Source organism: Pseudoalteromonas sp. T1lg75 (assembly GCF_002964705.1).
Taxonomy (GTDB): domain Bacteria; phylum Pseudomonadota; class Gammaproteobacteria; order Enterobacterales; family Alteromonadaceae; genus Pseudoalteromonas.
Map to the genome: position 1 here is coordinate 1 of NZ_PQCD01000036.1, position 57,671 is coordinate 57,671.

General features: G+C 48.3%; 54 protein-coding genes, 6 tRNA genes and 1 pseudogene (1 of these 61 running past the window's edge). 47 read left to right on the forward strand and 14 right to left on the reverse strand.

Annotated features, from left to right (window positions below):
- From C2M36_RS09555 to C2M36_RS09575, 5 genes are all read left to right on the forward strand, one after another.
- The coding region (locus C2M36_RS09555) for a hypothetical protein (protein WP_158678915.1) at positions 1 to 420 on the forward strand (420 nt) is incomplete at its 5' end.
- 84 nt (positions 421 to 504) lie between these two features.
- Complete coding sequence (locus tag C2M36_RS09560) at positions 505 to 936, forward strand: WapI family immunity protein (protein WP_105254733.1); 432 nt, start codon at positions 505 to 507, stop codon at positions 934 to 936.
- Positions 937 to 1,407: 471 nt separating this feature from the next.
- A complete protein-coding gene (locus C2M36_RS09565; protein WP_105254734.1) occupies positions 1,408 to 2,091 on the forward strand; it encodes an energy transducer TonB in 684 nt (227 codons plus the stop codon).
- 58 nt (positions 2,092 to 2,149) lie between these two features.
- The gene (locus C2M36_RS09570) at positions 2,150 to 2,770 is read left to right on the forward strand and encodes an RNA polymerase sigma factor (RefSeq protein WP_105254735.1); all 621 of its coding nucleotides are present in this window, start codon (positions 2,150 to 2,152) and stop codon (positions 2,768 to 2,770) included.
- Entirely contained in the window at positions 2,770 to 3,384 is a 615-nt protein-coding gene (locus C2M36_RS09575; RefSeq protein WP_105254736.1) for a hypothetical protein, read from the forward strand. The genes C2M36_RS09570 and C2M36_RS09575 overlap by 1 nt, the downstream gene beginning before the upstream one ends.
- Positions 3,385 to 3,435: 51 nt before the next feature.
- Here C2M36_RS09575 and C2M36_RS09580 read toward each other — a convergent pair whose 3' ends face one another.
- The 5 genes from C2M36_RS09580 to cmoA all read right to left on the reverse strand — a co-directional run bounded on the left by C2M36_RS09580 (position 3,436) and on the right by cmoA (position 7,964).
- Positions 3,436 to 4,236, reverse strand: a complete 801-nt coding sequence (locus tag C2M36_RS09580; protein ID WP_105254737.1) for a DUF3108 domain-containing protein — start codon at positions 4,234 to 4,236, stop codon at positions 3,436 to 3,438.
- On the reverse strand, positions 4,169 to 4,840 hold the full coding sequence (gene purN / locus C2M36_RS09585) for a phosphoribosylglycinamide formyltransferase (RefSeq protein ID WP_105254738.1): 672 nt from the start codon (positions 4,838 to 4,840) through the stop codon (positions 4,169 to 4,171). Before purN ends, C2M36_RS09580 begins: the two co-directional genes overlap by 68 nt.
- Positions 4,840 to 5,892, reverse strand: coding sequence for a phosphoribosylformylglycinamidine cyclo-ligase (gene purM / locus C2M36_RS09590; RefSeq protein ID WP_105254739.1), 1,053 nt, complete (start codon positions 5,890 to 5,892; stop codon positions 4,840 to 4,842). The genes purN and purM overlap by 1 nt, the downstream gene beginning before the upstream one ends.
- A 366-nt stretch (positions 5,893 to 6,258) precedes the next feature.
- A complete protein-coding gene (gene cmoB / locus C2M36_RS09595) occupies positions 6,259 to 7,227 on the reverse strand; it encodes a tRNA 5-methoxyuridine(34)/uridine 5-oxyacetic acid(34) synthase CmoB (RefSeq protein WP_105254740.1) in 969 nt (322 codons plus the stop codon).
- An 11-nt stretch (positions 7,228 to 7,238) separates the two neighbouring features.
- Positions 7,239 to 7,964, reverse strand: coding sequence for a carboxy-S-adenosyl-L-methionine synthase CmoA (gene cmoA / locus C2M36_RS09600; protein ID WP_105254741.1), 726 nt, complete (start codon positions 7,962 to 7,964; stop codon positions 7,239 to 7,241).
- Between the two features lie 227 nt (positions 7,965 to 8,191).
- Here cmoA and C2M36_RS09605 point away from each other — a divergent pair, with 227 nt between their 5' ends.
- Entirely contained in the window at positions 8,192 to 8,875 is a 684-nt protein-coding gene (locus C2M36_RS09605) for a DUF3334 family protein (RefSeq protein ID WP_105254742.1), read from the forward strand.
- Positions 8,876 to 8,892: 17 nt separating this feature from the next.
- Here C2M36_RS09605 and C2M36_RS09610 read toward each other — a convergent pair whose 3' ends face one another.
- The gene (locus C2M36_RS09610) at positions 8,893 to 9,750 is read right to left on the reverse strand and encodes a DUF72 domain-containing protein (RefSeq protein WP_105254743.1); all 858 of its coding nucleotides are present in this window, start codon (positions 9,748 to 9,750) and stop codon (positions 8,893 to 8,895) included.
- Between the two features lie 193 nt (positions 9,751 to 9,943).
- Here C2M36_RS09610 and aspS point away from each other — a divergent pair, with 193 nt between their 5' ends.
- The 23 genes from aspS to C2M36_RS09730 all read left to right on the forward strand — a co-directional run bounded on the left by aspS (position 9,944) and on the right by C2M36_RS09730 (position 30,987).
- Entirely contained in the window at positions 9,944 to 11,725 is a 1,782-nt protein-coding gene (aspS, locus tag C2M36_RS09615) for an aspartate--tRNA ligase (RefSeq protein ID WP_105254744.1), read from the forward strand.
- A gap of 132 nt (positions 11,726 to 11,857) precedes the next feature.
- A complete protein-coding gene (gene ruvC / locus C2M36_RS09620; protein WP_105254745.1) occupies positions 11,858 to 12,379 on the forward strand; it encodes a crossover junction endodeoxyribonuclease RuvC in 522 nt (173 codons plus the stop codon).
- A gap of 2 nt (positions 12,380 to 12,381) precedes the next feature.
- On the forward strand, positions 12,382 to 13,002 hold the full coding sequence (gene ruvA / locus C2M36_RS09625) for a Holliday junction branch migration protein RuvA (RefSeq protein WP_105254746.1): 621 nt from the start codon (positions 12,382 to 12,384) through the stop codon (positions 13,000 to 13,002).
- 13 nt (positions 13,003 to 13,015) lie between these two features.
- Positions 13,016 to 14,020: a Holliday junction branch migration DNA helicase RuvB gene (gene ruvB, locus C2M36_RS09630; protein WP_105254747.1), complete on the forward strand. Its 1,005-nt coding sequence runs from the start codon at positions 13,016 to 13,018 to the stop codon at positions 14,018 to 14,020.
- Positions 14,021 to 14,887: 867 nt separating this feature from the next.
- Positions 14,888 to 15,589, forward strand: a complete 702-nt coding sequence (tolQ, locus tag C2M36_RS09635) for a protein TolQ (RefSeq protein WP_105254748.1) — start codon at positions 14,888 to 14,890, stop codon at positions 15,587 to 15,589.
- Positions 15,576 to 16,001 carry a protein TolR gene (tolR, locus tag C2M36_RS09640; protein ID WP_105190760.1) on the forward strand — a complete coding sequence of 142 codons (426 nt, stop codon included), beginning with the start codon at positions 15,576 to 15,578 and terminating at the stop codon, positions 15,999 to 16,001. Before tolQ ends, tolR begins: the two co-directional genes overlap by 14 nt.
- A 1-nt stretch (position 16,002) precedes the next feature.
- Positions 16,003 to 16,935, forward strand: a complete 933-nt coding sequence (tolA, locus tag C2M36_RS09645; RefSeq protein ID WP_105254749.1) for a cell envelope integrity protein TolA — start codon at positions 16,003 to 16,005, stop codon at positions 16,933 to 16,935.
- Positions 16,936 to 16,944: 9 nt separating this feature from the next.
- On the forward strand, positions 16,945 to 18,300 hold the full coding sequence (tolB, locus tag C2M36_RS09650; protein WP_105254750.1) for a Tol-Pal system beta propeller repeat protein TolB: 1,356 nt from the start codon (positions 16,945 to 16,947) through the stop codon (positions 18,298 to 18,300).
- A gap of 123 nt (positions 18,301 to 18,423) precedes the next feature.
- On the forward strand, positions 18,424 to 18,957 hold the full coding sequence (pal, locus tag C2M36_RS09655) for a peptidoglycan-associated lipoprotein Pal (RefSeq protein ID WP_105190757.1): 534 nt from the start codon (positions 18,424 to 18,426) through the stop codon (positions 18,955 to 18,957).
- A 16-nt stretch (positions 18,958 to 18,973) separates the two neighbouring features.
- Positions 18,974 to 19,741, forward strand: a complete 768-nt coding sequence (gene ybgF / locus C2M36_RS09660) for a tol-pal system protein YbgF (RefSeq protein WP_105254751.1) — start codon at positions 18,974 to 18,976, stop codon at positions 19,739 to 19,741.
- Between the two features lie 186 nt (positions 19,742 to 19,927).
- Positions 19,928 to 20,003 (forward strand) — tRNA-Lys (locus tag C2M36_RS09665).
- A gap of 26 nt (positions 20,004 to 20,029) precedes the next feature.
- Positions 20,030 to 20,105 (forward strand) — tRNA-Lys (locus C2M36_RS09670).
- A 23-nt stretch (positions 20,106 to 20,128) separates the two neighbouring features.
- Positions 20,129 to 20,204 (forward strand) — tRNA-Lys (locus C2M36_RS09675).
- Positions 20,205 to 20,272: 68 nt separating this feature from the next.
- Positions 20,273 to 20,348: transfer RNA gene (locus C2M36_RS09680), tRNA-Lys, on the forward strand.
- 69 nt (positions 20,349 to 20,417) lie between these two features.
- Positions 20,418 to 20,493: transfer RNA gene (locus C2M36_RS09685), tRNA-Lys, on the forward strand.
- A gap of 130 nt (positions 20,494 to 20,623) precedes the next feature.
- The gene (gene nadA, locus C2M36_RS09690) at positions 20,624 to 21,667 is read left to right on the forward strand and encodes a quinolinate synthase NadA (protein ID WP_105254752.1); all 1,044 of its coding nucleotides are present in this window, start codon (positions 20,624 to 20,626) and stop codon (positions 21,665 to 21,667) included.
- Between the two features lie 106 nt (positions 21,668 to 21,773).
- Positions 21,774 to 21,864 (forward strand) — tRNA-Ser (locus C2M36_RS09695).
- Positions 21,865 to 22,034: 170 nt separating this feature from the next.
- Positions 22,035 to 23,150, forward strand: coding sequence for a tyrosine-type recombinase/integrase (locus tag C2M36_RS09700; protein ID WP_105254753.1), 1,116 nt, complete (start codon positions 22,035 to 22,037; stop codon positions 23,148 to 23,150).
- A gap of 78 nt (positions 23,151 to 23,228) precedes the next feature.
- Positions 23,229 to 25,850, forward strand: a complete 2,622-nt coding sequence (locus tag C2M36_RS09705; RefSeq protein ID WP_158678916.1) for a hypothetical protein — start codon at positions 23,229 to 23,231, stop codon at positions 25,848 to 25,850.
- Positions 25,851 to 26,656: 806 nt separating this feature from the next.
- Entirely contained in the window at positions 26,657 to 27,058 is a 402-nt protein-coding gene (locus C2M36_RS09710) for a hypothetical protein (protein WP_105254755.1), read from the forward strand.
- Positions 27,015 to 27,515 (forward strand): hypothetical protein, encoded by a 501-nt coding sequence (locus C2M36_RS16810; RefSeq protein ID WP_158678917.1) that lies wholly within the window; start codon positions 27,015 to 27,017, stop codon positions 27,513 to 27,515. Before C2M36_RS09710 ends, C2M36_RS16810 begins: the two co-directional genes overlap by 44 nt.
- Before the next feature lie 862 nt (positions 27,516 to 28,377).
- Positions 28,378 to 29,322, forward strand: a complete 945-nt coding sequence (locus tag C2M36_RS09725; protein WP_158678918.1) for a helix-turn-helix domain-containing protein — start codon at positions 28,378 to 28,380, stop codon at positions 29,320 to 29,322.
- Positions 29,323 to 29,460: 138 nt separating this feature from the next.
- On the forward strand, positions 29,461 to 30,987 hold the full coding sequence (locus tag C2M36_RS09730; protein WP_105254758.1) for an amidohydrolase family protein: 1,527 nt from the start codon (positions 29,461 to 29,463) through the stop codon (positions 30,985 to 30,987).
- Positions 30,988 to 31,053: 66 nt separating this feature from the next.
- Here C2M36_RS09730 and C2M36_RS09735 read toward each other — a convergent pair whose 3' ends face one another.
- From C2M36_RS09735 to C2M36_RS09755, 5 genes and pseudogenes are all read right to left on the reverse strand, one after another.
- Complete coding sequence (locus C2M36_RS09735; protein ID WP_105190748.1) at positions 31,054 to 31,992, reverse strand: LysR family transcriptional regulator; 939 nt, start codon at positions 31,990 to 31,992, stop codon at positions 31,054 to 31,056.
- Positions 31,993 to 32,053: 61 nt separating this feature from the next.
- Positions 32,054 to 33,747, reverse strand: a pseudogene (aceK, locus tag C2M36_RS09740) (bifunctional isocitrate dehydrogenase kinase/phosphatase).
- A gap of 66 nt (positions 33,748 to 33,813) precedes the next feature.
- Positions 33,814 to 34,269 carry a hypothetical protein gene (locus C2M36_RS09745; RefSeq protein ID WP_105254759.1) on the reverse strand — a complete coding sequence of 152 codons (456 nt, stop codon included), beginning with the start codon at positions 34,267 to 34,269 and terminating at the stop codon, positions 33,814 to 33,816.
- A gap of 167 nt (positions 34,270 to 34,436) precedes the next feature.
- Complete coding sequence (locus tag C2M36_RS09750; RefSeq protein WP_105254760.1) at positions 34,437 to 35,927, reverse strand: DUF3413 domain-containing protein; 1,491 nt, start codon at positions 35,925 to 35,927, stop codon at positions 34,437 to 34,439.
- 3 nt (positions 35,928 to 35,930) lie between these two features.
- Positions 35,931 to 36,143 carry a DUF1414 domain-containing protein gene (locus C2M36_RS09755; RefSeq protein WP_105190744.1) on the reverse strand — a complete coding sequence of 71 codons (213 nt, stop codon included), beginning with the start codon at positions 36,141 to 36,143 and terminating at the stop codon, positions 35,931 to 35,933.
- Positions 36,144 to 36,207: 64 nt separating this feature from the next.
- Here C2M36_RS09755 and yejK point away from each other — a divergent pair, with 64 nt between their 5' ends.
- Positions 36,208 to 37,215: a nucleoid-associated protein YejK gene (gene yejK, locus C2M36_RS09760; protein WP_105254761.1), complete on the forward strand. Its 1,008-nt coding sequence runs from the start codon at positions 36,208 to 36,210 to the stop codon at positions 37,213 to 37,215.
- A gap of 101 nt (positions 37,216 to 37,316) precedes the next feature.
- Here the strand turns inward: yejK and rne are convergent, their stop codons facing one another.
- The gene (gene rne / locus C2M36_RS09765) at positions 37,317 to 40,574 is read right to left on the reverse strand and encodes a ribonuclease E (protein ID WP_105254762.1); all 3,258 of its coding nucleotides are present in this window, start codon (positions 40,572 to 40,574) and stop codon (positions 37,317 to 37,319) included.
- A 635-nt stretch (positions 40,575 to 41,209) separates the two neighbouring features.
- On the opposite strand from rne, the gene rluC reads away from it, so the two are divergent.
- Positions 41,210 to 42,172: a 23S rRNA pseudouridine(955/2504/2580) synthase RluC gene (rluC, locus tag C2M36_RS09775; protein WP_105254764.1), complete on the forward strand. Its 963-nt coding sequence runs from the start codon at positions 41,210 to 41,212 to the stop codon at positions 42,170 to 42,172.
- On the forward strand, positions 42,156 to 42,806 hold the full coding sequence (locus C2M36_RS09780) for an HAD-IA family hydrolase (RefSeq protein WP_325050539.1): 651 nt from the start codon (positions 42,156 to 42,158) through the stop codon (positions 42,804 to 42,806). Before rluC ends, C2M36_RS09780 begins: the two co-directional genes overlap by 17 nt.
- 23 nt (positions 42,807 to 42,829) lie before the next feature.
- Here the strand turns inward: C2M36_RS09780 and C2M36_RS09785 are convergent, their stop codons facing one another.
- Positions 42,830 to 43,417: a Maf family protein gene (locus C2M36_RS09785; protein ID WP_105254765.1), complete on the reverse strand. Its 588-nt coding sequence runs from the start codon at positions 43,415 to 43,417 to the stop codon at positions 42,830 to 42,832.
- 120 nt (positions 43,418 to 43,537) lie between these two features.
- Here C2M36_RS09785 and yceD point away from each other — a divergent pair, with 120 nt between their 5' ends.
- From yceD to C2M36_RS09855, 14 genes are all read left to right on the forward strand, one after another.
- Positions 43,538 to 44,062 (forward strand): 23S rRNA accumulation protein YceD, encoded by a 525-nt coding sequence (yceD, locus tag C2M36_RS09790; RefSeq protein WP_105254766.1) that lies wholly within the window; start codon positions 43,538 to 43,540, stop codon positions 44,060 to 44,062.
- Positions 44,063 to 44,072: 10 nt separating this feature from the next.
- Positions 44,073 to 44,243, forward strand: coding sequence for a 50S ribosomal protein L32 (gene rpmF / locus C2M36_RS09795; protein ID WP_105190738.1), 171 nt, complete (start codon positions 44,073 to 44,075; stop codon positions 44,241 to 44,243).
- 11 nt (positions 44,244 to 44,254) lie between these two features.
- Positions 44,255 to 45,301, forward strand: coding sequence for a phosphate acyltransferase PlsX (gene plsX, locus C2M36_RS09800; RefSeq protein ID WP_105254767.1), 1,047 nt, complete (start codon positions 44,255 to 44,257; stop codon positions 45,299 to 45,301).
- Positions 45,302 to 45,368: 67 nt separating this feature from the next.
- A complete protein-coding gene (gene fabD / locus C2M36_RS09805) occupies positions 45,369 to 46,298 on the forward strand; it encodes an ACP S-malonyltransferase (RefSeq protein WP_105254768.1) in 930 nt (309 codons plus the stop codon).
- A gap of 12 nt (positions 46,299 to 46,310) precedes the next feature.
- The gene (gene fabG, locus C2M36_RS09810; RefSeq protein WP_105200470.1) at positions 46,311 to 47,057 is read left to right on the forward strand and encodes a 3-oxoacyl-ACP reductase FabG; all 747 of its coding nucleotides are present in this window, start codon (positions 46,311 to 46,313) and stop codon (positions 47,055 to 47,057) included.
- 243 nt (positions 47,058 to 47,300) lie between these two features.
- Entirely contained in the window at positions 47,301 to 47,537 is a 237-nt protein-coding gene (gene acpP, locus C2M36_RS09815; protein WP_010374019.1) for an acyl carrier protein, read from the forward strand.
- An 84-nt stretch (positions 47,538 to 47,621) separates the two neighbouring features.
- Complete coding sequence (fabF, locus tag C2M36_RS09820; RefSeq protein WP_105190734.1) at positions 47,622 to 48,860, forward strand: beta-ketoacyl-ACP synthase II; 1,239 nt, start codon at positions 47,622 to 47,624, stop codon at positions 48,858 to 48,860.
- 82 nt (positions 48,861 to 48,942) lie between these two features.
- Positions 48,943 to 49,755: an aminodeoxychorismate lyase gene (pabC, locus tag C2M36_RS09825; protein WP_105254769.1), complete on the forward strand. Its 813-nt coding sequence runs from the start codon at positions 48,943 to 48,945 to the stop codon at positions 49,753 to 49,755.
- Positions 49,752 to 50,741 (forward strand): endolytic transglycosylase MltG, encoded by a 990-nt coding sequence (mltG, locus tag C2M36_RS09830; RefSeq protein ID WP_105254770.1) that lies wholly within the window; start codon positions 49,752 to 49,754, stop codon positions 50,739 to 50,741. Before pabC ends, mltG begins: the two co-directional genes overlap by 4 nt.
- Positions 50,731 to 51,354 carry a dTMP kinase gene (gene tmk / locus C2M36_RS09835; RefSeq protein WP_105254771.1) on the forward strand — a complete coding sequence of 208 codons (624 nt, stop codon included), beginning with the start codon at positions 50,731 to 50,733 and terminating at the stop codon, positions 51,352 to 51,354. The genes mltG and tmk overlap by 11 nt, the downstream gene beginning before the upstream one ends.
- Positions 51,354 to 52,253: a DNA polymerase III subunit delta' gene (gene holB / locus C2M36_RS09840; protein WP_105254772.1), complete on the forward strand. Its 900-nt coding sequence runs from the start codon at positions 51,354 to 51,356 to the stop codon at positions 52,251 to 52,253. Before tmk ends, holB begins: the two co-directional genes overlap by 1 nt.
- Before the next feature lie 13 nt (positions 52,254 to 52,266).
- Positions 52,267 to 52,593, forward strand: coding sequence for a PilZ domain-containing protein (locus C2M36_RS09845; RefSeq protein WP_105190729.1), 327 nt, complete (start codon positions 52,267 to 52,269; stop codon positions 52,591 to 52,593).
- 34 nt (positions 52,594 to 52,627) lie between these two features.
- Complete coding sequence (locus tag C2M36_RS09850; RefSeq protein ID WP_105254773.1) at positions 52,628 to 53,407, forward strand: TatD family hydrolase; 780 nt, start codon at positions 52,628 to 52,630, stop codon at positions 53,405 to 53,407.
- Between the two features lie 20 nt (positions 53,408 to 53,427).
- On the forward strand, positions 53,428 to 55,269 hold the full coding sequence (locus C2M36_RS09855; protein ID WP_234399145.1) for an alkaline phosphatase D family protein: 1,842 nt from the start codon (positions 53,428 to 53,430) through the stop codon (positions 55,267 to 55,269).
- Between the two features lie 317 nt (positions 55,270 to 55,586).
- Here C2M36_RS09855 and rsmF read toward each other — a convergent pair whose 3' ends face one another.
- Complete coding sequence (gene rsmF / locus C2M36_RS09860; protein WP_105254807.1) at positions 55,587 to 57,041, reverse strand: 16S rRNA (cytosine(1407)-C(5))-methyltransferase RsmF; 1,455 nt, start codon at positions 57,039 to 57,041, stop codon at positions 55,587 to 55,589.
- Positions 57,042 to 57,282: 241 nt separating this feature from the next.
- On the opposite strand from rsmF, the gene C2M36_RS09865 reads away from it, so the two are divergent.
- Positions 57,283 to 57,671, forward strand: the 5' portion of a protein-coding gene (locus C2M36_RS09865) for a GntR family transcriptional regulator (RefSeq protein WP_234399146.1). Its footprint extends 295 nt past the window's final position; the window shows 389 of its 684 coding nt (coding positions 1-389); its start codon is at positions 57,283 to 57,285; its stop codon lies beyond the right edge, outside the window.

Genomic DNA, 57,671 nt, shown 5'->3' on the forward strand with positions numbered 1-57,671 from the left:
GGCGTTAAAAACACTATGAGAACAATTTCCATATTTCTAGCTTTACTGGTTCCTTTTTCGCTAAAGGCTGATTTTAAACCTGAGAAAGTCGATCCCAGTCTTACTATTATTTCACAAGGCTTTAGTTATCGTGTCTTAGTTTATTCGGTGTGTTCCCCAGAGCATTGTTGGAGTGAGACTTATTTACAATCCGTATCTTATGGGGATGAAGAGCCCAAAATATTGTGCAGCAAGAAGCTTGAAGAAATGGCTTATGGGCACTCTATTAGTAAAGTGGAGTGGAGTGGGGATGTTGAAAATCCAATTGTATCCCTGTCTGCTCAAGCGTCGCATGGCGGTTTCGAACCTCGTATAATTACACTAAAGCCAAAAGCTGGTTGTACATATGTTATTGAAGGTGCGTCGACAACTGGTTTTTAACAATCACAAGCAGCCGACGCAAAACCGCGCACTTCGTTTCGGTTTTGGTCGGCTGTTGTAAGCGTTATAAAGCACAAGGAACGTATGAGTTTATCCATCGGTTGTTCTCCAAATGAACAAGTAGAGATCACTGTAGAAAAGTACCAACACTCTCCCAGTGGCGAGTCTTTTGATGATAACTGGCTTCTTTGCTCTGTTAGTGTTTCATTCGGAAGCTTTAGTGGTAAATTTTCTGCCAGTTTCCAAACCTATGATTTCGTTAAATTCTCTAAAGAAATACAAAAACTCTATTCTTGCTTAAAAGGTACAGCTACATTTGACAGCCTTGAGGGGCAACTTGAAATCAAATTAGTTGGGAATGGAAGAGGTGGAATAGAATTAGAGGGAAATTGCATGGACAGTGTTGGTGTTGGAAATGAGCTTAAATTCTCTAGTGGGTTTGATCAAACCTATCTCCAATCTATCATCGAAGACCTAGATGAAATTTTAAAGGGTTTTCCCGTACGTGCTTTATAACAAGCTAATTAATAAGGACAAAAAACAGTTGGCTGTTTTCGTTCCTCAACATTTTAGCCAACAATTTTTTGCCCATTATTAGGGCGTTACCGAATAAATACTCTAACGTGTTTTTGTCCAAAAAAGGGCTAGCTTGAACGTCCGCTATATTGGTTTTATTAGTTGTGTGAAGAAGTAGCTGAATGGCTCTAATTGGCACAAACCGGAAAATAGTAGTTGGTAACTTTTTAGCAATTTCACTTCAAAACTATGTCAGCTTATACTTCAAACGACAAATTCCTTGTTGTGTTAATTTCAACGCTTCTATCAATGTGAATTGCTTTGTGACTCCTGTTTACGGCCAACCTTAGTTGGGCCAAAGCAAGCTCTATGCAAAAATCTTAAAAATATTTTCACCCCTTTTCATACCCCCATGCGTTTTCTTACTAAGCACCTTACTTGTCAGGGTGTCAGTTTTTAAGGGGAAAGAGCATGGAAAATACATTGAATATTACTCATGGCGCTCACCAGAGTGGCACATACGAACCGGGTTTTGAGCCCAGCCATAATCTGATTGCACCAGGTTTTAAGGCGGTTGCCTTTGCGTTAGCCGCTGCGGCGATCACCTTGGCGACCTTTAGCTTTATGGTGTCGCTATTGACCGCAGAGCAACGTGCGCCCGTTGAGGTGTTTGACGATGTCATTGTGGAAATCATGGAGCCGCCTAAGCACACCGAGGTGATCAAAAAAACCAAGCCGGTGCCACCTAAGGTTGAGCCAAGACCGCAGGCAAGACCAAGCCTGGCTGCGGAACCTGGTGATGAGGTGCTGACGTTAGCGCCGACATTGCCGGATGTGGGCACCGAGATGTCGGACTTGGGGGAATTTTCATCCATGTCTCGCGATACCGCCATGCCCTTGGTGCGGGTACCGCCGCAATATCCAGCGACCGCCGCCCGTGAGGGGATCGAAGGTTATGTCATACTGAGCTATGATATTTCCCCAACCGGTCAGGTTATCAATGCTAAGGTAATTAGCGCCGAGCCCAAGCGGATTTTTGATCGTGAGGCCCTTAAGGCGCTGAGTAAATGGAAGTTTAGCCCTAAGGTTGTGGAGGGTGTGGCTAGGAGCCAGCCCAATCAACAGGTAAGATTAGACTTTAACTTGCAAAATTAGTCGCCTAGGGCGCCACCCTGGATTTGAGCCTAGGGTGTTGCCGATTTAAGGAGTGAAGATGCTAAAAGCGGTTGCCACACGGATATTTGCGCCTCTGTCGCCAAACTATAGCCACTATAGTGATGAGCAATTGGCGCAACTGGCCGCCGACAGCGCCAAGGCACGGGATGTCTTGGTGCTCAGGCTAAGCGACGATGTGCTGTATTTTTTGCAGGCCCAGTTAGTGTCCTTAAGTGAGGATAGCCATACGCGGCGGCAATTGGCGCTCGATTTATTGCATGAGGTGTGGTTGCGCTGGTTGGCCCAGCCACAACGCTTTAGTGTGCAACAGCAGGGCAGCTTTAAGGCCTGGTTATTTAGCCTGGCCCGCAATCAGGTGATTGATTATGCCCGCAGGCAAAAGCGTCATCTACCGGTAGAAGAATGTCTTCAAGAGCCTAATTTGCACCTCGACGCCCAGCATATAGAGGGACTGATCATGGCCGCCACCGAGCAGCAATTAACAGCGGCGATAGCAGATTTGCCGCACTTACAACGCGAGGCCTTAACCTTGCAACTTGAGGGTTTTAGTTTGCAGGAAATTGCCCAGATCACCGCCAGCGCCCAAGAGAGTGTAAAAACCCGATTGCGCTATGCACGCGCAAAAATCGCCGCCACCATGGTCAAAGGAGCTCAGTAATGGCAAACCGCGGATCAGACAAACTGGCCCAATGGCAGCAACAGCAAAAACAACAAAGCGCCCTGCAGGCACAGGAGAAAAAAGCCTTGTTGTCGGCCCTCGACTCAAGCCCCCGTAATCGCCGTAGCTGGTGGCATCAGGGTCAGTGGCTGATGGCCTGTGTGGCCTTATTTACCCTGGTGTCGGTAACCTGGCAGGCGGCAAAGCAAGAGCATGCGCCCCTGTATAGCGTTGAGAGTTATACGCGCATGGAAATTTTTGACCTCGCCGGTGGTGAGCAGCGCATGCGCGTCAGCAACACGGTACCGGCGCAACTGCGCAGCATAGATCAAGCCGAGCTGCAGCTGGCAAATCAGCTGCGGGTGCAGCATCAGGCCTATGCGGTTGAGCCGGAGCAGGAGCCGATACGCTTAGTGCGTTTAGTGCAAAGCGAAGGGGATTGGTTGTTGGCCGATTGCCGGCAACAGGTGTTGATCGCCTTGAGCTCGGAACTGTTGAAACGAGTAGAGCACCCTGGAGTGAAATTGCAATCCGGCACCTTGTTGGCCTTGTCTTTTGACAATAACGGGCAGCTGGTGGCAATACAGGGAGCGGGCAAGCATCAGCAGTGCTGAGGTAAGAGAGGTCAGGCGCTAAAGTGTAGCGCCTGGTTGTGTGTTCTCAGATTAGTGGGTTGCGGTACCCGACGTGTACTTGGCCAACTCCACCTGGAATTGTTCAACGCCGTCTTTGCCCTTGTACATGCGCACCATCATGTGGTCCATGCTCGGTGCAAACCAGGCAATGGCTTGGCGCTTATCGTTGTCGTACACCCGTTTCACCTTAATGGTTTCCACATTGCCTATGGGCAGGGTAATGGTTTCGTTGCCAACCACCTCGAATTGATACTCTCGGTCATTGCCTTTTTTATCCACTATGGGGTAGCTGAACTTGGTTTCGCCCTTGCTCAGCGCTTGACGTAGCGAGATCTGGTAAGAGAGTACGTCCTGGAAGTTTTGGTTCCAGGTGCATTCGAGCGGGTATTTGGACTGGTTGCTGAACACCTGCTGTTGCTGGTGATCAAAGCTGATCTTATAGGTTTTATCCGGACCTGTCCCGGTGCGCTCAAGCACATAATCAACGGGTAATACGGTGCCGTCGACAAATTTAAAACGGCTGCTTTCCTGGCGCTCGTCGGAGAAGATCATCCACTCAATTTCGCTGTGGTAGCTCAATTCATACAGGTTATCATCGACGCGAGTAAGGCTACGTTGCGCGGCACCATGGCGTTCTCCCTGACGGGTCACTATGTATTCGGCGCGGTATTCGTTGAGGGTAATTTGCGGCGCGGGGTTGGCGTCTTGTTGCTCGGCGTGAGCAAGATTGATACCGCAGCCAAGGACTGCGGCAATCAATAATTTAGCTGTCCAAGTGCGCGTTGAGGTCGGCGCCTTGGCTTGGAAGGGTGTTGTTATCGAGCACTGCATAGTTATCTTCCATTTTCAGTCGTTGTTCGCTGAACCACTTAACCACCAACGGATAGATAATATGTTCTTGTGCATGAACCTTCTGCGCCAAGCTGTCAGCCGTGTCATCACTTTCGATGGCCACCTGTGCTTGAACTATCACAGGTCCGCCGTCGAGCTCTTCGGTCACAAAATGAACGCTAACGCCATGCACTTTATCGTTTGCATCTAACGCACGCTGGTGGGTGTTCAGCCCTTGGTACTTAGGCAACAGGGAAGGGTGAATGTTCAACATTTTCCCTTTAAATTTTTGCACTAAGCCAGCTGTTAGAATACGCATAAATCCAGCTAATACAACACAGTCGGGTGAAAAACTATCAATCAGTTCACCTAGGGCCACGTCATATTCTTCGCGTGAGGCAAACGCTTTGTGGTCTAACACTTTTGCTTCGATACCAGCCTTTTTAGCTCGCTCTAGGCCGAACGCGTCGGCCTTATTGCTGATCACCGCGCAGATTTCAGCGGGAACTGTACCCGCTGCAACCGCATCAATGATGGCCTGTAGGTTAGAGCCACTGCCCGAAATAAGTACAACGAGTCGGGCGAGGTCCTGGCCTGGTGTCATTATTGCGCACCGCCAAGGATTTCAACTTGCTCTTCGCCAGCTGCTGCATCTTGGATTTCACCGATGTGCCAGGCGTTTTCGCCCGCATCTTTAAGAATGCTCAGGCTTTGCTCTAGCTTGTCGGCAGGAACCACAAGTACCATGCCTACACCACAGTTAAAGGTCCGGTACATTTCGTGCGTTTCAATGTTGCCGTTTTCTTGTAGCCAGTTGAATACCGTTGGCCACTGCCAGCTGTCGCCCTTGATCACGGCTTTAGCCGACTCAGGCAATACGCGTGGGATGTTTTCCCAGAAACCACCGCCTGTGATGTGTGAAAGCGCGTGTACGTCTACTTGCTTAAGTAGCTCAAGTACCGGCTTAACATAGATGCGTGTCGGTTCAAGCAGGTGCTCGCCTAGGGTCTTGCCTTCAAATTCGCTGTTAGTGTCGGCGCCAGATACTTCAAGAACCTTACGGATCAATGAGTAACCGTTTGAGTGAGGGCCACTAGAAGCAAGGGCGATAAGCTGATCACCGGCAGCAACCTTAGTGCCGTCGATAATGCCTTCTTTTTCTACCACACCCACACAGAAACCAGCCATGTCGTAGTCGTCGCCTTCGTACATGCCAGGCATTTCAGCGGTTTCACCACCGATAAGGGCACAACCAGAAAGCTCACAACCCGCGCCGATACCGGTTACTACGTCGGCAGCCGTGTCTACGTCTAGTTTGCCGGTGGCATAGTAATCAAGGAAAAATAGTGGCTCGGCACCTTGAACGATAAGGTCGTTAACACACATGGCAACCAGGTCGATGCCTACGGTGTCGTGTTTTTTAAGGTCGATAGCAAGGCGCAATTTAGTGCCCACACCATCGGTACCGGCAACTAAAACAGGCTCTTTATAGCCAGTCGGTAGCTGACATAGCGCACCAAAGCCGCCGATGCCGCCCATCACTTCAGGACGTTTGGTCTTTTTCACAACGCCTTTAATGCGTTCTACTAGGGCGTTACCCGCATCGATATCAACGCCGGCATCTTTGTAGCTAAGAGACTGTTTTTGTTCGCTCACAGGGTTTCCTCAAAATTTAATTTAGGGGTGATCAGGGTCTGTTGATCTTTGTTGTTTGTTTCTGCAGCAGTTTGTAGCGCATTTGTACAAGGCGGCACATGTATGGTGTAGTTATTCTACATGAACATGTAACAACACAGTAGAAATGCGCTACAAACGCTGCCCTGTGGGTTCATCTAAACGCCTCCTGCTCTGTGTTGCTCGCTATGTACATAGAATGACTATGCAGTATAACGAGCGTCGTGATCAGAATGCGTTTAGATTGAACATAAAGTAAACCACAAAGATAAACAGGCCCTCTAAACGCCGGGCATTTTACAGCAAATGCCGCGGCTTAGCTAGGAAAAGGAGGACCTTTGTCCTTGTTTATGCGGTGGCCACAATAACCGCTCTTAATGGTGCCGGATAGCCCTCAATGGTCTTGTTTGGATCATTAGGGTCCAGGAAATCGGCCAGGGATTCATTTTCCATCCATTCGGTGCGGCGCTGCTCGTCGAGCGAGGTTTGGTCGGTGTCGACGACGCGAATATCCTTAAAACCAACACGGCGCATCCACAGCATCAGGGCCTCTGTGCTGGGGATATACCAGACATTACGCATTTTTGCGTATCTGTCTTCGGGCACCAGCACGGTATTGATATCGCCTTCAATTACCAGGGTTTCCAGCACCAACTCACCGCCTTTACGCAACTGGGCACGCAACTGGGCTAAAAAGTCGATAGGTGAGCGGCGGTGATACAATACGCCCATGGAAAAGACCGTATCAAAGGCCTTTAGCTCGGGCAGTTGCTCTACCCCTAAAGGCAGCAGGTGCACCGCCGGATCTGGATTATAGTTTTTAATGGTCTGGAATTGGCACAGGAAGAGATCGCTTGGGTCGATGCCCACTACCAGCTCGGCACCTTCGCCGCGCATACGCCACAGGTGATAGCCGGAGCCACAGCCGATATCCAGCACCTTGCGACCATGCAGTGGGCTGATATGAGGTAAAACACGATCCCATTTCCAGTCGCTGCGCCATTCGGTGTCGATGTCAATCCCAAACAGTGAGAAGGGGCCTTTGCGCCAGGGCATAAAACGCTGCAATAAATGAATTAGCTGCTTGCGCTGGCCCTCGTTAATATCCTCGCTGATGCCCACTTGCACCTGGGTTTGAATATTCACTTCTGAGGCATTCAATTCTGGCAGGTTATTGAGCACTTTTTGCCATTTGGGCATATCGCCATGGCGGGCTTCGTCTTGCCAGTGTTGCAGTTGTGCCGGCAGGGTATTGAGCCAATGACTGAGCTCGGTGCAGGCAATATGGCGATAGAATTCGTTAAACCATTGATTCATTGTTGTTCCGTTTATTTTATGGCGACCATGGAGCAAAAGTTAAAGCATTGATACCACACCTGGGTTTGGCTAAAGCCAATCTCATTAAGGCGGTTAAGATGCGTGCCTAGGGTGTCGGTGCGCATGACATTTTCAATGGCGGTGCGCTTTTGACTGATCTCCAGCTCGGAATAGCCGTTGGCTCGCTTAAAGTCATGGTGCAGATCTATCAACAGGTCGTCGACGACTTGGTTTTCACCACGCAGCTTTTCGCTCAACAGTAAAACGCCACCTGGTTTCAGGGCATTGTAGATTCGACTTAAGAGCGCATGACGTTTTTCCGGCTCGATAAACTGCAGGGTAAAGTTCATCGCCACCACTGAGGCATTCTCTAATTTAGCGTCTAATATGTCGCCCAGTTCCACGCTCACCGGTACGGTAGAGCGAAAGCCCTCCAGGTGCAAACGGCAACGCTCAACCATGGCCTCGGAATTGTCGATGGCAATGATTTCACATCCCGCCTGGTTGAGATTACGGCGCATGCTCAGGGTGACGGCACCTAGTGAGCAGCCCAGGTCGTAGAGGTTGCTGTTATCTTGCGCATACTTACCGGCAAGCTTGCCCAGGGTGCTGACTATGGTGGCGTATCCGGGCACCGAGCGCTCGATCATGTCGGGGAATACTTCCACCACTTTGGCGTCAAAGGTGAAGTCTTTTACTTGTTGTTCTGAGGCGTAAATACTGTCTTTGGCTGACACTTTGCTAAGCTCTAGCTAGAAACGATGGCGTTATTTTATCATTTTTGTGCTGCTTGTGGGGAGCTTTAGTCGGTGAATATGAGCAGGCGACTAAGTCCAGCCTTAAGCGGTCGAGGAGGAGCCTGCTCCCAGTGATAAAAAAGCACGAGTAAATCACGTCTATTTGTCGTATATTCAGTGCCTTATACGCCTTAGCGCGCCATCAACAGCAGCAAGTGAGACTGTGCATGAGTAAAAGTAAAGTAATTAGCACCGATGATATCCTCGCCACCTTATGCCATTCGGTCACCGAGGTGTTGTCGTCGGCCAGTGGCAATAACATCAGTTATTCCGCCATGGTACAGAAAATATCGCGTACCTGTATGCGCCCGGACATAGGCTGTTTTGTACTTTTTGACGGCGGCTTTACCGGGTTAGTTGTCACCAACTTCAGTGCGCAGGCGGCGATGGAAATTTACGGCGATTACCTCCGTAATATGGGCATGCCGGAGAACGAGCTGGCACAGAGCCATTTGTCCGATGATGTGGCCAATGTGCTTGGCGAGTTGATGAATCAGATCGTCGGCGACTTTACCAAAAAAGTGCGCGAACAATTGCATACCTCTATCAGCCAAAATCAACCGAAAATGATGGCCATTAACAAGCAGGTGCAGATCTCTGTCGATACCGCCTTAGACAGGCCACAGGCGCGACGTGTCACCTTTACCACCCAAAGTCAGAATATCTTTTATCTGGAATTGGCCATGGATAAGACCGAGTTTATTAAAATGCATGATTTCGATATCAGCGAAGCGGTAGACCCGGATGAGATCATCGCCAATACCCGTGCCGAGCAACAGACCAAGGTGAAACAACAGCAAGAGGTCGATCAGGATATCGACGACGACTTTATGGAAAACCTCGGTTTATAGCGGTGAGCCTCGGGGGACTAAAAGAAGCTGCTTTGTTGGTTGTACTCGCCGGCAAAGGGCTCTATAGCCCTGTGATGATACCCGCAATACGCTTTTAGGTCGCTGGCAAACTGCCGTGCCAATAAAGGCGCACCATGATTGTCTGCGGTGTGTAAAAACACATAGGGCTGGCGGCCTTCATCCAGCCACTGCTTTATTTTCCTTAACCAAGGTTGATAGTAGCTTTGATATTCATCCCCCATGGCGGCGATAACAAAGCGCACTATGGGGCGCTGGCCCAGGGCAATGGCATGCACGGGTAAATGGGGCTTTTTTTGTTGCGCATCAATAATGGCTTCATTATGGGGTTTGGCGGCAAACAGCGCCCGGGTATCCATGCACACGCGGTCAATTCCCTGCTCAAAACAATAGCGATTAAGTTGCTTTTCGCCATCCCCTTTTGTGAAAAATTCAGGATGCCTGACCTCTATGCTGCGGCCGATGTCGGTGGGTATCTGCGCCATAAAGTGTTGTAGGCGACTTAAGTGCATGGGCGCAAAGCTGGCCGGGAGTTGTAACATCAAGGAGCCGGTTTTTTCCATCAAGGGTGACATTAACTTCAGCCAGTCATGTACGGCCTGTTTATCGCATTGCAGCGTCAGGTCGTGGCTAAACCGCTTGGGAAACTTAAAGGTAAAGCGAAAGTCGTCGCCGGTGGCATCATGCCAGCGCTGCACCGTGTCGGCCTTGGGGTCGGCATAAAAAGTGGTGTTGCCTTCAACCGAGTTAAACACCTGGGCATATTGCGCCAGCATCTGGGCATTCTGACAGTCGGATGTAAAGAGACTGCCTTTCCAGGCATTATTGGCCCATTGTGGGCAACCCAAATACAACATCTGTGCTTTTGCTCTTGTCTTTATTTGCTCTGATACGCAAATGCTATCACAGCTTGGGTCGTCGCAGTGGTGAATAAATAGCCAACCCGTAGTTTGCTTCGTGACATTGACCGCCGTTTTTATATAATTGACGCAATTTATTTGGCCACTGCGTGCATTTAGCTCACGCGCTTACAATTAAAACAGGAATATTATGCGCTCTATATATTGCGGACACTTGAACAAAAGCCATGTCGACCAAGAGGTTACTCTTTGTGGTTGGATCAACAAACGCCGTGATTTAGGTGGTTTGATCTTCGTCGACGTGCGTGACCGCGAAGGCCTGGTGCAGGTGGTGTTCGACCCTGAAGTCGAAGGCTTGATGGACATTGCCAATAAACTTCGTCAAGAATTCTGTGTCCAGATCAAAGGTGTGGTGCGTGCGCGCCCAGAAAGCCAAGTAAATAAAGATATGGCCACCGGTGAAGTTGAAATTCTTGGCACTGGTCTTGAGATCATCAACCGTGCCGAAGCCTTACCATTGGACTTTAACCAGCAGAACTCGGAAGAGCGCCGCCTTAAATACCGTTATCTTGACCTGCGTCGCCTGGAGATGAGCGATCGTATTAAACTGCGTGCCAAGGCATCAAGCTTTGTGCGCCGTTTCTTGGATAGCAACGACTTCCTTGATATCGAAACGCCGGTATTGACTAAAGCGACACCAGAGGGTGCTCGTGACTACTTGGTACCTAGCCGTGTACACCATGGTAGCTTCTACGCCTTGCCACAGTCTCCGCAGCTATTTAAACAGTTACTGATGATGTCAGGTTTCGATCGCTATTATCAAATCGTGAAATGTTTCCGTGACGAAGACCTACGTGCCGACCGTCAGCCTGAATTCACCCAGATCGATATCGAAACCTCGTTTATGACGTCGGATCAGGTTCGTGCCATCACCGAAAAACTGATTCGTGATATGTGGCAAGAGCTACTAAACGTTGACCTTGGCGAATTCCCTGTGATGGGTCACGAAGAAGCCATGCGTCGCTTCGGCTCGGATAAGCCGGACCTACGTAACCCAATGGAACTTATCGACGTTGCCGACTTGGTAAAAGACGTTGAGTTTAAAGTATTCTCGGGCCCGGCCAACGACGAAAAAGGCCGTGTAGCGGTACTGACCGTACCAGGTGGTGCGTCGCTTTCACGTAAGCAAATCGATGAATACACCAAGTTTATCGGCATCTATGGCGCCAAGGGCTTGGCTTGGATGAAGGTTAACGACCGTGACGCCGGTGTTGAAGGGGTCCAATCGCCCATCGCTAAGTTCTTAAACGAAGACGTGATCACCGCCTTGCTTGAGCGCACCAATGCACAAACCGGCGACATCATTCTATTTGGTGCCGATAGCCGCAACGTGGTTAACGAAGCCATGGGCGCATTGCGCTTGAAAGTTGGTTTAGATCTGGAGCTAACGGACTTAAGCAAGTGGGCACCGCTTTGGGTTGTTGACTTCCCTATGTTTGAAGAAGACGACGAGGGCAACCTGCACGCGGTACACCACCCATTCACGGCACCAAAAGGCGTAAGCCCAGAGGAGCTGGAAGCCAACCCGGCAGGCACGCTATCCGATGCCTACGACATGGTATTAAATGGCTACGAAGTCGGTGGTGGCTCTGTGCGTATTCACAGCAACGCCATGCAACAAGCGGCTTTCCGTATCCTGGGTATCGAAGAGCAAGAGCAGCAAGAGAAGTTTGGCTTCCTACTGGATGCCTTGAAGTACGGTACGCCTCCGCACGCGGGTCTGGCGTTCGGTCTAGACCGTTTGGTCATGCTGCTATGTGGTACCGACAACATTCGTGACGTGATTGCCTTCCCGAAAACCACTCAGGCGTCGTGCTTGATGACGGATGCGCCAAGCTATGCCAACCCAGAAGCGTTAAAAGAACTGGCTATTGCGATTGCACCAAAAGCAAACGCGGAGCAGGGTGAATAACCCTTTCCAGATAGACAAACGCGTTCAATCTTAAAAAGCGGCTGAGGCCGCTTTTTTCTTGCGCCTCGCCTTTACACTGGTCATCCATACAGTTACCATTGTTCGGTGCAAGAATAAAAATAAGGTTTCTGGGTGAGTATTATTTTGGGGATTGACCCGGGCTCGCGATTCACCGGCTACGGCGTGGTGCGCCAACAAGGACAGCGATTTGTCTATCTGGGCAGCGGCTGCATTAAGCTTGGCGATAACGCGTTTCCAACGCGCTTAAAAATGATCTACCAGGGCGTCACTCAGTTGATCGCTCAGTTTAATCCCGACGCCTTTGCCATTGAGCAGGTATTTATGGCTCACAACCCGGACTCGGCACTCAAGCTGGGTCAGGCCCGTGGTGCCGCCATCGTCGCCGCCACCATGGCTGAATTAGGCGTGCACGAGTACTCGGCCCGCCAGGTCAAACAAGCGGTAGTGGGTAAGGGCTCTGCAGAAAAAGCACAAGTTCAACACATGGTTAAGCATATTTTGAAGCTGCCGGCGACGCCTCAGGCGGATGCCGCCGATGCCCTGGCCATTGCCATGTGTCACGGCCACTCACAACAAAACCTGATTAAATTAGCCGGCCAAGCGCACAAAACCGTGCGCGGTCGTTTGAGGTAAAGATGATAGGAAGAATTCGCGGACAATTAGTCGAAAAGCAGCCCCCGGAAGTGCTGGTGGATGTGTCCGGTGTGGGCTATGAAATCAGTTTACCCATGAGCTGTTTTTATGCCTTGCCGGAGTGCGGCGAAGACGTCACTCTGTTTACTCATTTTGTCGTGCGTGAAGATGCACAACTGCTATTTGGCTTTAATACCAAAAGCGAGCGGGCGCTGTTTCGTGAGCTGTTAAAAGCCAATGGTGTGGGCCCCAAACTCGGTTTAGGCATTCTCTCGGGCATGTCGGCGGAGCAGTTTATTCATTGTGTCCATCATGGTGATGCCAGCACCCTGGTGAAATTGCCCGGGGTAGGCAAGAAAACCGCCGAGCGTTTAGTATTAGAAATGAAAGACAGGCTCAAAGACTGGGGGCCGGATCTATTCACCCCTTACACGGATGCGGCACCTGTCAGTGGCGCCGGTAACGGCACGCTGGTTACGGCCAACGCCACAGACGACGCTATTGCCGCTCTGGAAGCCTTGGGTTATAAGAATAGTCAGGCAACAAAAGCGGTGAAAGCCATTGCTCAGGAAGCGATGACCTCAGAGCAAATGATCAAGCAAGCGCTTAAGGCGATGCTGTAACAGAGATAAGTGAATGATAGAAGCGGATAGACTAATAGAGCCCCAGCAGCAGGGCAATGAAGACGTGGTCGATAGGGCCATTCGACCTAAGCTGCTGGCGGACTATCATGGTCAGCCTCATGTAAAGCAGCAAATGGATATCTTTATCGAGGCGGCGCGCTCTCGCAGTGAGGCCCTGGATCACCTGCTTATTTTCGGTCCGCCGGGTTTGGGTAAAACCACCTTGGCCAATATCGTCGCCAATGAGCTTGAAGTGAGCATTAAAACCACCTCAGGTCCCGTGCTGGAAAAGGCCGGCGATCTGGCGGCTCTGTTGACCAATTTAGAAGCCCACGATGTGCTCTTTATTGATGAAATCCACCGCATGAGTCCCCATGTGGAGGAAATTCTCTATCCGGCGATGGAAGACTATCAACTCGATATCATGATAGGCGAGGGCCCGGCGGCGCGCTCAATCAAGCTGGATTTACCGCCTTTTACCCTGATCGGCGCCACCACTCGTGCCGGCTCTTTAACCTCACCGCTGCGCGACCGTTTCGGTATTGTCCAGCGCCTGGAATTTTACAATGTGGATGACCTGGCCGCCATCGTTAAGCGCTCAGCGACACACCTGGGTTTAAGCATTGACGAGCAGGGCGCCTATGAAGTGGCTAAGCGCTCACGTGGCACGCCGCGTATTGCCAACCGGTTGTTGCGCCGCGTTCGTGACTTTGCCGAGGTCAAGGGCGATGGCAGCGTATGCGCCGATATTGCCGCACAGGCCTTGGATATGGTGGATGTCGATAAAAGCGGTTTTGATTACATGGATCGTAAGTATTTACTGGCGATCATCGAGAAGTTTATGGGTGGGCCGGTTGGTTTGGACAACCTCGCTGCCGCCATAGGCGAAGAAAAAGAAACCATTGAGGATGTGATTGAGCCTTATCTTATTCAGCAGGGCTTTATTCAACGCACGCCGCGGGGGCGAATTGTCTCCGATCATGCCTATGCTCACTTTGGTTTGCATAAGGCCACCTAAATCAGGGTGTGAATAATCGCACCTTATTAGCCAAGCCCTAATCAGCCGAGCCCTACGCTCGGCTTTTTTATGCCCGTTGCTGGGGAAGTTAGATAGCTGCTTGTTTTACAAGCGCTATTTGTTTTAGCGCTGGGGTGCTAATTGGTTGTCATACGGCTTTTGATTCACAGCGGATTAAGGCTGAACCGATTAGGGTCTGTGCCTGAGCTTGATTCAGGCAAAAAAAAGCCCGCTATAGAGCGGGCTAAACAACAAGTTGAAGGAAGTAAATCCGAGGAACACACCAGCTGTTCATTAGTAGGATGAAACAGCCGATGGTGTGAGGTGGGGAATCAGAAACCACCTCATGAACTGTGCAATAGAGCCATAGTTGGTTGCGCTAGCTCAGTACAGGGAGAATAATAAAGCGGTAGCAGGTTTTCTTCAAACTAGAAAAATTATTTTTTTCGGATAAAAAAAACTAATACCGAATAAAATCTTCAAGATGATATTTTGCACAACACATACTAACTTATGCGTCTTATCCTATGAAATATAAGGTTATTATTATTTTTGTGCTTTTTTTGTTCTATTAGAATTACTATTTTTTAACTTGTTGTATATAAGCAAAATGACAGCTTATGCGATTAATTTGCATAAAATCTAGTTTTTTGGAACTTTTTCGCATTTTAATGGGCCCAACTAAGTATCGGTGGACCTGCTTGTTAACTACCGCTAGCGGCTATTTATCGGCGCTTTGTGGCAATTCATGGCAAGGTCATTGTCAGCGCAATTACGACTGGGTACACTAGAGTTCATTGTGTGTCGTACGCTGTATCGAGCGCGGATACAGTTAATAGCAATATACTGCGCCTCAGGAGAAAAGACGTGGATTCAGGATTAAACTTTATTGATCTAATTTTAAAAGCCAGCTTTTTAGTTCAGCTGGTGATGCTTACCCTAGTCGCCCTTTCGGTGATTTCATGGGCCATTATCATTCAGCGCCGTAAAATCCTCAGCAGCGCCCTAACGAATGCGAAAAAGTTTGAATCCCGTTTTTGGTCTGGTGTTGACCTCTCTAAGCTGTATAACGAAATTTCTGCTCGCGGTACTCAAAGTGAAGGCATCGAAGCCATTTTCACCTCGGGTTTTAAAGAATTTGCCCGCGCTAAGAAAAACAACCTGTCCGCTGCCGCGCTGGGGATTGATGGTCCACATCGTGCCATGCGTGTTGCCCTTTCTCGCGAGATTGAAAAATTAGAAAACAGCCTGTCTTTCCTCGCCACTATCGGTTCTATCAGCCCATATATCGGTCTATTCGGTACCGTGTGGGGGATCATGAACGCCTTTATTGCGCTCGGTGAGGTAAAACAAGCGACCTTGCAAATGGTTGCCCCGGGTATTGCCGAGGCCTTGATTGCAACGGCCATGGGCTTGTTTGCTGCTATTCCTGCGGTTATCGCCTACAACCGTTTTGCTACCAAGATGGAAAAAATCGAGTCTTACTACGGCAACTTTATGGAAGAGTTTGCCAATATCCTACACCGCCAGACTCTGACTCATGAGGTGAAAAGCCATGTATCAGCGTAAGAAGCGTCGTCCGGTCTCGGAGATCAACGTCGTTCCTTACATCGACGTGATGTTGGTGCTATTAATTATCTTTATGGCCACCGCTCCGTTGATCACCCATGGCGTCAAGGTTGAGCTGCCGAAAATGGAGCAGTCGGAATTGGTAGACACCAAGGGTGAGCCGCCTATCATTGCCTCTATCGATGCCGACGGTAAATACTATGTCAGCGTTGGTACCGATCCCGAAGCACCGATGGAAGCCATAGATGTGGCTGCGGTCATTAAGTTGAAGCTGGATCAAAATCCAAAAACGCCGGTGATGATCAAGGGCTCGGGTCAGGTCAGTTATCAAGAAGTACTGCGACTGATGGATTTTCTTAAACGCGCAGGCGTTCCCGAGGTGGGTTTGATGACGGAGTCATTCGAGGAATAATATGCAGCAGTTTAAAATCCCACTTCTGATCTCTGCTGGCTTGCATGTGCTTATGATCGCCATACTCGTGGGTGTCACTTACTTTCGCCCGTCAACACCTGAGGTGATGACGGTGACGCTCAACGCCCCGAGCAATGAAGATACGCCGCAAAAAGCCGTGGATGCGGTGGCGGTGGATCAAAAGCAGGTGCAAAAACGCATCGATGAACTGCGTAAGCAAGAAGAAGAGAAAAAACGCGCCGAGCAGCAACGTATTCGCGAATTGGAAAAGCGTGCCGAGCAGGCAAAGCGCAAGCGTCAGGAAGAAGCCAATCGTATCAAGAAGCTAGAGCAAGAGCGTAAAGCCAAGGAACAAGAGCGTAAAAAAGCGGAAGCCGAAGCCAAACGTGCTCGCGAGATTGAGCGCAAAGAGCGTGATAAGGCGAAGAAAGCGCAGCTAGAAAAGGAAAAGGCTGAAAAAGCCGCCAAGGCTGCCGCAGAAAAGCGCCGTAAGGAAGAAGAAGCGGCGCGTAAAGCCGAAGAAGAGCGCAAACGCAAAGAAGCAGAAGCCAAGCGTAAGGCCGAAGAGGCCCGTCAAAAAGCCCTCGCCGAACAGCTAATGCAAGAGCAACTGGCCGCCGAGCAAGCGGTGCGTGCCAAGGCGCGACGTCAGCAGGTGCTTTCCGAGGTGGATAAATACCGTGCCTTGATCGGCCAGCGTATTCAGCAGAACCTGCTGTTGGACGAAAGTTTCCGCGGTAAAGAATGTCGCCTTAATATTAAGTTGGCCTTTAATGGCCTGGTGACCAGCGTTAATTCGCTCGGTGGCGATAGACAAGTTTGTGAGGCCGCAGTGCGTGCCGTGCGCCGTGCCGATACGCTACCGGTATCAAAAGACCGCGACGTGTTTGAAGAATTGAAAAATATTAACTTAACGGTTAAACCAGAGTTTTAGGGGAAAGTTATGGTTAGATTATGCCGCTTAGTGGCAGTGTCTTTACTGGCAAGCATGAGCATGTGGGCTCAGGCAGCGCTGGAGATTGTGATCACCGAAGGGGTCGACAGTGCGCGACCTATCGCCGTGGTGCCTTTTGCCTATAAAGGCACGGGTGAGATGCCCATGCGCATCAGCGAAGTGGTTGCTGCGGACTTACGCCGCAGTGGTAAATTTAAGCCTGTTGCCAATATCGATATGCCGCAGCGCCCGAACTCGGATGCCGATGTCGACTATGGCGCCTGGGCCCAGCGCGGTGTTGAGGCTATTGTGGTGGGCACAGTGGAGCAGCAATCGGGGGGCCGTTACCTGGTTAGCTTCGAGCTAATTGACGTGTTGCGCGGTCAGATCACCGGCGGGCAAACTCGGGTGCTTAATAATGGTCAGTTGGTGAACAGCGAAGACCATGTGCTCGATGCGCGCGAAACCGTGATCTCTGCGTCTAGCTTCCGTCGTTATGGCCACCGTATCAGTGATGTGGTGTATGAAGCCTTGACTGGCGAGCGCGGCGCTTTCTTAACTAAAATTGCTTACATCATAGTGCGTGAGCAGGACGCTAAGCCTTATCAGCTAGTGGTTGCCGATTACGACGGCTTTAACGAGCAGGTGTTATTGCGCTCTAAAGAGCCACTGATGTCACCTTCTTGGTCACCGGATGGCAATAAGCTGGCCTATGTCACCTTTGAAAATCGTCAGAGCCAAATCTTTATTCAGGACATCTATACCGGTCAGCGTCAGTTGATCACCAGCCACCCAGGGATCAATGGTGCACCGCAGTTTTCACCCGATGGCACTAAGCTGGCTATGGTGCTGTCAAAAGACCGTACCGGTGCCACAGAATTGTATTTATACGACTTAATTACTAAGCAGGAACGCCGCTTAACACGCCACCGTAGCATAGACACGGAGCCAACTTGGCACCCTAACGGTAAAGAGCTGATGTTTACCTCTGAAAGAGGTGGTAATGCCCAGATTTATAAGTTAAATTTAGACTCGGGTCGAGTACAGCGTATGACTTTCGACGGCGATATGAACCTTAATGGCTCGGTGACCCCAGATGGTAAACATTTGATCATGGTTAACCGGACTCTAGGTCAATACCATATTGCCAAGAAAAGCCTTGATAACGGGAATTTCCATGTGTTGACTCGAACTCGCTTGGACGAATCACCAAGCGTTGCGCCCAATGGCTCAATGATTATATACAGCACCATGCATAACAATAAAAATGTATTGGCTTTGGTGTCGATGGATGGTCGTTTTAAAGCGCGTTTACCTGTGCTCGACGGTCAGGTTAAGTCGCCGGCATGGTCGCCATTTTTGTAATTCGCTAAGGGTGTAGTCAGCTTTAATCGCATAAACTTGATGTTTGTGCGATTGGCGCACTATAGTAAGAAAAATTGAAAATCAGGTGATGGTTTCACTAAATCAATAATAGGAATGTACTCAATGCAACTTAATAAACTGTTAAAAAGCCTGCTTGTTGCAGTGCCAGTAATGACACTAGCAGCATGTAGCTCTTCATCAAACCTAGATGAAGGCCAAGCCAACGAAACTAACCAAGTTGAAACCCAAACAACTGATACTGTAGAAGTTGAAACTGTTGAGCGCGTAGAAACTGCAGAAGAAAAACTACGTAAAAAGTACGAAGAACTTCGCCAGCAGCAGATCATTCACTTCGACTTTGACCGTGCTACTATCCAAAGCAAGTACGCTGAGCTACTTCAAGCGCACGCTCAATTCCTAATTGAAAACCCATCGGTTAAAGTACTTATCGAAGGTCACGCGGATGAGCGTGGTACTCCTGAGTACAACATCGCCCTGGGTGAGAGCCGTGGTCAGTCGGTTGAAAAATACCTTCTAAGCCTTGGCGTTAACGCAAACCAAATGTCAGTTGTGAGCTATGGCGAAGAGAAGCCAATGATCAAAGCACGCAACGAAGAAGCGTTTGCTCAAAACCGCCGTGCGGTATTAGTATACTAAAATCAGTAGAGTAATGATGAAGCCGAAACTTATTTTGGCAGCCTTACTCATGAGCGGGAGCACCCATGTTTGGGCTGCTCCCGCTCCTGTTTCTGAGGCCACTGCCAGCGAATCAAGCATCGAGCAGCGTTTAAGTCGACTTGAGCAAATGATGCAATCTCGCAACATTATGCAAGCCAACCTGCAGCAGCAGCTCGATATGTTACAGGATGAAGTGAGCCAATTGCGTGGCATCACCGAAGAGCATAGCTACAAGCTCGAGAAGGTATTGCAACGTCAGCGTGAGCTTTATCAAGAGATTGAAAACCGTGTTAGCGCCGCTTATACGCAGCAACCTAGCTACGATATGCCGCAAACGCCAACACAGCAGCCTGACAGTGGCTTAAACACCACAGTGGTCAGCACCGACCTGTCGGAAAACCAAGCGTACGACAAAGCGGTGAAGCTGATTATGCAGGATAAGCGCTATGATGCAGCGATTCCTGAGTTCAAGGCGTTTCTACAAAACTATCCTAACTCTGTATATGCGGCCAATGCCCATTACTGGTTGGGACAATTGTTGACCATTAAGGGGGACACGGCCGGTGCTAAATCTCATTTTGAGACCGTGGTGAATCAATACAGCGATTCTAGCAAGCGCCCGGATGCACTTCTTAAGCTCGGTACCCTGGAACAACAGCAAGGTCAGTTGGCCAGAGCTAAGCAATTGTTTAATGAGGTTATCACGCAATACCCTAATACTACGGCAGCAACATTAGCCGCCGAACGTGTTAGCAAGTTGTAGCCGAAATTGCTAGTTGTTAGGTTTTAGACTGCTTTGTAGCTAAAGCGGTCTAAAATTAGGCAACTAAAAGGAAAAACTAAAAAAAACCGAGTATTTGTATTGCACTTGGATTTTAAATAAGTATTATAAGCGCCCGCAGCAGGGGATAACCACTCAGGGAATTTTCTGCAGCAAATTACATAAAGTGGGTCATTAGCTCAGTTGGTAGAGCAGTGGACTTTTAATCCATTGGTCGATGGTTCGAATCCATCATGACCCACCACTTTATGTAATATTTAGCACAGCGTTGGGTCATTAGCTCAGTTGGTAGAGCAGTGGACTTTTAATCCATTGGTCGATGGTTCGAATCCATCATGACCCACCAATTGCTAAATCGATTCTAATGTTGGGTCATTAGCTCAGCTGGTAGAGCAGTGGACTTTTAATCCATTGGTCGATGGTTCGAATCCATCATGACCCACCACGTTAGAATCAATACTGTTAACTTGTTGACGTTAGTCATAACGCCTTAAACATATTAACAACCCGGGCGGGTCATTAGCTCAGCTGGTAGAGCAGTGGACTTTTAATCCATTGGTCGATGGTTCGAATCCATCATGACCCACCATCAATCTCCCCCTGCTATTATGAATAGCGCTTAATGTGCCGACATCTTATTGGCTCATTACACCAGAGCGGGTCATTAGCTCAGCTGGTAGAGCAGTGGACTTTTAATCCATTGGTCGATGGTTCGAATCCATCATGACCCACCACTTTCTTTATTCCCTTTTAAACTAACTAGTTACTAACTATCTTCTCGAACCCTAGCGCATAGCTTCTTTTTATCGCCATAGTTTCGTATAATTGACCCAGTATTTCGTAACCTAGAATAGTATTATCAGTATGGGTATTAGCCAACAGATCATGCCAGAGGACTATATTTTTCCTCCTAAGCCAGCTCCTCTTTCCGATGCCGAAAAGCTCGCCTACAAAGAGCGTATTAAGCAATTGCTGAAAGAGAAGAATGCCGTATTAGTCGCGCACTACTATACCGACCCTGAAATTCAGGCGCTCGCGGAAGAAACCGGTGGCTGTGTTGCCGACTCTTTAGAGATGGCTCGTTTTGGCGCACGTCAAGAGCAAGCAGATATGATCATCGTTGCCGGTGTTCGCTTCATGGGTGAAACGGCTAAGATCCTGACGCCGAATAAAACCGTGGTCATGCCAACCCTGGAGGCGACCTGTTCGCTGGACGTGGGTTGTCCTATCGATGCCTTTAGTGAGTTTTGTGATCAGCACCCAGATCGTAAAGTAGTGGTGTATGCCAACACCTCAACCGCGGTTAAGGCGCGTGCTGATTGGATTGTGACCTCATCGTGCGCACTGGAAATTGTTGAGCATCTTGATAGCGAAGGCGAGAAAATTATCTGGGGTCCGGATAAGCACCTTGGCAGCTATATCCAAAAGCAAACCGGTGCCGATATGATCATGTGGAATGGTGCCTGTATCGTTCATGACGAGTTTAAAACCAAGGCATTGCAAGACATGAAGGCCTTGCATCCGGATGCGGCGATTTTGGTTCACCCCGAGTCACCGGCCGAGATTGTTGAGCTGGCCGATGCCGTTGGTTCAACAAGTCAGCTGATTAAAGCGGCGCAGGAAATGGATAACCAGAAGTTTATCGTTGCCACCGACCGCGGTATCTTCTATAAGATGCAGCAGCTATGCCCAGAGAAGGAATTTTTTGAAGCACCGACTGCAGGCGAGGGTGCAACCTGTAAAAGCTGCGCACATTGCCCCTGGATGGCGATGAACGGTTTAAAAGCCATTGAGGAAGCTCTTATTGACCCAAGCGGCAAAGAAGTGTTTGTGGACATGGAACTGCGCGAGGGCGCCTTACGCTCGCTTAACCGCATGCTTGATTTCACCGCCGCCATGGCACGCTAATGGCGGATTACTAAGCAATTGATTTGGTTTTGTAAAAAACACCTTGCAACAAACAAAGCCTTTGCTTAGTATAAGCGGCGCTGCTACGGCAGCCCAGTTAAAGTGCGGAGAGGTGGCTGAGTGGCCGAAGGCGCACGACTGGAACTCGTGTATACGTTAATAGCGTATCGAGGGTTCGAATCCCTCCCTCTCCGCCATGCATTAAAAAGCTAGACTGTTATGGTCTGGCTTTTTTCGTTTCTAAGCCTTGTGTTTACTGGCTATAAGAGATTGACGCTAAAAATCTCTAAAACCAGTTCTGGCAAGTTCTACTCATCAAAATGAGTAGGATTTGAGTAAAATTTTCAACCCAGAATGAGTAAAACACATGCTAACAACCTCTCAAATTAACCGCATTAAAATACCCTCTAAACTAGTCCGTCATTTAGACTCTGATGGTCTGTACCTTGAAGTATCACCTAAAGGCACGAAAGGTTGGCGATATCGTTATAAGAACTACGATGAGAAGTGGACGATGAAGTCATTGGGGCATTACCCTCAAGTATCCCTTGAAGAAGCCAGAGAGCTACGTGACGATCTTAAAAACGTTGCACAATACAAAGCAGTGACATTTGAACTAGCAGCCTCTCAATGGCTTGAGTACAAAGGTTACACTAGCTCTAAGAACAAGAAACTGATACAACGCAGAATTGAAAGCTACCTGCTCCCCAAACTAGGTGACATGATCATCAGCCACATTAAGCCAAAAGATATTTTACCGCTCCTGAAGCAGATCGAAGCAAGGGGATACCTTGACTTAGCGAGACGAGTACAGACAATCACAAGCCAAATCTTTAAATATGGGGTACAAAATCTGTACTGTGAAACTAATCCTGCTGAGCCGTTGCAAGGTTGTACTAAGAAGCCCACAGTGCGTCATATGCCAGCAATCACAGTAGAAAGCGAATTTGCTAACCTTCTAAGAACTATTGATCATGCAGAACATCTGATGCCCTCAGTAAAGCTGTGCCTTCAAGTCGCACCACATGTTTTTCTCAGGAGTGAGTCTATTCGCATGGCTAAACCTGCGGACATCGACTTTGACAGAAAGCTCTGGATTATCCCTAAAGACAAGATGGGAAGAGAGCACTGGATACCGTTAACAGACCCTGTTATCGAGCTCCTAAAACTAGCAGTGGCACAGTCTGATGGCAATTACCTCTTTAACGGTTCAAGGCCACACAAACCACTCAGTGAGAATACGTTAAACATTGCTTTGAGGTCACTTGGCATTGATAAAAACAAGCATGTCTTTCATGGCTTTCGTTCAAGCTTTTCAACCCTTGCTAGGGAGCACTGTAGGCTTGACGGTGATCTAATCGAGCTTCAGCTAGGGCATATTGAAGGTAATAAAGTAAAGGCTGCCTATGATCGTTCTATGCGCCTTGAAGAACGCAGGGAACTAATGGGGGCTTGGTCTAACTATTTATTTTCACTTTTATAGGCAAGAGAATATTTTAATGACAAAGTGAAACTATTTTAGTTAGCATACTTCCTTATGGTTTAGCATAGGGGGATAGGTTTGCGTTACGAAAATATGAACCATGAAAATGGTGAGTTAGTGAAAAAAATCAAACTAGATAATGACTTTGACGATTTTGAAGATGAGCATCAGTATCTCAGGCTGAAACATCAAGATTCTGTTTCCTACGACGCTTATGAGTTTGACCATTACGAAAGAATAGAACCTGAATACGTTACAGAAAGCTACTCTGTGGAATTCGCAAAGGAGCTATTTAATGCGTTAGGACGTATCACAAATAACTTTACAGGCTTTAATAAAGAAGATAACCCTACAGAACTATACCACTTACATAACCAAGTAATACTAGACCCATCTTCAATGCCTGATACGCCAGTAAACCCAAAACTATTCGTTAAGACGGTACAGGTGCAGCTTCAAGCTAATAAAGTTCTTATCTCCAATGATATGCCCGATCTGCTCGAGCAGATGTGCCGGTTGTTTAATTTCTCAATACAACCTAACCAAAAATTGCCGAAGTCAGTAAGGAACCTCGTTTTTCCAGCACAGACTGGGGTTGGTAAGTCAGTATCTGTACAAGTTTATGTCTCGATGCTCACCAAACATTCTTCAATAATAGTTGTAGCTAAAGTCGAAGAAGCGATTAATTATTGCAATTATATTAATCAACTTTCGGGTGATGAGAGTTATGCTAGGTGCTACTACTCATTAACTGATAAAAACAAAGATGATCCAATGCGAATAGAGGCAACCAAGCTAAGAGAACATCGATGTATTGTGATCACTCACAATATGTTTAGAAGGGTCAATAGGTTTGACGATACAGATTACTTTGGCACTTATAATGATAAGCCGAGAGATTTTGTTTCTATTGATGAGAAGCTATCCTTTTATGACCAGTATCGGCTTAACTATAGTCAACTAGATAACTTAATAACGAACGTTGAAGAGGCTATCGAACAGTCTAAAGAGCTAAGCCAGATAACTAACACTACCCAAGTACTCGAAGTTTTAAAGAAATTTAAAGGCTTTTTACAGTTTAAAGATGACAAGATTATCACCAATGATAATAGTATCGTCGTTAGATCTCGCCTGAGAAATAATGTTGAGCAGCAGCTATCTAAGCTTGGTGAAAATGTCACTTATTCAGATGGTGTTAACCCTAAACATACCACCTCAAAATTAGTGGGATTAAAGGATAAAAATGCAGTTTTAGATATTCTAAGAGCTAGTGGGGTTGAGACTCAAAGCAGAAAGCGTAAAGTAATCGGTATAGCTTTTATGGAAGTACATAAGCTAATACATGGCTTATTATCAGAGATTGATCCCTTTTATTGTGAAAAGTCTTTAGTGCTTCGCCATAGAGAAGAAAATTCTAGTCAGGATGGTACCGAAGACCTCGATGACTTTGACAGCCTAACCGATGAAGAAAAGGAAAAGTTGGTCAGTTTGGTGGAGCAAGGGAATAAAGATGGGTCTAATGCTCAAGCACTTGAGCTAGCTACCCACTTACTAAGGGTAATGCTCGAATTCAGAGTTGATGAGCTTCTAGCTTCCTTAGAGGCGCTAGGTGCGAATAAGAACCCTAACTATAGGCAAAATACACTCAATTCACTAAATGAGCTTTTAGATAGGTTAAACTACTTTTCGAAGAATCACTTTCTGATTTACAAGAGCAACTATGAAACTGCACTGCTTGCTACTGAAAATTTAACAAATAAGCTAGGGCTTAGTGTTGTGCTAGATGCAACAGCACAGGTCAATGAGTACTATAAACTAGCTAACCGATTCTTAGGACATGTTGGTCTTGCCACAGCTCCACAAATACGCCAATACAAAAATTTAACCATCCATAAGGCTATTGGCTTTAAACAATCTAGGGCTGCTATTTACGACAGGAAGACCACAGAAGAAATCAAAAATATAGCCGAATCTTATGCTTCGTATGTAATCAATGAGCTAGCTGAGGGTGATAAAGTACTTATTATTTGTCATAAAAGCTTTACTAGCGAACTAAAAAAGCAAGTTAATGATAAGAGGGTCGAGTTTACTCATTGGGGTAATCATGTTGGCAGGAATAACTGGGCACACTGTAACAAGGTAATACTTATAGGCTGGCCAACTCAGAACCCAATAGATTATATTTCTATGATCAACTCATCATTGGAATCGGTATTGTTAACTAGTAGACACCTAGACGATGAGCTATTAGAGAAATTCGAAATATCACAGCTGGCTGATGACATTATACAAGGTCTGATGCGTTCACAGGCTAGGGTGATTGCAACAGCAGATTCAGACTGTAAAGAGACTAGCTTTTACTTGTTTTATGAAAACAGCGATAAAGCGAGAAAAGTTTTAGACCTAGTTGAATCTCAATTTCCTAAAGCATCACTAGTTGACTGGGTGCCAAACGGTATAGCAGCACCTAAGAAAAAAACTAAGAGGAATAGAAATGCAGACAGAGTAATAGACTTACTAGTTCATAAGTCTAAGGATCATGAGACCTACCTTCGTTCTAGCATTCAGAAAGAGCTTGATATTAACAAGAGTACAATGACTCGTATCGTTGGCAGTGAGTACTTTAAAGAAAAACTGGTAGAGCATGAATTTACTTTTAAGAATAGTGACGGGAAGTCACAGCAATTTGTGCTTAAATAATAGTTTCATTTCACAAGTTTATATTTATATATTATGAAAAAATGAAACCATTTTGAGGAGGTAGTTTAGGTGTTTGCTTGCCACTCCTGACGGAGTGTCATCATCTCTTATCCTTTAGCTTTATGGAGTACGTCACTTCGTTACGCTTCGCTCACTACGTGCCGGCTCCAACAGCACAGGAACGAGATGACCGCCTTTATTTTATGCTGAGGTACTTACCCCCTAGTTTTTATATCAGTCCTCAGGAGGAGCTTTAGGGCAGTTGTTTCTCTGGGAAATTTAAATTGAAGGTGTTATGGAATCTAGGGAGATTCCCTAGTTCTTCTTAAGTCCAACCAGTACAGTCTAACGAAAAGAGGAAATAAAACCACATCATAGTAGGTTAAATTGTCAGCAAGAGCTGTTGGCTGTTATGGGAGCTACCGGGATTATTAGAGGTACAGCTTAAAAGGTAAGTAATATGCCCTCTAGTTCCCTTGCAAACCAAGCATTAACTACTAAACATGCTTTATCTCTTCAAGTACATCAACGCACACAGACTGTCATGTAGAAATAAGCTCTCATTTATTAGCACAGATATACATATTTTAACCAAGTTAAGGGCTTAACTAGCCCCCCTAGTTGACTCTCAAACAGAAGTCAAAACCCGATCGATAAAGTACATACAAGAAATTTTATTAATGGTTTTATTAAGTACAAATAAGTGCAGATATTTGATTCCATATGGCACATAAATAAGTTACATTAACAATAATAACAAATACCAGTTATCTTATTAATTTAATTATATTTTTGCAGGGATTTGAATGTTCAAACGCTTAAGGCTCAATAGTGCCAAGTCACGGCTAGTTGACGAAAGACTTTATGAGTTGGTCTTGGATGAATTAGAGCGCGGAGAAATTCGAAGAGGAGTTTGGGCAAAAGCATTAGCGAAGTCTAATGGCAACAAGTCTCTGGCAGAATCAAAATATATCGAATTAAGAGTTGAATCTCTTAAAGATGAAGCCCAAGTGATCGACTCTATACTTCAGAATAATAAAGCTACGCCCTATATAGAAGCTACGCCCTATATAGAAGCTGCGCCCTATATAGAAGATACTCCTTGTATAGAAGAAAAGAAAGAGGAAGCTAAAGAGGAAAAAAAATGGTATTTTGGGTTATATATTGTTAGCTTTAATTGTATTTTTTTTACTTTTAGATTGGTCTAAAAATGAAGAAAATCCAGAGTGGCTTTTAGGTACACTCATTTTAATAGCCTTTTATTTTACCCAGAAAGATAATGAAAAATATTTTTCATTTACTAGATTCTTTGTAACATTAACTTTATGTTCTTGGTTATGTATATTCTTTGACCGCGCCTCTGTATACGGATCATGGTTTTTAGTGGCAGCTTTATCACTAAGTCTGGGTTGGATACGTGTAGGTAAACACTGTTACTTAACTGATATTTTCTCTGGCTTTCCACGGCTTTTTTTCTTATTAACTTTTGGGCTTTTTTCTTCGATTTTCATATGGCTTACAGGTTCACCAGACTGGCCATGGATTAGTAAATGGTCATGGCTCTCTGTCATATTGCTTTCATTTGTTTGCACTGCGATAAGAGGTATATATAAAATTCGATCAGCAAAGCAAAAGGTTATCGCTAAAAATCGGGCGCTAAAATAATTCATCTAGAGTAAACCACCATATTAGCAATATTGATGCTCTGGTTTGCTAGTATTTCGCTATTCACTACTTACAACTAACGCGCTTCGCTTGTTGGATACCTGCACAAGCACAATTATTCTAATTGTACCTGTTCGGCATCTCTATTTTTGTTTCAGTTAATCTTTCTTTTATGGGGTATTGAAACTATTTATCTGTAAAAAATGAGTAAAATCATGAGTATGTTGCTATACTTTACTCATAACACAAAGCTTAGCTTTACTTGTAGCGCATGCCTTTATATGTTCATTTTAAAGGTGGCTGAGTGGCCGAAGGCGCACGACTGGAACTCGTGTATACGTTAATAGCGTATCGAGGGTTCGAATCCCTCCCTCTCCGCCATGCATTAAAACAGAAAAGCCCAGCTAGTTAGCTGGGCTTTTCTGTTTTAACAGCACCAGCTGAGCTGGGTGGCCTTGATGAGAACCCTGGTTCGACAAAACGCCGGGAGCGTTTTAAGCCGCGTAGGCGCCCGCAGGGTTGCCTACAGGATGTAGGCAAGCTTATCCCTCCCGGTCGCAAGCTTTGGCCCTATGGGCTGTTCGTTCACTCGCTGCGCACTCACTGAACTCCCCCCAACACTTATAAAACCGATACAAATCGACATAAGTTCGTTTAATAGATAGACTTATTCCACTATCTATCCTGGCATAAAATAAAAATAACAATGTCACAAACTCAGACTGTAATACTGGCCATTGGCGGGTTTCAGGGCTTTTTGTTGTTCACCTTATTAGTGACTGATAAACGGGTTAACTACGCTAGTAGGTTATTGGCTATCCAGTGCTTGCTTATAGCTACAACTTTTACTCTGCCGTTAATCGTGGATGCCGGAGAAAGCCAGTTTACCTGGCTGATAGGTTGGTTGGTTTTTCTACCCGCTTGTTATGGGGCCCTGACCTATTTGTATTGCCGAACAGCCATTACCGGTGCGCCGCTTAAGGCCAGTGATATTCTCCATATTTTACCTCTGGCAATATGCTACCTGCTCAATTACGACATCCTGTTTTCTGGCGACAAGGCGTTGAGTTTTGTTACCGTACCCGACACTACGCTTTTTAAGCATACTCTGACAAAAATTATTTTTTACGGGCAAGTGGGTGTCTATTTAGCGCTTTTGATCACCATGGTAAGTCGTTACCAAGCCAAGGCCAAACAAACACTGTCCTCTTATAGCCCAGATATTTTTAAGTGGATTTGGAGCCTGGTGGCCTTTATGGCTGGAATATGGAGTTTAAAGCTGTTGTTTTACTTTATTAACTCGGCACCTATCGTCAATCTGCTTGCCGATTGTCTCTTGGTTTTAATGGTTTATTTTGTCGCGGTGGTCCAATGGCGCAACCCAAGTCTCTTTCATATTCGGCAACTGACAACACAACTGGAGCGGCCAAAGGGCTCTGGTGCGAAAGCCTCTGCCGATGGTGTATTGGATCCAGAGACGCGTTCAAGCATACTGCAATTGGTTCAAGATGAAGTAAAAACCCAGGCCCTATATCGGAACAGCGAATTGACCTTGGCCACACTTGCAGAGCAAATTGGTGTGAGTGCGCATCAATTGTCAGAGACCTTAAACCAAGCCGGCGGTAAAAATTTTAATCAATTTATTAACGAATACCGGGTGGCCGAGGTGTGCGAGCAACTCGACCGAAAAAGCGAACGCAAACTAATTGATTTGGCGATGGACGCGGGGTTTTCGTCAAAGAGCAGTTTTAATGCCATTTTCAAAAAGTTTAGGGGGCAGACGCCAAGTCAGTATCGATGCCAGTAGTGGTATGTCAGCCAGGGCGGATATAGCGCCTAAAAAGGTTTTAAAACAACATATTGGACGTCTGATATTATAAGGCTGGACGCCAGTAACTCGCCTGGATGCTGAAATTGTTCCATCAACAACAGATGGAAATACCCCATGTTTAAAACACTTTTAAAATGGCTTTTAGGCCTCTTTATTGGCGCCGCCCTTGTCGCAGTCGCTTATCTCGTTTGGTTTAAAAATGGCGTTAATTTTATTTATGGTGCCCATACCCAGGTGGTCGATCATAGCGCCTTTGCATCCCCTAGGCAGTTAACCGTAATTACGGATGTCAGCGTGCTCTCGCCTGACGGCCAAACCATGCTGCCAAATCGCACTGTGGTCGTGGATAAGGGAGAGATTATTTCGGTGACCACCGAGCGCTCAATTCCCGCCGGTGCCATGGTCATACCTGGCCAGGGCAAATACCTTATTCCCGGCTTGGTGGACTCGCACGCCCACCTTCTAAAGAGCCCAAATGATTTATTGCTTTACGTTGCTAATGGTGTCACCCATATTCGTGACTTGGGTGGCCCGGCCGAGCGTTTGCAATTGCGTGAAGAGATTGAGCAAGGTCGCGTTGGCCCTCGACTCTTTGTGTCGTCCCCACCCATTGATTCTATGGGTCTGCTTGAGGGCGCCTTTTGGGAGTTTATTACATTTCATAAAAATACCCATGATGTTGAGCATGCTAAAAGCATGGTTAAAGAGTTTGTGGAGCAAGGTTATGACGCCATTAAAATCTACCACTTGGATATGCCGACCTACCGGGCCGTTAATAAACTGGCCGCTGAATTGGGCGTGCCAACCACAGGCCATTTCCCTTTGACCTTGGAGCTCTCGGAATTGGCTGTAAGCCAACAACGGGAAGTCGCCCATCTTGAGGAAATTGTCAGGGTATTGATTCGGGAATTTGGTTCTATCAATAAGCAAGGCAGCGAGGCCTTCTATGCCCATGTCGAAAGCCGTGCCGATGCCATAATCGATGATCTATTGGCGAACGACATTACCGTAAACTCCGTTTTATGGTTTATGGAAAGCATCCACGACCAGTTCAGTGATCTTGAAACGGCATTAACACAAGTTCCTATGGAATACGCCAACCCAGGCCTGGTTGAAGGTACTAAAGACGGCGGCGAGTATAAAGTAGGCTGGTTACCCGGCTATAATCAGTTCGAAGCCGTGAATGATGCGTCGGAGGAGGCCTACAAAAAGAGTGATATTTTCTGGCAAGCGCGGGAGAAGGCGCATCATATTTTGTTAAAAGCCATGGTTCGTCGTTGTGTTAAGATAGTCGCAGGCACAGACGCAGGGGGCAATCTGGTGGTACCTGGTTTCTCACTGCATGACGAACTAAGATCGCTAAATTTAGGCGGCATGAACCCGGCGCAAACGCTGGCGACCGCCACAAGAAACCCAGCGGAGTTGATGAAGAGTAATGCTGGCATTATTGAACCTGGGCGGCGTGCCGACTTGCTAATACTCAATCAAAACCCACTTACAGATATTGGCCACACTCGCAGCATAGATACGGTTATTCTAAACGGTCGTGTGTTTGGGCGAGAGCGGCTAGATGCCATGTTAGACGCGGTTAAGCAGGCGAACGCCAACAGCCGCAAAATCAATATTGATAAGTATCTCTAGTTGCCCTTTCCTTTGGGGTAAAAAGGCCCAGCTATTTTGCTGGGCCTTATTACATTGGCATCAGATTTACGCCAACTCCTGCGCCACTTCTGCCACTTTCTGCCGCAACCAGATATGGCTCACATCCCTATGTAGCAGTGGCGACCAAATCATGTCGAGCTCGAACGGCGGTATGGGGAAGGGCGGCTCTAAAATGGTGAGTCCCGGATCGTCCTGGTATATTTTCGCCGCCTTAGAGGGCAAGGTGGCCACCAGGTTTAGTTCTTTGGCTAGGTGAATGGCTACGTGGTAATTACGCGTGAAAGTGGCAATGTCTCTATGTTTACCAAAGTGTGCCAGGGCCTCGTCAACCCAGCCGAGTTTTTGCACATCTTTAGGGTCCATACCCACACCGACGCCAAAACCGGTTTTACTCACCCAGATATGTCTGGCCTGCAAATAACTCTCTAAATTAAAGCGCTCCAAAATGGGGTTGTCGGATTTGACCAGGCAGCAGAAGCTGTCCTTCCAAATGCGTTTATGGTGGAAGGATTGGGGCAGCTTCTCAAAGCGGTTGAGGGCCATATCCACCTTGCCGTTTTCAACGTCGTGGAAATTCACATCACTGGGCGTCAGTATGTCCAAGGTGGTATCCGGCGCCTCGGCGTGCAATTTACTCAATAAACGGGGGGCCAGGGTACTGGCGGCATAGTCGCTGGCCATAATGCGAAATACGCGCTTACTGCTGGCGGGTTCAAAGTCGCGGTTAGGGGCCAAGGTTTCTTCCAAGGTCATCAGCACCCCACGGATCACTGGTTGCAGCTCCAAAGCGCGCTCTGTCGGCACCATGCCCTCGCTGGTGCGCACCAGTAGGGGATCATTCAGCAGGTTGCGCAGGCGCTTGAGGCCGTTACTCATGGCTGGCTGAGTAATGCTGAGCTGATTGGCAGCCTTGGTCACATTACACTCGCGCAACAAGGTATCGAGATAAACGAGAAGATTTAAATCAATTTTGTTTATATTCATTCCGCTATGCCATTTATTTTATTTATGGTTAGTCTAGCTTAATCTTGGGCGGCCGAATAGGCTACCAAAGGTGTATAAAGCGTTGTTCGTTGGGGTAAGGATAGACCTGTTTATATTCGCCTCGGGCAATCTTTTGTTGCGCCTGCTGCCAATAGTCGGCGCCGGTCAACTCGCCATGATGGCGCATAAATACGTCTTTATGTGTTGGGTTGGGCAGCACAAAGGTGGTTAACTGGGCTGGAAACACGTCGTTGGGGGCGACCGACAAACTGTGCTCGTCAGCATGGTCGAATTCGCGAAATTGCATGTCGGTGAGGTATTGCACCTCATCATAGTCGTAAAACACCACACGCTGATGTTTGGTCACACCAAAGTTTTTCAACAGCATGTCGCCGGGAAAGATATTGGCGGCAATCATTTCTTTGAGCGCCTGGCCATATTCAATGATGGCATGCTCCGCTTTGTCCTTGTCCACCTCTTGTAAATAGAGGTTGAGTGGTGTCATGCGGCGTTCAATATACAGGTGTTTGATGATCAGCATATCCCCTTCGATGCGCATCGAATTGGCAATGCTGTTTTCCAACTGTTGCAGTAATTCTTCGCTAAAACAGCTAAGGGGCAGGGCCACGTCGGAATATTCCCAGGTGTCGGCCATACGGCCAACCCGATCGTGGCGTTTAACCAGCTGATAGCGCTCGAGCACGGTTTTTCTACCGAAGGGTTTACTCGAGCCAAAGCGATCTCGAATGATTTTAAAAACATAGGGGAGGATGGCAGGTTTATCACCATCATCACCATGCCCGGGGTACCGGCGGCCAGTTCAAAGCGCTCGTGGGCGTGTTGCATATGGGCCAGCAGCTCGCGGTAGAATTCGGTTTTGCCCTGCTTGTGAAAGCCGATGGCATTATACAGTTCGGCCTTGGTTTTGCCGGGCATCAATTGATTGAGAAAGTGCACTAAGGCCGAAGGCGCATGGGTTTGCACCATAAAATAAGCCCGGGCAAAACCAAAGATCACCCGCATCTGTGATGAGCGGGTCAGCAGGGCATCTATGTACAGGCCACGGTCTTGATCATGTAACACCGCAATTATAAAAGGCTGGGATCCCGTTGATGAGACAATACGGCCGACGATATAGGCGGCTTGGCCGCGATAAAAAGGCGCCTGCAGGATATCGAAGCGCATTTGATGGCTTTTAACATGAGTCTCAGGGGCTTGTTTAATAAAGGCCTTTAATAACAAACGAATATCACGTTCGAGGTTGGCAAAGGGGCAGCCAAACTCAAATTGAGTGATAATTTGGCGAATAGTGGGCTTGAGGCCCTCAACCACGGGAAAGTAGCTGCGATATTCCGCTTCCACCGGCAGCGCCGGAGCATCGGCCAGGGTCGCCTGGACGAAGATAAAGTCGTTATTGTAGTACTTGCGCTCAAATAAACGACAAAACACCGAGTTATAAAAGGTTTCCGCGAGCTCGGCCTGTGGGTGAAAGGCTAAAAACTGCAGATAACATTCCTTGGTATCTATCCACAGTTGCGGATCATCCGCCGGGTCGTTAACCACCGAGGCCAGGGTGTCGACGGTTTCATTAACGCGGGTATCGTAATAGCTAATGCGTAGGCTGGCAATATGACGCATGGTCGCCCAATCGCGAGTGGCAAAGGCCTGAGGTGCCTGCGCCGTGATCGATTGAAACAACTTGTAGTGATGAAAAAATCCGTTAAGAATTTGTTGTGCTATTGCCTGTGCATACACCATTAAAGCCTTCTAGAGTATAAACTCTAAGTTACCTTAAGCCATGGTCCTAAGTCATTGCAAGCGTTATTGAAATTTTGCCAGGGACTTTTCTAACCTTGCCAGCTTTTGCTCGGTTTCTTTTATACGCTGAGTATAACGACGCTCGATGTCTTTAATGTTGACGCGCACCTCTTTTTTCAGGGACTTGCGCTCATCATCCGACATGAGTCGTTCCAAGCGTTGCTCTTCGGCCAGGGTTTTTGCGCTGCGTTCGCGTTTTAACATCACCACCTTGTGCTTGGTGCTGCGAATTTGCATATTGATGCTGTTGCGCTTGTTTTCTTTCTCAAGCTCGGTCAGCTGCTTTGAATAGTCTTCTTTGGGGCCCTGATGGCGGGGGGTGGAGTGTGTTACTGTTTGCTCCGTTGCATTTTTATTGCAAGGGAACTGGCTAAATACCGTGCCAGCTTCGGTTTGACACTTAAAATAGTCGGTATTGGCATGGCCCATGATAGGCAGCGCCGCGCTAAGTACTAACACACTTCCTCGGAGTGCTAATCTGCTAGTCACTGTTTCACCTCGCTTAATTATTATTCTCATTCCTAGTCCAATATAGATGAACTAAATTTGAATGTCACGATAGTAAGACAAAGGTATGAAAGGGAAAGTGAGGTCTTTTTTTGCTGGCTAGGGTCAAAGACCCTAGCTTATTGGGCGTTAAAGCGTTTCAGTTGCTTAAGGCCCTGAATTAAAAACGGCACGTTTAGCTCTTGGTCGACACTAAAGCCTTCGCTGGCAGAAATATGCTTATAGCTGCCGTCGCTGCTCAGCAAGGTAATGCGGTCTTTGCGCAGGGCAATAAACACCCCTTGCGAGTAATTGATATTGGGCTTGCTGCCATTACTGAGCATGTTATTGGCAATTAGGGCGCTGGCCCCGAGTTCAGGGCACTGCCACTGCTCGGAAAGTACGGTGGCAAGTATATCTTGAGGTTGTACGATATGACCTAAACCCTGCAGGCGTGCATCTGTACTCCATAACTGATTAATCGTCGTCACACCCTCTTTGCTATCGCCCTCAAGGGTAAAGGCAAAGACGATATGCGTGTCTTGCACTTGGGTGTGCTCATCAAGCGTGACCTTAACCAAGGCCTCGACATCGTCATGGATAAAATCAAATTGCGCTAGATTCGTTTGCAGCGTCAAAGGCGGGCGTCGCCACAAGGGATCTATGTGATCCTTGCTCATGCTTTGGCGGTAATAGCTTGGTAGACCATACAGGACATTGAAAATAGTATCGTCGCTGTCGGTCGGATGTAAAATAGGGGCGACTTTGTCGAGTGTCGGGTTGGCCTCAAGAAAACGGCTTAATTCGGCCTTGGTGCTAAACAGGCGAATATCGACCGCGGCGGCATCGGGAGCCAAGGTGCAACTAGGTAGTTGCGCCGGCATCACAAAGCTGACATTGGGCGCATTAACATTGACCGAGCGCTCTTGCTCGTAACGTTTCAGATCCAGTAAATCATTTTTGGCCAGCAAGGACTTCGCCGTAGTCGGGTAAGACAGAGGCAACATATTGTCTTGCTTGGTAATATCAAACTTCAGCTCGGCATCCGCCCAAATATGAATGCTGTGACTCAGGGCAAAGCAGACGACTAGCGTGGTAGTGATGGTGCGGCCAATGCGCAGGCGTTTAAGATCGCCCAGATGGTGCCAGGCATAATTACTGATAATAAGCTGGTAGGCTAAAATGAGCAGCACAAAGGCACTGACCAACAAGGTAGATAGCGCCGGGGTATTACTCACGTTTCGCCAAAACAGCGATAAAATCTCACCCAGTGCACTGTAGTTAAGGTGATAACCCAGGTTGTAGTAAACAAACGCATCCACCGCCAGCAGCGTCATTCCCACCGTTGCCAGCACCGAGGCCATGCCGCGAATATGCCGGGGGTAGGGGAAAACCAAAGACAGAGGGAAGATGGTCAGCACAAAGGCTAAAAAGGTAATAAAGGCGGTGTGGCTGAGCCAGGTCACCACCATATAGAAGGTGCCTACGGCCGTGGTGGGGGGCGCATCGGCGAACAAATAGGCAAGGCTAAGCAACAACGCAAGGCCAATATTAGCCAGGGTAAACCAGTGGCCCCAGGCCAGTAACTGACTGACTCGAGAGGAAAATTGATTTTGCGTTGTCAGATTCATTGGTTACTTCAACGAATCCGTAAGGGCATTGGCAAAGTTTTGCGCCACGGCAGCTCTTTTTGCCTCGGGCACATGCTCTTTAATAATATGCGTGATAGTATTGCCCAGACACATCAGGCTTAAATCAACCGGTGCCTTTTTTTCGGCAAGTACAGCGACAAGCTGGTCGACAAGTTGTTCTACTTCTTCATTGGTATATTTGGATAACGCTGGCATCGGTGGTTCATTACTGATTTATATATGTCCTTGTATTTTAACACCGTAGGAGTGAAAAACAAAGATGACCACTGAGGTTAAGAAGCTGGTTGTACATTACGTCGATAAAGACGGCGATAATACCCAAATTCACTTGCGCAATGACGAAATGCCCATCAATGAGCGCGTTAATGTGTTTATTGAACAGTTACATCACGCCTATAACGGCAAGCCCGGCAAAGGTTTTTGTGCCTTCAGTGCGGACAAAAGCAGTGTCGTTGCAAGTGCCATGCAAAGCTACCGTAATCATGAGCTCGGCTTTTGGCAGGTTACCGAACAGGCCGCAACGGTATTAAAAGAAGAACTTGATAAATATGCCTTTAATGAAACCGGTTATTTGGTGTTTTGTCATTATCAGTATGTTGCTACCGACTATATCTTAATCGCCCTGATCAACATTAAAGAGCACTACAGCATCACCTCTGAGCTTGATCTCGCCTCCTCTCGTCACCTGGATATCACGCGCATGCAACTGGCGGCGCGTATCGATTTGGCGGCCTGGGACACGCAAGCGGACGATAACCGTTATATCTCTTTTATTAAGGGCCGAGCCGGGCGTAAGGTTGCCGACTTCTTCCTAGACTTTCTGGGCTGCGAAGAGGGTATCGACCCGAAACAGCAAAGCCGTTCCATGCTCAACGCCGTTGAGGACTATTTAAGCGAGCAAGGCTTGGACAAGACAGAAAAAGATGAGCGTCGACGCGAAGTCTTTGATTATTGCAGTGACCGTCTAAGTAGCGGCGAAGACGCACAAATCGAGGAAATCGGTAAGGCTGTCAGCAAGGATGACGACAACAGCTTTAGCGATTTTTATCAGCAGCAAAACTACGATCTGGCCGAGTCATTCCCGGTCGATAAAAAGACCGTGACCGGCATGGTGAAGCTCTCCGGCATGGGTGGCGGTGTGAGTGTTGGCTTTGAGCGTAAGCACTTAGGTGAGCGGGTTATTTACGACCCGGTTAATGATACCTTGACCATCAAGGGCGTGCCGCCTAATTTGAAAGACCAGCTTGAGCAGTTGGACAAGGAGTAGGGTGTAAACCTACTCTTAACTCTGAGAGCTTCCAGAGTTAAGGATATAAAAAGACATAAAAAAAGCCGCTGATTTCAGCGGCTTTTTTACGTTTACCTTAATTACTCAGCATCAGCCTGAGCTACTTCAGGCACCGGCTCAGCGGCAATCTGTGGGGCTTTTGGCGTCGCCGCACCACAGAATGCATGGTGTACAGGTGCAACTGAACCTGGCTTCAAGCCACTGTTGACCACTGCGGTGCGCTGCTCAGCTGGCATTGGCTGTGGCAATTCACCCAGAGGTTGCATGGCTTGGGTTACCGGCTGTGTCATAGGCGCAGAGGCGTGACCGATTGCGCGTACGGCGTTAGCTACTGGCTCGGCCGTTGCTGTAACCTCTGCTTCGACCTCAGGGGCTTCTGCAGTTTCCGCAACAGGTGCTTGTTCAGCGACAACTTCAGCCTTTTCCTCTTGAGCTGGCTCGGCTGGTGTTTCAACAACTGTTTCGACGGCACTCTCGACATTAGTCTCGACAGCAGTCTCAGCAAGTGTTTCAACTGGAGCTTCAGCTTCAGTCTCGGCCGGTTTCGCTTCGTCTTGCTCGGCGACTGCTTCCTCTGCCGGCTCTTCGCTGCTAGTCGCAGGCGTTTCAACAACCGCTTCTTCAGCTTGTGGCTCAACAGTTTCTGCAACCACTTCGGCTTGAGGCTCTGGGCTCTCTTGGCTTGGTGCTGGAGCAGCTTCAACGGCCGCTTGTTCAACCACAGGTGCAACCGACTGCTCGGCAGATTGCTCTTGTGTCGCGGCTACCGGTGCAGTGTCTTGCTTGGCTTCTTCCGCCATGGCCTGATCGGCTACCGGAATAAAGGCGGCCTTATCGCTTTCGCCTTCTTGCTTTTCACGACGACGGCGTTGACCGGCGGCGCGCAGGTGGCGTGGTGAACGACGGCTGCGAGTGCGGCCTTCTTTTTCGCCCTCGGCTTGCTCTTCACCTTCTTGCGTCTCAGCGTTGGCGTTTTCCATCTGAGCTGCAGGCTCGGCTTTTGGCTCTGCCTTAGGTGCAGGCTTAGGTTCAGCTTTTGGTGAAGCCTTTTCTTGTGCTGCATCAGCTTGCTGTTCTTGCACAGCAACGTCTTGAGTTGCTGCAACAACCGGCGCTGCTTGTTGCTCTTGAGCATCTACTGCAGGCTCAACGACAGCGGTTGCAGTTTCGCTTGTAAGCGTTTGCTCGGCCTGTGCTTTATTTGGCACGCGTACCTTCTTACGTAGGTTGCGACGTTGGCGGCGCTGCTTAGGCTTTTGCTCCTGCTCTTGTTGTTGCTCGTCTTTCGCTTCAACATTGGTGTCTTTAAGCGTTTCAGCGCTCTCGTTACGGTTATCGCGACGACGGTTTTGCGAACGACGGCGTTTATTGCGGTTATCCGAGCCACGATTGTCATCACGCTCGTTGCTGCGCTGACCACCACGTTGGCCGCCGCGCTCATCGCTGCGATTTTGCTCCTTGCTTTCGCTCTTCTCAGCTTCTGGCTTTTCACCGCCTTTTTGCTGCGGGCCTTTGCCGCGGTTGCGCGACTGATTGCTGCGACGACGCTGGTTGTTGCGACGACGCTCACCTGAGCGGCGGTCTTTTTCTTCACCCTTACCTTGCTTTTTATCTTGTTCGGCTTGCTCTTCACCACCAAACAGATCTTTTAGCCATTTGCCGATGCGCTCAAGCAGGCCAGGTTGTTCTGGGGCCTTGGCTTTATTGCTAGCAGCTTTAGGCTGAGCCACAGGTGCGGGTTCGTGTGGCATGACCACGCCCTTGAGCACCGGCTCTTCACGTTGTGGTGAGGCTGGCGCACGAGAATACTCGATTGCTTCCGGCTCTGGCTCAATGATTTGCTCGTAGCTTGCCGCTTCCAGGGTTTCGTCTTTACGTAAGCGCACGACTTCGTAATGCGGTGTTTCCATATGCTGATTAGGAATGATCACCACATCACAGTTGTGACGTTTTTCGATGCGCTGCACGCTGCGGCGCTTTTCGTTCAGCAGGTAGGCGCCTACGGCAACCGGCACCTGAGCATTAACCTGAGCGGTATTGTCTTTGATTGCTTCTTCTTCGATTAGACGAAGGATAGACAGGGCAATTGACTCATTCGAACGAATGGTGCCCTGACCACTACAACGTGGACAGCTGCCTTGGCTTGCTTCGCCCAATGACGGACGCAAGCGCTGACGTGACATTTCCAACAGGCCAAAACGAGAAATCTTACCGATCTGCACACGGGCGCGGTCTTGACGCGCCGCATCTTTAAGGCGGTTTTCTACTTCACGTTGGTGGCGCGGAGGAGTCATATCGATAAAGTCGATAACAATCAAACCACCCAGGTCACGCAGGCGTAACTGACGGGCGATTTCATCGGCCGCTTCAAGGTTGGTATTGAGTGCGGTTTCCTCGATATCGCTACCCTTGGTCGCTTTTGACGAGTTGATATCGATAGAGGTCAGTGCTTCCGTTGGGTCAATTACGATTGAACCGCCAGAAGGCAGGCGCACTTCGCGCTGGAAGGCAGACTCGATTTGGCTTTCAATTTGATAATGCGTAAACAGCGGCACATCATTTTGGTACAGCTTCACGCGATTCATAAAATCAGGGCGGAAGCGTTCGATATGGGCTTTTGCTTCTTCGAATACACGCGGCTTGTCGATCAGGATTTCACCGATGTCGCGACGCAGATAGTCACGAATAGCACGGAAAATAACATTACTTTCCTGGTGAATTAAGAAAGGTGCCTTGCCACTGTCGGCAGCATCTTTAATTGCCTGCCAGTGCACCAGTAGGGCTTTTAAGTCGTACTCAAGCTCTTCGTATGATTTACCTACGCCCGCGGTGCGTACGATTAGGCCCATGCCCTTAGGCAGGTCTAAACGGCTCAGTGCTTCTTTGAGCTCGGCACGTTCATCCCCTTCGATACGACGAGAAATACCGCCGGCACGAGGGTTATTTGGCATCAATACCAGGTAGCTACCGGCCACACTGATAAAGGTGGTCAGCGCAGCGCCTTTTTGGCCGCGTTCTTCTTTATCAACCTGAACAATTACTTCCTGACCTTCTTTGATTACATCCTTGATATTAGGACGACCGCTAAAGGTATAACCGCTAGGGAAGTAGGTACGGGCAATTTCTTTAAGTGGTAAGAAGCCATGGCGTTCGGCGCCGTAGTCAACAAAAGCGGCTTCAAGAGAAGGTTCGATACGGGTAATTTTACCCTTGTAGATGTTTGCTTTTTTTTGTTCGTGTCCAGGGCTTTCGATATCTAGATCGTACAGGCGCTGGCCATCAACCAGTGCTACGCGCATTTCTTCTTGCTGCGTCGCATTGATTAGCATGCGTTTCATATTGTTACTCTTAAATTCTGTACATAGTGCCCGACCTAACTTGGGTAATTCGGCGCTCTTCTTATGTCTTAGGTGCAGTCTCACGACTGGGCTTTTAACGAAAAAGCTTAACGTTTTAAATTTACCTTGGCGGGTGGTTTGGCAAAAAATAAAGGCCACTACACCACATCTTAAGTTTTTGCCGTCAGCAATAGCTGACAAGCGACGCAACAAGGTAATAGTCGTTTACCGATACACCAAATGGTGGTCGATAGCATTATGATTTTGTTTAATTACATGTCGTTCGCGGGCGTTCATTTTATTGCTGAAACAGCGCGCAAAAGACCTAATGTTCTATATTTTCGTTTCCTATTATGCCCATATGGGCTAATCACCACTTGCGGTCGCAGCCAAGCAAACAATCTATTACGCGCATTGTTTGTCACTGCATTCACGTGGTTTCTGGGTGATAAAGCTGTGGAAATACGAGCTCGAATCTGTATGATCGCCATTCCCAGAATGTGTTGCACGCAAGTTTTGGTCGAAACCAAAGGTGATGTAAAATCTTGTGTTATGCACAGGTTTTACAAGGGCGATTATCCCACTAAAACCGCTGCAGAAGCAACTAAATTATGACTCAAATCAGTGATTAGGTAATGAAAGAGACGATTGGCACCCAGGTTTGCTTTGTAACCGTTGATGAAGACTACAGCGGGCAACGCATAGATAACTTTTTGATAACCAAACTCAAAGGGGTGCCAAAGAGTGCGGTGTACCGGATTTTGCGTAAAGGCGAGGTGCGAGTGAACAAAAAACGTGTCAAGCCTGTGTATAAATTGCAAAGCGGTGACACGGTGCGTATTCCGCCGATTAAAATTGCCGAACGCACAGAGCAGCCGATACCTACTAACCTGGATAAGGTGAGCAAGTTAGAAGATGCTATCTTGTATGAAGATAAGTACCTTATCGTGATCAATAAACCTGCCGGTATGGCGGTGCACGGTGGTAGCGGCTTAAGCTTTGGTTTGATTGAAGCCTTGCGCGCCCTGCGTCCAAACGATAAAAGCCTGGAGCTGGTGCATCGATTAGACCGAGATACTTCGGGTTGCCTGCTTATTTCGAAAAAACGCTCTGTGTTGAAATCCCTTCATGAGCAACTGCGCGAAAAAACCATGGAAAAGAATTACTGGGCCTTGGTAGCAGGGCAGTGGGACGCCAAGGTGCGCAATGTGAATGAACCGCTTAATAAAAACACACTGCAATCCGGTGAACGGGTGGTGCGTGTTGATCATGAGCGTGGTAAGGCCTCGCACACACGTTTTCGGGTGTTAGAACGCTTCGAAAACTGTTCCTTGGTACAGGCTTCGCCGGTGACCGGGCGAACGCACCAAATTCGTGTGCATACCCAGTGTAAAGGGCATCCTATTGCCTGTGATGATAAATATGGTGACCAGGCCTTTGACGCGCAGATGCGCGCTCAGGGCTTTAACCGCCTATTTTTGCATGCCCGCGAGCTGCGTTTTTTCCACCCTAAAAACGAAACCACTATGGCATTGGAAGCGCCTTTAGATGCGGCGTTGGAACATTGTTTAGGACGCTTACGTGAGCAAAATACCTAATAAAGAGCTGCTTATATTCGATTGGGACGGCACCATTATGGACTCGGTGCCGAAAATAGTCGCAACACTGCAAAGTGCGGCACGCTCGCTCAGCGTGCCCGAGCCAGACCCCATCAGCGCAAAGAATATCATCGGCCTGAGCCTGGATACCGCGGTAGCAACCTTGTTTCCTGAGCATAGCGAGTTTCATCAGGCGCTCGAGGAGCAATACAAGCATCATTATTTAGCCGTCGATACCACGCCGACGCCGCTGTTTGATGATGTTGCAAGCACGCTCACGGCACTAAAGAATAAAGGCTATGCTTTGGCGGTGGCAACCGGCAAAAGCCGTAAGGGGTTAGACAGATTATTGGTCGAAACCGGCCTGGCGCATTTTTTTGATATTACCCGCACCGCCTGTGAGGCCCAATCCAAGCCTCATCCTGAAATGCTGGAGCACATTCTTGCCTTCTATCAATTGTCTCCTGAGCAGGCGGTGATGATAGGGGATACGCAAATCGATATGCAGTTGGCAGCCAATGCCGGGGTTGATAGTATCGGCGTGACCTTTGGGGTGCACACCAAGGATGAACTGGAAATTTTTAGTCCCAAGGCGACCGTGAACAGCTATCGGGAGTTGTTGGCGCTGTTTTAAGCGCCGTCTTAAGGCTGGCGCAGTTACAGCGCCAGCGGATCTATGCCCCAATCTAACAGCAGTTGATTGAGACGTAATAATGGTAGGCCAACCAAGGCATTGGGGTCATCGCCCTTCAGCGCCTCAAAAAGACATATTCCCAGACCTTCGCTTTTAAAGCTGCCGGCACAATTAAGCGGTTGCTCTTTGGCCACATAAAGACGTATTTGCTCGGCGCTTAAATGGCGAAAATGAACTTCAAAGGGCTCGACTATTACCGTATTTTTGCCCGTTTCTATGTCGAGCAGGGCTAAAGAGGTTAAAAAGGTGACTTTTTCGCCGCTAAAACGAGCCAACTGCGCTTCGGCTTTGGCTACTGTGTGTGGTTTGCCGAGGATATCACCATTATGCAGAGCCACCTGATCTGAGCCAATAACAAGCCCGTTACCATAAAGGTTGCGGGCGGTTTGGGCTTTTTCCAGCGCCAAACGGCGTACCAGTTGCTCCGGCTTTTCGTCGGCTTTGGCTGACTCGTCAATTTCGGGTGAAAAATGGTGAAATTCAGGGATAATTTTTTTTAATAATTGCTGCCTAAAAGGCGAACTTGAGGCTAAGATAAAAGCTGTTTTCATTGCCCGATCATCGAATTGTTAAATATCGACCCTAGAATACGGCGCAATCGGGCGAAAAACAAAAGGAAAGTCGAATTTTATTTTGACTCTAATGATAACTATCTATATGATGCAGCCCCTATGCAAAAGGTGAAGATTCCCGTCACCCTTGATCCGGGCAGGGCAGCACAACGTCAGCTAAGTTATGATGGCGTGGTGATGTTTGAAGAACTTTCTCGATTCGAGCAAGTTGTGCTGGATAAAAGTGGTGAAGTAGCGGTACAAATTCATTGCAAGCAGGATGAACAAGGTTTAACTGTGCTAAGTGGTTCTTTAAAGGCCCGAGCAACCCTTATTTGTCAGCGTTGTAATGAAGAGTTTGGGTTGGATTTGGAACAAGACTTTGCGTATACGCCGGTTGGCATGGGTGCAGAGTCAGATCATCTCCCTGATTACTACGATCTTGTGGAGCTAGATGAGAACGGAGAAGTCAACGTTCGACAATTAGTTGAAGATGAGTTGATTTTGGCCATTCCTATCGTGCCTATGCATGACGAAGCATCTTGTCGTTACTCAGAGCAACAAAAAAGCTTTGGTAAAATCGACGAAGAAGATGAAAAACCAAATCCATTTGAAATTTTGAAACAACTTAAGAAAGATTCTTAGGAGAAGGCTAATGGCGGTACAAAAAAGCAAGAAGTCTCGTGCAAGACGTGGTATGCGTCGTTCACACGATGCGATCAGTGGTCCAGCTCTAACAGTTGATAAAGTGACTGGTGAAACTCACCGTCGTCACCACATCACTGCAGACGGCTACTACAAAGGCGTTAAAGTAATTTCTAAGTAAGAGATTGCTTTATGCAACGCAGTCTAACCATTGCGTTAGATATGATGGGGGGCGATTACGGCCCCCGTTCATCTATCCCAGCCGCAGTTGAAGCGGTCCACCTCCATTCATCACTTACCCTGATCCTCTGCGGTAATGAAACGCTAATTCAAGAGCAGCTTTCCCGTTTAGACGCGCTGCAGCACCCACGTTTAAAAATCAAACATTGTACGCAAATCGTCACCAATGCCGATGAACCGGCGTATGCGTTGCGCAATAAAAAAGATGCCTCTATGCGTGTGGCCCTTGATTTAGTTAAGTCCGGGGAAGCCCAGGCCTGTGTGAGCTCCGGCAACACCGGGGCGTTATTCGCCATTGCTCACTACGTACTGAAAATGCTGCCAGGCATCAAACGCCCGGCGCTTATTTCCTCGGTACCTACCGAAACCAAGCGACCCGTTTATTTATTGGATCTTGGCGCCAATGTTCATTGCGATGCCCATACCCTGTATCAATTCGGGATCATGGGCGCTGTGGTGGCACGCGAGGTGCAGGATATTGAACACCCTAAGGTCAGCTTGCTCAATATCGGTTCCGAAGACATTAAGGGTCATGAGGGTATCAAGGAGGCAGCCCAGTTGATGAGTCGCTGTAATACCATTAATTACACGGGTTACAGTGAGGGCAGTGATATTTTCAGTGGTAAGGCCGACGTGATCGTCTGTGAAGGCTTTGTTGGCAATGTGGCACTGAAAACCTGTGAAGGAATTGCAAAACTGATCATGCATAAGATGACTAAGGCCCTGAAAAAGCACTTGCTTTATCGCGGTTTGGCGCTATTACTTATGCCTGTCATAAAAAAGATCTATAAAAAGGTGAACCCCGACCAGTATAACGGCGCATCTTTGGTAGGATTGCGCGGTATAGTGGTTAAAAGTCATGGAAATGCATCGGCAAGTGCATTTCTAGCGGCAATTAATGAGGCTGTTAAGGAAGTGCAACGGCAGTTGCCCGAGAAAATTCAAGCGGCCTTCGCTGAGAACGAGCCAACGCCAGATACGAGCTCAGAAAACTCGTAAACTCCCTCCTCATTAATGCCTGCCAAAATTCGCGAACATCGCTAAAACAATACGAAAAGAGCAGCATATGTCTGAAAAAATCGCAATATTATTTCCTGGTCAAGGCTCACAAAGCGTTGGCATGTTATCCGAGCTACTGAGCGAGTCAGAAGTAGTTAAAGCCACCTTTGCGGAAGCCTCAGAAGCCCTTGGCTATGACTTGGCGGAACTGGTACTGAACGGTCCAGAAGAAGAGCTCAACCAAACACACCGTACGCAGCCAGCGTTACTGTGTTCGTCTGTGGCTATTTTCCGTCATTGGCAGCAGCAAGGCGGTGCAGAGCAAGAAGTGGTACTAGCCGGTCACAGCCTGGGTGAGTACTCGGCGCTGGTATGTGCTGGTGTCATGAGCCTAGCCGAGGGTGTTAAGCTGGTAGAAAACCGTGGTCAATATATGCAGCAAGCCGTGCCAGCGGGTGTTGGTTCAATGGCGGCCATCATAGGTCTAGACGATGATGTTATCGCTAAAGCCTGTGCCGACAGCGCGCAAGGTCAGGTTGTTGCTCCGGTGAACTACAACTCACCGGGTCAGGTGGTGATTGCCGGTAATAAAGAAGCCGTCGATCGCGCCAGTGAAGCCTGTAAAGAAGCCGGTGCTAAGCGTGCATTGCCTCTTGCGGTAAGTGTACCTTCTCACTGTGAGCTGATGAAGCCTGCCGCCGAGCAGCTTAAAGGCGACTTGGATGCATTAGCATTAAACGCCCCTGCCTACACAGTGATCAACAACGTTGATGTTGCCGCTGAGCAGGACGTTGAAGCCATCAAAGATGCCTTGGTACGTCAGCTTTATAGCCCGGTCCGCTGGACTGAAACCGTACAAGCCATCGCTAAAATGGGTGTGACTCAGGCCTTTGAATTTGGTCCAGGTAAGGTGTTAACGGGTCTGGTAAAACGAATTGATAAATCTGTTGCTTGCAGCGCTGTTAATGACAGTGCCAGCGTAGACGCAGCTAAATAAAAGAGAACAAAAATGGCAAATTTATTTTCCCTAGAGGGCAAGGTAGTCCTAGTAACAGGTGCAAGCCGTGGTATTGGTAAAGCGGTTGCTGAGCAATTGGTCGCGCAAGGCGCAAAGGTTGCTGGCACGGCGACCAGTGACGGTGGTGCTGAGAAGATCTCTGCCTACCTTGGTGAGAACGGTAAAGGCTACAAGCTGAACGTGACCGATGCCGAGTCAATCGAAGCAACCCTAGCTGCAATTAAAGCAGACCTAGGTGACATTGATGTATTGGTAAACAATGCCGGTATCACCCGCGATAATCTGCTAATGCGCATGAAAGATGACGAATGGCAGGATATTATCGACACTAACTTGTCGTCTATCTTCCGCCTGTCAAAAGCGGTATTGCGTCCTATGATGAAGAAAAAGTCTGGCCGTATTATCAACATAGGTTCGGTTGTGGGCACCATGGGTAACGCCGGTCAAGCCAACTATGCGGCTGCGAAAGCAGGCGTCATTGGTTTTTCTAAGTCGTTGGCGCGCGAAGTGGCGTCACGCGGTATCACAGTAAACGTGGTGGCACCTGGCTTTATCCAAACCGATATGACCGACGAGCTGACTGAAGAGCAAAAAGCGGCAACACTTGCCAATGTACCGGCGGGTCGTCTTGGTCAACCAAACGAAATTGCAGCGGCCGTATGCTATTTAGCGTCTGACGCGGCAGCGTACGTTTCCGGCGAAACTCTGCACGTTAACGGCGCGATGTATATGGTTTAAGGCTCAGGCTGAGCCAAAAAAGGTCGCAAAAACTCGACTAAAAAGATTGAAGTTTTTGTGATCTTGCTTTAAACATACTTGAAATCGCCGTGAAAATGGGCGATAAAAGTGCAACTTTATATTCATAGAGGTTTGACCAGACAAAAAACTCTGGGCAAATCCTTGAATCAGACAAATATGCTGCGTAAACTACGCCGCAATCTGAAAAAATAACGCAGTAGCGTTTAAATAAAGGAAAGAAGAATGAGCGACATCCAAGAACGCGTAAAGAAAATCATCGTTGAGCAACTAGGTGTTAAAGAAGAAGAAGTAAAGTCTGAAGCGTCTTTCGTTGATGATCTAGGTGCGGACTCTCTTGATACTGTTGAGCTAGTAATGGCGCTAGAAGAAGAATTTGACACTGAGATCCCAGACGAAGAAGCTGAGAAGATCACTACAGTTCAAGCTGCTATCGATTACGTTACAGCTCACGCTGAGTAATCCACGCATTTCTTTTAAGGGCAGCATTCGCTGCCCTTAGTCTATCTGAGACCCCCATCTTTTATTCCCTTTTTGGAGGACACCGTGGCTAAACGTCGAGTCGTAGTTACTGGCTTAGGTATGCTTACGCCGCTGGGTAATGATGTAGCGTCAACCTGGCAGGGCTTATTGAATGGACAAAGTGGCATTGGTGCTATTACCCATTTCGATACAACAGATTTCGGGACCAAATTTGCTGGTTTAATCAAAGATTTTGATGCCGAAGCATACATGGCGAAGAAAGATGCCAAGAAAATGGATTTATTTATCCAGTACGGTATCGCTGCAGGTTTACAAGCGCTGGACGATTCTGGCTTGGAAGTCACTGACGCCAACGCCGAACGTATTGGTGTTGCTGTGGGCTCAGGGATCGGTGGCTTGACACTGATCGAAGAAAACCATGAAAAACTTTTAAATGTTGGGCCGCGCAAGTTGTCGCCATTTTATGTGCCGTCAACCATCATCAATATGATCTCAGGCCACCTTTCTATAATGAAGGGCCTGCGTGGACCGAACATTTCTATCGTTACCGCCTGTACAACCGGCCTGCATAATATAGGCCATGCGGCACGCATGATCGCCTACGGTGATGCGGATGCCATGGTTGCCGGTGGTGCCGAGAAGGCCTCTACGCCTATGGGCATGGGTGGTTTTAGCGCTGCACGTGCCTTGTCAACGCGTAACGATGATCCACAAGCGGCGTCACGCCCTTGGGATAAAGACCGTGACGGTTTTGTGCTTTCTGATGGTGCCGGTGTTGTAGTACTTGAAGAGTATGAGCACGCCAAGGCCCGTGGTGCGAAAATCTATGCCGAACTGGTAGGTTTTGGCATGAGTGGTGATGCCTATCACATGACCTCGCCGCCTGAAGACGGCGCCGGTGCGGCACTTGCTATGGCCAATGCCATTAAAGATGCGGGTATCAATGCCGAGCAAGTGGGTTACATCAATGCTCACGGTACCTCAACGCCAGCGGGCGATAAGGCCGAAACCAGTGCGGTTAAGAGCATCTTCGGTGCCGCTGCCGACAAGGTGATGGTGGGTTCGTCTAAGTCTATGATGGGTCACCTACTTGGTGCCGCCGGTTCGGTAGAATCAATCATCACAGTGCTGTCACTGCAAGACCAAAAAGTATCGCCGACCATCAACTTGGATAACCCGGACGAGGGCTGTGATCTGGATTACATTGCCCACACCGCGCGCGATGTAAAACTAGACTATGCGCTGTGTAACTCGTTTGGTTTCGGTGGTACCAACGGCTCACTGTTATTTAAAAAGATCTAACTGTGAAATCAACTGCCTACCAGCATAGACCAAGTTGGGACTAAGCTGGTAACATAAGCTCGGTTATGACCGAGCTTTTTTTATGACTAAAACTATTATAAATGGCCAGCCGGGGCACCTGATTGATATTAAGGATCGTGGCTTAAACTACGGCGATGGTTTTTTTACCACCGCCAAAGTGGTCGACGGCCAGGTTCAGCTTTGGCCCTTACACCGCGCTCGTTTAAGTGAATGTGCTCGACGTTTGGGTTTTGGGGAATTGGATTTTGTTGCCCTGGAGCAGGATGTGACTCAGCTGCTTGGTAGTAACCAGGCCCTTGCCGAGGAGCCCGCGGTACTCAAGGTGTTGTATACCCGAGGCAGTGGTGGGCGAGGTTATGCTCCCCCCAGTGATGTGCAGCCCACACGCGTGCTTAGCCTGTTGCCTTACCCGAGTGCCTATCAGGGGATAGCGCAAAAGGGCCTGAGCCTCTCTGTCGCCAAAACACGCTTGGCGCAACAGCCCTTGTTGGCCGGTTTGAAAACCCTCAATCGTCTAGAGCAGGTCTTTATTAAGCAAGAAGCGGCACAGCAGAGCAGTGATGACTTACTGGTGCTAGATACCACAGACAAGGTGATTGAAACCTCCAGTGCCAATTTGCTGGTGTACAAGCAAGGGCAGTGGTATACGCCAAGCTTAGAGCAGGCTGGGATACAGGGGGTGTATTTAACGCATCTGCAACAACGCCTGCCAATAATCAGTTGTCAGCTTAATTTGGCCCAGGTATTGTCGATGGATGCGGTGTTCTGCTGTAATAGCTTGATGGAGCTGGTGCCTATTACCCGCATCGCCCACCATGATTACAACCTCGATATTGCGCTTAGCCTGTTAGTAAAACAAGGGATCAAGGTATGATAAGGGTCATTGCCAGTGTGGTGTTACTGGCGTTAGTGCTTACTGCGGCCGGATACTACCAGTTGCGCCAAGCCATGCAGGCGCCCTTTAATATTGGTCACACGCAGTTGGTGGAAATTCCCAGTGGCACAGGGTTTAATCAGTTATGCCGTCAGTGGCAGAGCAAGCAATGGGTCGACGAGTGTTGGCCGCTGCAGGTGCTCGCCAAACTCGATCCTAGCCTCACCGATTTAAAAGCCGGCGTGTATCAGTTGGTACCGGGTACCGCACTGAGCGCCTTTAGGCAGATCAGTCAGGGGTTGGAGCATGAGTTCAGCTTCACCATTATCGAAGGCGATAATTTACGCCAGGTGCTGGCACGTTTGGCTCAAGCAGAATACGTAGATACGCCATTACAATGGGGCGATAGCTTTAATAATCAGCCTCTGGATGAGCGCTTCGAAGGTAAGTTGTTTCCCGATACCTATCATTATCATGCCCATGAAGATGCTGAGCAGATCCTTTTACGGGCCTATAACAAGATGGAAGTGCAGTTGGCCGAAATCTGGCAGCAGCGCGACGATAACACGCCATTGCAGAGCGCCTATGAGGCCTTGATCTTGGCCTCGATTATCGAAAAGGAAACCGGGGTTGCCGGCGAGCGTCCACTCATTGCGTCCGTGTTCGTAAATCGTTTAAACAAGGGCATGCGTTTGCAAACGGATCCCACGGTGATCTATGGTATCGGCCCCGATTTCGATGGCGACATTACCCGTGCTCATTTGCGTCAGACCACGCCATACAACACCTATCGTATCAATGGCTTGCCACCAACGCCTATTGCCATGCCATCGCGAAAAGCCTTGTTGGCAGCGGTGCAGCCAGCGCAATCGGATTATTATTATTTTGTCGCCAAGGGCGATGGCAGCCATCAATTTTCAAAGCGACTGGCGGATCATAACCGCGCAGTGCGCCAGTATCAGTTAAGAAGAGCAAATGACAGCTAAGTTTATTGTGATTGAGGGTCTAGAGGGCAGTGGTAAGTCCACCGCCATGAAGGTCTGTGCCGAGCTATTAACGAAAGCGGGTGTTGATTTTATCACCACTCGAGAGCCAGGCGGCACCCCGGTGGCAGAACAATTGCGAACTGTGGTAAAAGAATGCCAGGACGAGCAGGTGAGCACCCAAACCGAACTGCTGCTAATGTATGCGGCGCGCTCTCAATTGGTGGAAAATGTAATTCGCCCGGCGCTGATGCAGGGCACCTGGGTGCTTGGCGATCGTCACGATTTATCGTCTCAGGCTTATCAGGGCGGGGGCCGAGAGGTCGATGCCGAGGTGATGCGTTTTCTTGGCAATTATGTCCTAGACGGGCTACGCCCGGATTTGACCTTGTATCTCGACATCGAGCCGGCCCTAGGCCTTGAGCGAGCCCGTGGTCGGGGTGAGCTGGATCGCATCGAACAGGAAGACCTGTCGTTTTTTGAGCGCACGCGAGAGCGTTATTTGGCCTTGGCGCATGCAGATGACAGCATTCATATAATCGATGCCAGTCAAAGCATGGAGCAAGTGCATCAGGCTTTGGCCGATGTGCTGGTGCCCTTCTTAGCGGAGCAATAATGTACCCCTGGCTTAGCAATGTACAGCAGCAATATGCCCAACAGCAGCAACAGGGGCGATTGCACCATGCCCATTTACTTTATGGCGCTGAGGGCGTGGGTAAAGGCGTATTGGCTGAGCAGTTATGTAAGGCCTTACTGTGTGAGCAGGCCGAACAAATGCACCCTTGTGGCCAATGCAAGGGCTGCAAACTAATTGCTGCCGGGACGCATCCAGACTTACTTATGCTCAGTGGAGAGGGAAGCAGCATAGGTGTCGATGCCATACGCGCCATCAGCGACTTTGTCCAACACAGTGCCCAGCAAGGCGGCGCCAAATGCGTGATTATTCCTAATGCCCAGCGTATGACCGTGGCCGCCAGCAATGCCCTGTTAAAAACCCTGGAAGAGCCTAATAACCATTGTTATTTGTGGTTGCTTAGCCCAGGTACGGCTAATTTATCGGCCACCATCTTAAGCCGCTGCGCCAAGCAACAGATCTCGGTGCAAGACGATGCTCATTTGGATGCCTGGTTGCAACAGTATGCCCATGAAGCCATACAGCAGCCCTTTGCCGTGCACTTTAAAACTCAGCCCTTGTTGTTGCGCCAATGGCAAGAAAACGACGAGCTGGGGCAAATCCAAAGCTTATACCAAGCGCTGTATGAGCAGCAATTAGCGGTTAACGAACAAAAGCTGGTTGATATTTTGACGCAAAACTCACAATATATTGCTATCTTTAGGCTGTTCGTAAGCCAGTTTCTATTACACAGGTCCCAGCAGGGGTTGCCCTTTGCGGCTTTTGAACGCTGTTATAGGCAGTTACAACACTTTAGTGAACAGGTAACGCAGACCCCAGGACTTAATATGACTTTAGCACTGGCACAGCTGTTGCGTGTGTTAAAACAAGAATTAGGATAACAAAGGAGCCGTTGTGCAAGAGCTACTTGTAGAATTAGACGATCTGGATGAATTATATCGTTGTTATATGCCTTATCTAAAAACCGGTGGTTTGTTTGTACGCACAAACATGAGCTATGAAATGGGGCAGTCTTTGGCGTTGCGCGTGAGCTTACCCGACTCCCTCGAGGAAGAGGTGGTGACGGGCAAGGTAGTGTGGGTGACCCCAATCGGCGCGCAAAGCTCAAACCCGCCAGGTATCGGCATCGGTTTTATTGACGACAAAGTGCACCTGCGTGACAAAATCGAAAAGATGCTCGGGACTTTGTTAAACTCCGGCCACCCCACATACACCATGTAAGGCCTTCGGCCTTACATTCACATTGCAGTAACTCATGATTGTAGATTCCCACTGCCACCTAGACAGGTTGGACTTCGATAAACTCGGCGAGGATTTGCCGAGTGTATTAGCTCAGGCTCGCGCCAAGGATGTAGAACACTTTTTATGTGTGAGCGTAACCTTGCAGCAGTTTCCGCAGATGTTGGAAAAAATTGCTGCCTTCGACGATGTCTCCGCTTCTTGCGGGGTGCACCCGTTAGATCAAAAAGATGCTTTGGATATCGACCTGTTGCGCCGTTTGGCGGTGCATGACAAGGTGGTTGCCATAGGTGAAACCGGGTTGGATTACTACTACAGTGGTGAAACTAAGCAGGTTCAGCAAGAGAGTTTTGTCGGCCATATTCAGGTGGCCAATGAGCTGAATAAGCCGCTGATTATTCATACCCGAGACGCCAAAGCCGACACCATAAATTTGATGCGCGAGCATAATGCCGAGCGTTGTGGTGGGGTGCTGCATTGCTTCACCGAAGACCTGGACATGGCGAAACAGGCCATGGATCTGGGTTTTTATATTTCCATTTCAGGCATCGTCACCTTCCGTAATGCAGAGCAGTTGCGAGAGGTGGTTAAGCAGGTGCCTCTGGAGCGCTTGCTGATTGAAACCGACTCACCCTATTTGGCGCCGGTGCCGCATCGCGGTAAAACCAACCAACCCGCCTATGTACAGGATGTGGCCTACTTTATTGCCGACCTCAAAGGGGTGAGCTATAAAGAGTTGGCGAACGCTACTACGGATAACTTCTATCGTTTATTTAACGGTATTAACAGGCGCTAAGGATTGATGGGGCCAATATTGTGACAGAACTTCCTCTGCTCCTGCTTGGCCCTTTGCTTCGTCGCGCCGAGCCCGAGCTTATTCGCCTGCAGCTGGCGACCTCTAAGGCGATCAACCCACGATTAGAGCTAAGCGGCGTCGAGCTGTATCAGCAGGTAGACATGTGCCGTCTTGGCGAGCACTTGTACCTTTACAGCCTGACCCTTACGCCACGCAAAGGGACCTTTGCTACGGACCTGGCCATCGCCTACGAGCTGTTTGATGGCCTCGTGCGCATAGATTTAAGTGCGTTTTGCTACCCCGGTCACGCCAGCCCGACGTTATTAATACCTCAGCAACTTCACTCAGTGCTACATGGCTCTTGTCGCAATCCCCATCATTACAGTGACGATGCCCTGGTGCAGGCAGATGAATTGCTGGCGTGCTCCCTAGCGCAAGAAAATGAGGTTCAACGTCCGCAGTTGTTGTTGCTCTCTGGCGATCAGGTGTATGCCGATGATGTGGCTGGTCCCATGTTACTGGCTATTCATCAGTTGGTTGCCAAGCTGGGTATTTACACCGAATCCATGCCCTTGCTGACTACGAGCGAGCAGGTGGTCGACGAGCTCTATCGGCGCGCCGAGTTGCTGCCGAAAAAGCCTTGGCAAAAACTGTCAAAGTGGCACAGCGGCTATTGGCTGCGCAAAGACGAGCCCCACTTTAGCAGCATTAAAAGTGCCAACCATTTAATTCATTTCGAAGAATTTATTGCGCTGTATTTGTTGAGTTTTAGCGCCGCAAGTTGGCAACTGGTCGATTTTGCCCGGCTAGAGCTCGCCGCCGAGCATCCCCAGCAGGAAGTGTTTAGTGCCGAGCGCGAGCATTTGCGTAAATTTGCCGCCAGCCAAGGGCAGGTGGCGCGGTTGTTGGCGCACACCAGCACCTTAATGATTTTCGACGATCATGACGTCACCGATGATTGGAACCTCACCGCTAATTGGGAGCAAGCGGTGTATACCCATGGCGCCAGCCGCGGCATAATATGCAATGCCATGTTGGCCTACGCCCTGTTTCAGGGCTGGGGGAATACGGATGCGAAACAGGACTGGCCTTTTTTCTCCTTAGTCAATGACGCCTTGCAAGATAATAATTGGCATTTGAAGGGCGGCTATAAGCCCTTGCTGCATTACGATTACTGGCATTATGAGCTCCCCACCGTACCTAAGGTCGTGGTGCTCGATACCCGTACCCATAGGTGGCGAAACGAGCAGGACTTTAATGAGCCATCCGGCCTCTTGGACTGGGAGCGACTATTAGAGCTAGAGAGCACCCTGGAAGGCTGCGACAAGGTTTTGCTGGTTTCCCCGGCGCCAGTGTTTGGGGTTAAATCCATCGAGGCGATACAGGCGCTGTTTACCCTGTGCGGTAAGCCCTTAATGGTGGATTGTGAAAACTGGATGGCCCATGAGGGCTCGGCGAAAAAGTTACTCGATATCTTCCGGCGCTTAGAAACACCGGAAGAAACCATCATTCTTTCCGGCGATGTGCATTATTCCTTTTGCTTCTCCGTCAAGGCGCGCTTTGGCGAGCGCGACAACCGTATTTGGCAGCTGACTGCCAGTGGCATTAAGAATGAGTTTCCTCGTAAGTTGATCAACTTTTTGGATAAGCTTGACTCCATACTCTACTCGCCGCGCAGCCCCTTGAATATGTTTACCAAACGTTGGCAAATGAAGGTCGATAAGCACGATACCACCACGGGTCCGCAGAAACATTTGGTGAGTCAGGCGGCGATCAGTCTGATTGAGTTGGAGCAGGGCGAGCTAAACCGCTATCGGCTGCTGCACAGCGACGGCAGCTGCACCGAGTATGAACTCGATTAAGGTCACAAAAAAGTGGCAATAATTTATCGCAACAGCTTGAAACTTATGGTGAAAATTTTCAAAAGGAATAAAAAACGCCCAGGACGAATCCGCATTGTCCTGGGCCTAGGGGAATGGCTCTTGATGAGCCGTGCGCTAACTAAATAAACTGTTCACATTCATACGGGAGAAGCGAAAGTCTTCTTAATTGTAGTTAACGCAGTGCAAAAAGTGAAATAAATCTGAACGATTAAATTAACTTTAAAAACAGTGTGTTATAAACTTTTGTGAAAAACTGTAAAAAAAACAGACTGGTTTTTGCTGCTTTTATACCCAAGTTATTCCCAAGTTATTAACCGTCCATCCAGGACCAGATCCCGGGCAAGGGAGTTTTTGATTTTGTTCTTTTGCCACTTCCCCAGACCGACGCTGGCTCCGTTTAAACGTATGATCACTTCACCTTGGGCCGAACTTGGCTCGCTAAGGCGTACATCTTTGCCATTAAAGTAGTCGGCGCCTTGCTCGGCGGTTAATTCAACGGTGTTTTTCGTGGCCAGTTTCCCTAGGCAACTGCCAAACTCATGCTCAAGTCGCACGCCATTTTTGTGTGTGGTGCCAATCAAGATACCGATGCGGGAGTATTTAACCGCCTCAAACAACTGCACATTCTCTGCATCCGGGAACAGCCATACTTCTTTATCGCGGACATACAGGGTGCCGGGTAAGGCTTTTATCCCAAACTGCTTTTTAAGATACTGCATAAATTCTTGCAGTTGCTTTGCTGGCATTGGCGTAAAAGGGAAAGCGCCTTTTTTGCTTTTTGGCTCGCTTACCGCCTTGGCACCGGTTTTCTTAAACTTGGCAATAAAAAAGCCTTCGCTGTCGAATATCTGTGGCCAGATATGCAGATAACCCTCTTTTGTTGCCGCTTTTTCTGCATCGGTAAACAAATCATTCAGCGGCTCAACTTCGATTAAGCCGGCAAATTCGTCGAGCAGATACTGGCACACGGCCTGGTTTTCTACCGGGGTCAGGGTACAGGTGGAGTAGACTAGGGTGCCGCCCACTTTAAGGGCGTGGAAAGCGCTTTTTATCAGCGACTTTTGTACCTCGCTGATATCGATATTCGATTGCAGCGACCAGTTTTTTAACGCATCGGCATCTTTACGCACTGTGCCTTCGCCAGAGCAGGGTGCATCCAATAAAATGGCGTCGAACATCTCCGGCATATAATCGCCAAATACGGCGCCATCAAAATGCGTGAGCCCAACATTATGGGCGCCGATGCGTTTAAGCGTCGCACTGAGAGCCTTGAGCCGTGACGATGAATATTCATTGGCAACTAAAAAGCCCTCATTGTTGAGCATGGCCACCAATTGTGAGGTTTTACTGCCTGGGGCCGCAGCCATATCCAGTACCGTATGGGCTTCGCCTAAGGCATGGTTCAATGCTTCTTTAAGTGCCGTAGGTGGCAGCATGGAGCTGGCCTCTTGTACATAGATGCAGCCACTTAAGTGCAAATCGGTTCTGCCCAAAGGCAGGGACTCTTCTTCTTGCTCTGGACGGGTTAGCCAATAACCCTCTTCACACCAAGGCACCGGGGTGATATGCCAACGGCGCTGGTTACATATTTGCTCAAACTCCTCGGTCGACATCTTTAACGTATTAACTCGCACCGCTCTTTTAAGCGGGGTTTGGCAGGCGTTGATAAAGTCTTCTAGTTCAAGGTGTTCAGGCAAATAGCTTTTAACATCATCAATAAAAGCTTCGGGGATATAGGTATTGATGTTCATAGATATGGACAATGACGGGCAAATAATCTGGCCATAGTGTATCGCATCACCATAGTGAATGCCGATGTTTTTAAAGTGTCGACATTTTTGTTTCAATTCCACACAAAGCACTAATCTTAGCAGGTATAAATAGAATTTATGTCGACAATACAGACTGGCTACGGTTGACAATATCCCCATCCTCTCCCATAGTAGGTGCCAAGATTGTCGACAATTTGAGAAAGGCGTGAGCAATCAATCCGTGACTAATGAATCAATAGAACCGCAAAACCAGGTGACAACCGCAGTAGACCAAGTTTTTGTGGAGCTGCGCCGCGCCATCGTTGAGGGAGACGTGGCACAGGGGTCGAAAATTTCCGAACCGGAATTGGCAAAACGCTATGGTGTATCGCGCGCAACCCTGCGTGATGCCCTAAACCGTTTAGAGGCCTGTAATCTGGTTGAGCGCAAAGCCAATGTGGGTTGTCGCGTGGTGGCCTTGACGCCAGAGCGCCTTATCGAGGTGTATCAGGTGCGTGCCGCCCTCGAGGGTTTGGCCTGTCGGCTTGCCGCACAGAACATGACCGACGAGGAAATTGCCAATATTAAAGCCTTGTTAAACAAGCACCTCAATGAGCAACGAGTGAAAGA

Coding starts and splice junctions, on each gene's coding strand:
- C2M36_RS09750 (WP_105254760.1), bottom strand. CDS start 35,927: ATGAATCTGACAACGCAAAATCAATTTTCCTCTCGAGTCAGTCAGTTA.
- fabD (WP_105254768.1), top strand. CDS start 45,369: ATGTCTGAAAAAATCGCAATATTATTTCCTGGTCAAGGCTCACAAAGC.
- holB (WP_105254772.1), top strand. CDS start 51,354: ATGTACCCCTGGCTTAGCAATGTACAGCAGCAATATGCCCAACAGCAG.
- yceD (WP_105254766.1), top strand. CDS start 43,538: ATGCAAAAGGTGAAGATTCCCGTCACCCTTGATCCGGGCAGGGCAGCA.
- C2M36_RS09850 (WP_105254773.1), top strand. CDS start 52,628: ATGATTGTAGATTCCCACTGCCACCTAGACAGGTTGGACTTCGATAAA.
- C2M36_RS09785 (WP_105254765.1), bottom strand. CDS start 43,417: ATGAAAACAGCTTTTATCTTAGCCTCAAGTTCGCCTTTTAGGCAGCAA.
- rsmF (WP_105254807.1), bottom strand. CDS start 57,041: ATGAACATCAATACCTATATCCCCGAAGCTTTTATTGATGATGTTAAA.
- aspS (WP_105254744.1), top strand. CDS start 9,944: ATGCGCTCTATATATTGCGGACACTTGAACAAAAGCCATGTCGACCAA.
- tolR (WP_105190760.1), top strand. CDS start 15,576: ATGTATCAGCGTAAGAAGCGTCGTCCGGTCTCGGAGATCAACGTCGTT.
- tolA (WP_105254749.1), top strand. CDS start 16,003: ATGCAGCAGTTTAAAATCCCACTTCTGATCTCTGCTGGCTTGCATGTG.
- purN (WP_105254738.1), bottom strand. CDS start 4,840: ATGACACCAGGCCAGGACCTCGCCCGACTCGTTGTACTTATTTCGGGC.
- ruvA (WP_105254746.1), top strand. CDS start 12,382: ATGATAGGAAGAATTCGCGGACAATTAGTCGAAAAGCAGCCCCCGGAA.
- pabC (WP_105254769.1), top strand. CDS start 48,943: ATGACTAAAACTATTATAAATGGCCAGCCGGGGCACCTGATTGATATT.
- cmoB (WP_105254740.1), bottom strand. CDS start 7,227: ATGAATCAATGGTTTAACGAATTCTATCGCCATATTGCCTGCACCGAG.
- nadA (WP_105254752.1), top strand. CDS start 20,624: ATGGGTATTAGCCAACAGATCATGCCAGAGGACTATATTTTTCCTCCT.
- C2M36_RS09755 (WP_105190744.1), bottom strand. CDS start 36,143: ATGCCAGCGTTATCCAAATATACCAATGAAGAAGTAGAACAACTTGTC.
- ruvB (WP_105254747.1), top strand. CDS start 13,016: ATGATAGAAGCGGATAGACTAATAGAGCCCCAGCAGCAGGGCAATGAA.
- mltG (WP_105254770.1), top strand. CDS start 49,752: ATGATAAGGGTCATTGCCAGTGTGGTGTTACTGGCGTTAGTGCTTACT.
- C2M36_RS09560 (WP_105254733.1), top strand. CDS start 505: ATGAGTTTATCCATCGGTTGTTCTCCAAATGAACAAGTAGAGATCACT.
- rne (WP_105254762.1), bottom strand. CDS start 40,574: ATGAAACGCATGCTAATCAATGCGACGCAGCAAGAAGAAATGCGCGTA.
- fabG (WP_105200470.1), top strand. CDS start 46,311: ATGGCAAATTTATTTTCCCTAGAGGGCAAGGTAGTCCTAGTAACAGGT.
- C2M36_RS09730 (WP_105254758.1), top strand. CDS start 29,461: ATGTTTAAAACACTTTTAAAATGGCTTTTAGGCCTCTTTATTGGCGCC.
- ybgF (WP_105254751.1), top strand. CDS start 18,974: ATGAAGCCGAAACTTATTTTGGCAGCCTTACTCATGAGCGGGAGCACC.
- C2M36_RS09735 (WP_105190748.1), bottom strand. CDS start 31,992: ATGAATATAAACAAAATTGATTTAAATCTTCTCGTTTATCTCGATACC.
- C2M36_RS09580 (WP_105254737.1), bottom strand. CDS start 4,236: ATGCAGTGCTCGATAACAACACCCTTCCAAGCCAAGGCGCCGACCTCA.
- yejK (WP_105254761.1), top strand. CDS start 36,208: ATGACCACTGAGGTTAAGAAGCTGGTTGTACATTACGTCGATAAAGAC.
- pal (WP_105190757.1), top strand. CDS start 18,424: ATGCAACTTAATAAACTGTTAAAAAGCCTGCTTGTTGCAGTGCCAGTA.
- C2M36_RS09565 (WP_105254734.1), top strand. CDS start 1,408: ATGGAAAATACATTGAATATTACTCATGGCGCTCACCAGAGTGGCACA.
- C2M36_RS09570 (WP_105254735.1), top strand. CDS start 2,150: ATGCTAAAAGCGGTTGCCACACGGATATTTGCGCCTCTGTCGCCAAAC.
- C2M36_RS09710 (WP_105254755.1), top strand. CDS start 26,657: ATGTTCAAACGCTTAAGGCTCAATAGTGCCAAGTCACGGCTAGTTGAC.
- plsX (WP_105254767.1), top strand. CDS start 44,255: ATGCAACGCAGTCTAACCATTGCGTTAGATATGATGGGGGGCGATTAC.
- acpP (WP_010374019.1), top strand. CDS start 47,301: ATGAGCGACATCCAAGAACGCGTAAAGAAAATCATCGTTGAGCAACTA.
- C2M36_RS09700 (WP_105254753.1), top strand. CDS start 22,035: ATGCTAACAACCTCTCAAATTAACCGCATTAAAATACCCTCTAAACTA.
- rluC (WP_105254764.1), top strand. CDS start 41,210: ATGAAAGAGACGATTGGCACCCAGGTTTGCTTTGTAACCGTTGATGAA.
- C2M36_RS09575 (WP_105254736.1), top strand. CDS start 2,770: ATGGCAAACCGCGGATCAGACAAACTGGCCCAATGGCAGCAACAGCAA.
- tmk (WP_105254771.1), top strand. CDS start 50,731: ATGACAGCTAAGTTTATTGTGATTGAGGGTCTAGAGGGCAGTGGTAAG.
- C2M36_RS09605 (WP_105254742.1), top strand. CDS start 8,192: ATGAGTAAAAGTAAAGTAATTAGCACCGATGATATCCTCGCCACCTTA.
- C2M36_RS09610 (WP_105254743.1), bottom strand. CDS start 9,750: ATGTTGTATTTGGGTTGCCCACAATGGGCCAATAATGCCTGGAAAGGC.
- tolB (WP_105254750.1), top strand. CDS start 16,945: ATGGTTAGATTATGCCGCTTAGTGGCAGTGTCTTTACTGGCAAGCATG.
- rpmF (WP_105190738.1), top strand. CDS start 44,073: ATGGCGGTACAAAAAAGCAAGAAGTCTCGTGCAAGACGTGGTATGCGT.